Below are 57,671 nucleotides of genomic sequence, written 5' to 3'. Positions count from 1 at the left end.
CCACCCCCTCATCGACATCGACGGCCAGCGCTACCTGCTCACCGGCCCCGTGACGGTCATCGGCCGCGACGCTGAGGCCGACATCGTCGTCGACGACCCGGGCGTCTCGCGCCGCCACCTGGAGATCCGCGTGACGCCGGACGGCGTCGTCGCGACCGACCTCGGCTCCACGAACGGGCTGTTCGTCGAGGGCCACCAGGTGCCCGCGGCCACGCTGCTCGACGGGAACACCCTGACCATCGGCCGTACCCGCATCATGTTCTGGACCGGCAGCGCCTCGGGCCAGCAGAACGAAGGCTGGTGATCCCCCCAGGATGAGTGAGCTGACGATCACCCTGCTGCGGCTGGGCTACCTGGTGCTGCTCTGGGTGTTCGTGCTCTCCGCGATCGCGGTGCTGCGCCGCGACCTGGCACCCCGGGGCGCCCCGCGCGCCTCCAAGTCCGAGCGCCGTCGCGCGGAGGCCGCACCCGCACCCGCCGCGGGCGCCCCGGCCGCCGCAGCACCCGCGCCCGCCCGGCGCGGCGGGCCCACGCGCCTCGTCGTGACGACCGGCCCGCTGGCCGGCACGACCCTTCCGCTGTCCTCGGCGTCGATCCTCATCGGCCGGTCGCCGGGCTGCACCCTCGTGCTCGACGACGACTACTCGTCGTCGCGCCACGCCCGCATCTTCCCGCAGGGCGACCAGTGGTACGTGGAGGACCTCGGGTCGACGAACGGCACCTTCATCGGGGACACCCAGGTGTCGGGACCGCAGCCGCTGGCGCCGGGTGTCGGCGTCCGGATCGGCCAGTCCGTCGTCGAGCTCCAGGGGTGACCGCTCCGTGACCCTCACCCTGCGCTACGCCGCGCGGTCCGACGTCGGGCTCGTGCGGTCCAACAACCAGGACTCCGCGTACGCCGGGCCGCACCTGCTGGCCGTCGCCGACGGCATGGGCGGGCACGCGGGCGGCGACGTCGCGTCGCGCCTCGCGATCGCCGCCCTCGCCCCGCTCGACCGTACGGAGCACGGCCCCGAGGAGGCGCTGACCGACCTCGAGCACACGGTCGAGCGCGCCCGCCAGGACCTGGTGCGCGTCAGCGACGCCGACCCGGAGCTGGTCGGCATGGGCACCACCGTCACCGCCCTGCTGCACACCGGCACCACGCTGGTGATGGCCCATCTCGGCGACTCCCGCGCCTACCTGCTGCGCGACGGCCGCCTGACGCAGGTCACGGTGGACCACACCTTCGTGCAGCACCTGGTGGACACGGGCCGCATCTCGCCGGAGGAGGCGGAGCACCACCCGCAGCGCAACGTCGTCATGCGGGTGCTGGGCGACTTCGACGTCGACCTCACGCCCGACATGTCGGTGCGCGAGGCGCGCGCCGGCGACCGGTGGCTGCTCTGCTCCGACGGGCTGTCCGGGTTCGTCTCGCCCGAGCAGATCACCGAGGTGCTCACCGAGACCGCGGCGCCCGACGAGGCCGCCGACCTGCTGATCACCCTGTCCATGACGGCGGGCAGCACCGACAACATCACCGTCGTGGTCGCCGACGTCGTGGAGGACGGCGACGACCCCGCGGCGGAGGGCGCGACGGCGGCCCCGGTCGAGGGCGCGACCGTGCCGCAGGTCGTGGGCGCAGCCGCCACGGGCGAGCTCCCCGCGGTCCTCCAGACGCCGGCCGACGACCCGGACGACGACCCCGCGCCCACCGAGCAGGGCGCGTCCGACGACCCGGACGACCCCGAGGACGACGACGCCGACGACGACGCCAGGCCCGCCCGCAAGCGCCGGCCGTGGATCACGGTGCTCGTGGTGCTCGTGGTGCTCGGCGGCGTCGGGTACGGCCTGTGGCGCGCGTACGGGTGGACGCAGGAGCAGTACTACGTCGGCGTCGCCGACGGCGAGGTCGCGGTCTTCCAGGGCATCCCGGCCAGCGCCGGCCCCCTGACCCTCTCCACCCCGGTGGAGCTCACCGGCACCCCGGTCTCCGACCTGCCGGACTACTGGGCGGACCGCCTCGACGGGTCCATCCGGGCGTCGTCCGAGGCCGAGGCTCGCGAGCGCGCGGACCGGCTCATCGCCGAGGCCGCCCCCGAGCCGACACCGTCTCCGACCCCCTCCGCCAGCCCCTCGAGCTCGCCGTCCCCCTCGAAGAGCACGTCGACCGCGAAGCCCACGAAGCAGCCCACCGACGCCGACAGCAAGGCCGACGGGGGGTCGAAGGGGTGAGCGTCGACGTCGAGACCCCCGCCGGGCGCACGGTCGAGCCCACCGAACGCCGTCCCGCCCGCCTGGCCGAGCTGTTCCTGCTGATCCTCGCCCTGGCCGCGGGCATCAGCGCGTTCGCGATGGTCGGCCGCAGCGTCACGGGCGAGCTGCCCGGCGACTTCTGGGCCGTGAGCCTGCTCCTCACGGGTATCGCCGCGGCGGCGCACGTCGTGCTGCGCCTCCGCGCCCCGTGGGCCGACCAGGTGATCCTGCCCGCCGTGGTGCTGCTCAACGGCCTCGGCCTGGCCATGATCCTGCGGCTCCAGCTCGCGGACACCAAGGGCGCCGACGCCTGGTCGCAGATGATGTACACCGCGCTCGGCGCGGTCATCGCGATCCTCCTCGTCTGGTTCCTGCGCGACCACCGGTGGATCCGCCGCCTCACGTACACGGCGATGCTCGTGGGCCTCGGGCTCGTCGTGCTGCCGCTCCTGCCCGTCATCGGGCGGGAGATCAACGGCGCCCGCATCTGGGTGAACATCGCCGGCTTCTCCCTGCAGCCCGCCGAGTTCGCCAAGATCGCGTTCGCGATCTTCTTCGCCGGGTACCTCGTGACCAACCGCGACACCCTGGCCCTCGCGGGCAAGAAGGTGCTCGGCCTGCAGCTGCCGCGCATACGCGACCTCGGCCCGATCATCATCGTGTGGGCGGCGTCCCTGGCCGTCCTCGTCTTCGAGCGCGACCTCGGCACCTCGCTGCTGTTCTTCGGCCTGTTCGTCGCGATGCTCTACCTCGCCACCGAGCGGTTCAGCTGGGTGCTCATCGGGCTCGTGCTGTTCGCGGCCGGCGCGCTCGTCGCCGCGAGCGTGTTCCCGCACGTCGGAGCGCGCATGGACGTGTGGCTGCACCCGTTCGACAACGAGCTGTACAACGCGGTCGGCGGGTCCTACCAGATCGTGCAGGGCACGTTCGCGCTGGCCGCGGGCGGCCTGTTCGGCACCGGCTGGGGCGAGGGCTACCCGTACCTCGTGCCGTACGCCTTCTCCGACTTCATCTACTCGTCGCTGGGCGAGGAGCTCGGCCTCACCGGCCTGCTCGCGATCCTGCTGACGTACCTGCTCATCGTGCAGCGCGGCCTGCGCACCGCCATCGCCGTGCGCGACGGCTTCGGCAAGCTGCTGGCCGGCGGTCTCGCGTTCGTCATGGCGCTGCAGCTCTTCGTCGTCGTCGGCGGCATCACGCGCATCATCCCGCTGACCGGCCTGACGCTGCCGTTCATGGCGCAGGGCGGGTCGTCGCTGCTGGCCAACTGGATCGTCATCGCGCTGCTGCTGCGCGTCTCCGACAACGCCAGGCGCCCGTCGGCGCTGCCGATGCGCGGCACGGTCGCGCAGGGCGGCGGCATGCACGACCCCATCGTGGTCGGCGCGCACGACGGGACGACGCCGGGCGGCGGCGTCCCCGTCCGGCGGTCGGCCGCGGACGCGCCGTCGCGCGGGTCGACGCCGTCGCACCCCACCGAGGCGTTCGGCGGGCCGCTCGACCCGCGCCGCGACGATCCCCGAGGAACGACTGGAGGTGAGCACCTGTGAACACGACCCTGCGCCGGCTCGCGAGCGTCGTCATGGTCATGTTCCTGGCGCTCATGGTGTCGACCACGTGGATCCAGTTCTTCCACGCCGACGAGCTGAACAGCGACACCCGCAACATCCGCTCGATCTACGCCGAGTACGGGCGCGCCCGCGGCCCGATCGTCGTCGGCGGCGAGGCCGTCGCGCTGTCCAAGCCCGTCGACGACGAGTTCGGCTACCAGCGCGAGTACACGAACGGCAAGCTCTACTCGCCGCTCACCGGCTTCTTCTCTCTCGCGAACGGCACGACGGCGATCGAGCACGCGGAGAACGACTACCTCAACGGTCAGGCCGACGCCCTGTGGGTGGACCGGCTGCAGAACCTCCTCACCGGTCGTGACCCGGAGGGCTCCTCCGTCGAGCTCACCATCGACCCGAAGGCGCAGAAGGCCGCGTGGGACGCCCTGGGCGACCAGGAGGGCGCCGTCGTCGCCCTCGACCCCAAGACGGGCGCCGTCCTCGCGATGGTGTCCAAGCCGTCCTTCGACCCCAACGACCTGGCGTCGCACTCCACCAAGAAGGCCGGGCAGGCGTACACCGACCTTCTCAACGACGACGACGAGCCGCTGGTGAACCGCGCGACGTCCTGGAACCCGCCCCCCGGGTCGACGTTCAAGCTCGTCACGACCGCCGCCGCGCTCGAGAGCGGCGACTACACGCCCGACACGGTGATCGACGCGCCGTCCTCGTACACCCTGACGGGCACGAACACGCAGGTCGGCAACTTCGCAGGCACGTCGTGCGCGTCGTCGGGGAAGATGACGCTGGCCGACGCGCTGCGGATCTCCTGCAACACCGCGTTCCTCGGCCTGGGCGGCGAGCTCGGTGCCGACGCGATGAACGAGCAGGCCGAGAAGTTCGGCGTCGGCAAGCGGTTCGAGGTCCCGTTCACGACCGCGGCGAGCCAGTACGACCCGGACCCGGACGAGATGAACACGGCGCAGGTCGAGCTGTCCGGCATCGGCCAGGGCAGCGTCGCCACCACGCCGCTGCAGGTCGCGATGATCTCCGCAGCGATCGCGAACGGCGGCGAGGTCATGCAGCCCTTCTCGGTGGACACCGTGCGGGACCCGCAGCTCGAGGTGGTCCGTGAGACCTCGCCATCGAGCCTCGGCCGCGCCGTCTCGGAGAAGACCGCGGGCCAGCTCACGGACATGATGAAGAGCGTCGTCGAGTCCGGGTCGGGCACGAGCGCCCAGATCCCCGGCGTCACCGTCGCCGGCAAGACCGGCACCGCCCAGCACGGCGACAACTCCCAGCCGCCGCACGTGTGGTTCACCGGCTTCGCGCCGGCGGAGGACCCGCAGGTCGCGGTCGCCGTCGTCGTCAAGAACGGAGGCAAGCTCGGCGGCCAGGCCACCGGCGGCTCCGTCTCCGCACCGATCGCCAAGGCCGTCATGGAAGCGGTGCTGAACGGATGAGGCCGGCCACGGGGCTCGCGCTCGGCGAGCGGTACCGCCTCACGCGCCGTATCGCCATCGGCGGCATGGGCGAGGTCTGGGTGGCCGACGACGGCTACCTGGGCCGCGAGGTCGCGGTGAAGGTGCTCCGTGAGGAGTACACCGGCAACGAGGACTTCCTGCGGCGCCTGCGCACGGAGGCGCGCAACAGCGCCGCCCTGTCCCACCCGAACATCGCGCAGATGTACGACTACGGCGAGCAGGACGGCGCCGGCTTCCTCGTCATGGAGCTGGTGCTGGGCGAGCCTCTGGCCGACCTGCTCGAGCGCGAGCCGGTCGTCGCGCCCCGCAAGCTGCTGCCGATCCTCGCCGCCACGGCGCGGGGGCTGCACCACGCGCACCTGGCCAAGGTGGTGCACCGCGACGTCAAGCCCGGCAACATCCTGCTGGAGCACGGCGGCAGCGTGAAGATCACCGACTTCGGCGTCTCGCTCGCCGCCAACCAGGCCCCCATGACGGCCACCGGCATGGTCATGGGCACGGCGCAGTACCTGTCGCCCGAGCAGGCGGTGGGGCAGCCCGCGACGGCGGCGTCCGACGTCTACGCGCTCGGGGTCGTCGCGTACGAGGCGACGGCGGGCAAGCGCCCGTTCACGGGCTCGACGCCGGTCGACATCGCCGTCGCGCACGTCAACGCGCCGGTCCCGCCGCTGCCCACGCACGTGCACCCGGGGCTCGCGGACGTCATCGGGCGCATGCTCGAGAAGGACCCGTCGCGCCGGCCCGAGTCCGCCGCCGCCCTCGCGGGGGAGCTCGAGTCGCTCGCCCGCGAGATCGCGGAGGACCCGCTCGGCGCCCGGTCCCGGTCCGCGCGGCGCGCGGCGGCGGCGCGCCAGGGCGCCCGCCCGGCGCGTGCCGTCCCCGCGCACGCCGCGCCCACGGCGCCGCGACCCGCCGGGCCTGCCGCTCCGGCCGCCCCCGCCGGCCCTGGAAGCCCTTCCACCCCGCCGTCGGCCGCGATGCCGGTCGCGTGGGCGGCGGTGACGCCGTCCGAGGACGAGCGCGCGACGCCCGCCGAGCCCGCGGCGGTCGTCCCCGGCGACGAGCCCGCCCCGCAGACCCCCGTCGACGACCTCGCCGCCGGTCGCGCCTACCCGCGGCGCCGCGAGGTGCGCGCCGGCACCCACGACGCCCGCCGTCCCCCGGTGCGCAAGGCCCCGTCGACCGGCACCCGGAGCCGTTCGACGTCGCGCTCCGCGCCCGAGGCGAAGCCGGCGCGCCGCACGTCGACCTCGACGGGCCAGCGCTTCGGCCCGCTCGGACGCCTCTCCTGGCCGCTGATCGCGCTGCTCGGCCTCCTCGTCGTCCTGCTGCTCGCCACCCTCGTGCAGGCCATGGCGGCCGACGCCGAGGGCCAGGCGGCGGCCCTCCTGGTGGGACCGGCCCTCGCGGTCTCCCGCCCCTCCCGCACGGGCGCGCGTCCCTCCTCTGGGATGATGCTCCGAGACACGCCGCGCGCCCCGCGCGCGGCCATGACCGAGAAGGACTTCTGAGTGGTGGACAACACGCCCCGGGTACTCGCCGGCCGCTACGAGGTCGGTGAGCTCATCGGCCGCGGCGGCATGGCCGAGGTGCACATCGGGCACGACACGCGCCTGGGTCGCACCGTCGCGATCAAGGTGCTGCGGTCCGACCTCGCCCGCGACCCGTCCTTCCTGGCGCGGTTCCGTCGCGAGGCCCAGTCGGCCGCCGCGCTGAACCATCCCGCCATCGTCGCCGTCTACGACACCGGCGAGGACACGCACACGGACACGCAGGGCGCGTCCGTGCACGTCCCGTTCATCGTCATGGAGTACGTCGAGGGGCACACGGTCCGCGACATCCTGCAGGACGGCGCGGCGGTGCCGATCGAGGAGGCCGTCGAGATCACGGCGGGCATCCTCAGCGCGCTGGAGTACTCGCACCAGGCCGGCATCGTGCACCGCGACATCAAGCCCGCGAACGTGATGATCACGCCCACGGGCGCGGTCAAGGTGATGGACTTCGGCATCGCCCGCGCGATGGCGGACTCCGCCGCGACGATGACGCAGACGCACGCCGTCATCGGCACGGCCCAGTACCTGTCGCCCGAGCAGGCTCGCGGCGAGACCGTGGACGCCCGCAGCGACCTGTACTCCACGGGCTGCGTGCTGTTCGAGCTGCTCACCGGGCGCCCGCCGTTCATGGGCGACTCCCCGGTCGCGGTCGCGTACCAGCACGTCGGGCAGGCGCCGCAGCGCCCCAGCGAGCTCGCCTCGGACGTGCCCGAGGTGCTCGACCGCATCGTGCTCAAGGCCCTCACGAAGGACCGCGACGCCCGTTACTCGACGGCGGCGGAGTTCCGCGCGGACCTCGAGACGGCGCTGCGCGGCGGCGACGTCACCGCGCCGCTCCTCGGTGCGGCCGCGGCCGGCGCCGCGGCGACGCAGGTCATGGGCCAGCCCCAGGGCACCCAGGTGATGGACCCCGCGAGCACGTCGCAGTGGGGGACCACCGGGGTCCAGGGCGCGAACGGCGAGCCCGACGACGAGAAGAAGAGCCGCAAGGGCCTCATGTGGACGCTCATCGCGATCGGCGCCGTCGCGCTGGCCGCGATCATCACGTTCCTCGTCATGAACGGCGCCGAGGCCAAGACGACCGTGCCGAACCTCCCGGCCAACGTCACCCCCGTCGAGGCAGAGCGGGCGATCACGGCAGCGGGGCTCGAGTACGAGCAGGCCACGGACACGGAGTCCACGGAGCCCGAGAACACGTTCCTCGACCAGAACCCGACCGGCGGCACCGAGGTGGACCGCGGCACCACCGTGACCGTGACGTTCTCCGCCGGCCCGGACACCGTCGCGGTGCCCGACCTCTCGGGCATGACGGAGGACGAGGCCTCCGACGAGCTCGAGAAGGCGAAGCTGACACTCGGCGACGTCTCGCAGCAGAACAGCAAGGGCGTCGAGAAGGACCATGTCATCAAGTCCGACCCGGCCGAGGGTCAGGCGGTCAGCGAAGGATCGGCCGTCGACATCGTCGTCTCCACCGGTCAGGTCGACCTGCCGAACCTGCTGGGCATGACGGAGGACAAGGCCAAGGGGACGATCACCGACCTCGGGCTCAACTCCGAGACCAGCACCGAGGAGAGCGACGAGAAGCCGGGCACGGTGATCCGCCAGAGCCCGCAGGCCGGCTCGGTTCCCCAGGGGAGCGGGGTCTCGATCGTCATCGCCAAGAAGAAGGCCCCGGAGATGACGACGGTGCCGAACGTCGTCGGGCAGTCGGCCGCCGAGGCCCAGACGGCCATCACGGGCGCCAACCTGAACCCGCAGATCACCTTCGAGCCCTCGGACGACGTGCCGAACGGCTTCGTGATCTCCCAGGACCCGGAGGGGGGCGAGGCCGAGGTCGGGTCGAACGTCACCGTCGTAGTGTCCAGCGGCCCCGAGGCGGGGGAGACGCCCACGGATGAGCCCTCCGACGACCCGACGGACGGCGAGACCGATGACGCCGCCGGTGACCCGCTCGGCATCCTGGGCGACTGAGAGACGCACGAAGGAGCCCGCCGGAACGGTGTTCCGGCGGGCTCCTTCGTGCGTGTCGACGTCAGCCCTGGTGCACCAGCGGCGCCATGCCGGCGCACCGCTCCACCGCGCCGTCGTCGCCGCACACGGCGAGCCAGTTGGCGAGCAGCCGGTGCCCGCCCTCGGTGAGCACCGACTCGGGGTGGAACTGCACGCCGTGCAGCGGCAGGTCGCGGTGCTGCAGCCCCATGACGACGCCGCTCTCCGTCGCGCCCGTCACCTCGAGCTCGGCGGGGACGGTCTCCGGGAGCACCGCGAGCGAGTGGTAGCGCGTCGCCGTGAACGGCGACGCCAGACCGTCGAGCACGCCCTCGCCGTCGTGCTCCACCAGGCTGGTCTTGCCGTGCATGAGCTCCGGCGCGTGCGCCACCGTGGCGCCGTACACCTCCGCGAGGGCCTGGTGGCCCAGGCAGACGCCGAGCATCGGCGTGCGAGAGCGCGCGCACGCGCGGATGACGTCCTCCGACGAGCCGGCCTCCTTCGGGGTGCCCGGGCCGGGGGAGACGAGGACGCCGTCGAAGGGCGCTCCGTCCGCGTGGTGGAAGACGCCGTCCGCGTCGGGCTCGGGCACGGCGTCGTTGCGCACGACGACGGTGCGCGCCCCGAGCTGGTCCAGGTAGCCGACGATCGTGTAGACGAACGAGTCGTAGTTGTCGACCACGAGGATGCGCGGGCCGGCGGTCGTGGGGGTGGGGCTGGTCATGGCTGTCTCGCTTCGGGGAGATGGTCAGGCGGGCTGCGGGGCGGGACGGCGGCCACGCCATCGCCGGCCTGGCATCGAGGTGCTCACGAGAACACGTCCGTGCCGGCGGGGACGGTCGCGTACTTCATCTCGGAGCTGCCGGTGTACGCGGGGAGCTCGAGGGTGCCCGCGTCCTTGACCGACCAGCCGAGGGCGACCCAGTCGACGTACTGCTGGTAGATCGCGACGCCCGGGTCGGCGTCCAGCGACGCCCGGAGCTGCTGGGGGTCGCCCACGGCCTCGATCACGTACGGCGGGGAGAAGACCTTGCCGTGCAGCAGCAGGATGTTGCCGGAGCAGCGGAACGCCGACGTCGCGGTGACGCGCTCGCCCTGCAGCGTCATCGCCTCGGCCCCGCCCGCCCACAGCGCGTTGATCACGTGCTGCACGTCCTGCTGGTGCACGACCAGGTCGTCCGGCCGCGCCCCGCTGATCGACTGGCTGGACGCGGGCGCGTCGTCGAGCGCCACCCGCAGCCCGGGCCCCGAGACGGGCGCGGCACCGGTGACGACCGACTCGTCGGCCACGAGGTCGGCGCTCCGCGTGGGCAGGTCGGTCCCCGCCTGCCTGCCGAGGTCGTCGATCTCGGCCTCGAGCTCGTTCATCCGGTCGGTGAGCCCCGCGACGCGGTCGGACTCCGTGGTGACGAGCTCGGCGAGGTCCTGCGGGTCGCGACCGTCCTTGGTGTCCGCGAGCTGCGCGCTGGCGGTGAAGAGGAGCCCGGACGCGGCGAGGACGCACGCGACGGTCGCGCTCTGGCGCACTCGGCGGTTCATCGGCCCTCCGGTCGGTCGCGGCTGTCCTTCTCGAGCCTGCTGACGACTACGCTAGTCGACAGAATCGCCGACGGTGGCGGGCATCCGGCCCGCGGCCGCGCCCACCCGTCCGGACAGGAGACCTCCCCGTGCCCGAGTCGAAGTCCCGCAAGAAGAAGAGCACGCCCGCCGAGCAGCCGGCGACGCCGAAGGCGAAGCCGCAGGGCAACCCGCGCTGGCTGGTGCCGACGATGCTCACTCTCATGCTGCTGGGCCTCGCGTGGATCGTCCTGTACTACCTCACGGCGCAGGGGCTGGGCCTGCCGATCCCGGCGCTCGGCGCCTGGAACCTCGCCGTCGGGTTCGTGCTGATCATCGCGGGCTTCGGGCTCACCACCCGCTGGCGCTGACGCCGGGTCTTCCACCCGTGTAGTTCGTTCCACACCTGTGGACAACCCTGTGGGCGGCGCTCAGAGCATCCCCACCGAGGCGTACTTCCACAGGGTCGCGGCGACGAGGACGACGGCCACGCCCGCCGGGAGCAGCCACCCCACGAGCGCCTGCCGCTCGCGGGGGGCGAAGGCGAACCCGGCACCCATCGCCAGACCGACCGCCAGGCCGCCGAGGTGCGCCTGCCACGCGATCCCGCCGACGAAGAACGGGATCGCCATGTTGATGGCGATGAGCACGACGATCTGTGCGGCGCTGCGCCCGGTGCGGCGCAGGACCGGGATGATCGCGCCGAACAGCCCGAAGACGGCCCCGGAGGCACCCACGACGGCGGTGATCCACGAGTAGCTCGTCGGGTCGGCGAGCAGCAGGTAGCCCACGGACCCCGCGATCGCGGACAGCACGTAGAGCGCGATGAAGCGACCGCGCCCGAACGCCTGCTCGAGGAACGGGCCGGTGAGCCACAGCGCGTACATGTTGAACAGGATGTGGAGCGGGCTGGTGGAGTGCAGGAACGCGGCGGTGAGGAACCGCCACGGCTCGTCGAGCCCCACCGAGGGGGCGAAGGCCCACCGCTGCGTCCACTCGCCGCCCGTGACGAGCTGCAGCACCCAGCTCACCACGCACAGACCGACGATCGTCAGCGTGACGACCGGCCGCCCGCCGCGGACCGTGCCGCCGAACATCGTCCGGGCGCTCGGCACCGCACGCGACGCCTCCTTGACGCAGTCGACGCACTGGATCCCGACGGCAGCGGGTCGCTGGCACTCGGGGCAGGTCGGCCGCCCGCAGCGCTGGCAGCGCACGTAGGACACGCGGTCCGGGTGCCGCGGGCACACCGGCGGAGACGTCGGCTGCGGACCGGGAGTTGGGGTCGAGATGGGTCAGCCCTCCGAAAGGCGAGAGAGGTCGGGGTCGAGAATCTCGTCGCAGTCCGATCCTTCCCGAAGTGGAGCGCCCCTGGGGCGCGTGAACGGGACTGCGGCGAGATTCTCGACCCCGACCGTGACCTGGACCGAAACTCAGTCCTCGATGGTCACGCTGTTGATGACGATGTCCTGGACGGGACGGTCGCCGGGGCGGGTCGGCGTGGTGCCGATCGCGTCGACGACGGCGCGCGACTCGTCGTCGGCCACCTTCCCGAAGATGCTGTGCTTGCCGTTCAGCCACGGCGTGGCGCCGGTGGTGATGAAGAACTGCGAGCCGTTGGTGCCCTCGACGGCGCCCGTGACGGGGTTGCGGCGCTTGCCGGCGTTCGCCATCGCGAGGATGTACTTGTCGTCGAACTGGAGCTCGGGGTGGATCTCGTCGTCGAAGGTGTAGCCGGGGCCACCGGTGCCGGTGCCCAGCGGATCCCCGCCCTGGATCATGAAGTTGTCGATGACGCGGTGGAAGATCACGCCGTCGTACAGGGGGTCGTTGCGCTCGGCGCCCGTGGCCGGGTCCGTCCACGTCGTGGTGCCCTTGGCCAGCCCGACGAAGTTCGCGACGGTCTTGGGCGCGTGGTTCGGCAGCAGCTCGATGCGGATGTCACCGGCGGTGGTGTGGAGGGTTGCGAACATGCCCTCATCCTCTCACCCTCGCTCTCACCATCAGTCTCCACGACCCGCACGGCGCGGCCCGCGCGTGCCGCTGCAGGCCAAGGCACCAGGTGGCACAGTGGGTCCATGGTGCGAAAGAACGTGGGCGACGGCGTCAAGGACGCTGCCAAGGACAAGGCCGAGAAGCTCTCCTCGAAGGTCTCCGACAAGGTGAGCTCGACGATCAACGACATCGACACCGAGAAGCTCAAGGGCTCCGCGACCGAGGCGGCCGCCGTCCTGGTCGACGTCGGCGCCCGGGCCGCCGGTGGGGCGAAGGACGCCGCGAACCAGGCCAAGGACTGGGCCGAGCCGCGGGTCGACTCCTTCCTCGAGTGGCTCGTGCCACGCGCCGAGAAGGCGTGGCGCGAGAGCGTGCTCGCGGCGGCGCCGCGGGTCGAGAAGGCCGCCGACAAGGCGGGCCCGCTCGTGGACACCGCGCACGACAAGATCGTGGACGACTACCTGCCGCGGGTCGTCTCCGCGTTCAACGAGGCCGCGACGCGCGCCGGGGCGGCCGCGGGCGCGGCCGGCGTCCTGGCGGCGGACGCCGCGCGCGACGCCGCGGAGAAGGCCGGTCGTGCGGGCAAGAAGGCCGCGAAGAAGGCGGCCAAGGAGGCCGCCAATGCCCAGGCCGCCGCCGAGAAGGCGGCGAAGAAGGCCGCCAAGGAGGCCGAGAAGTCCGGGAAGGGCAAGGGGCTGTTCTGGCTCCTCGCGCTCGCCGGGGCGGCCGTGGCCGGATACGCCTTCTGGCGCCGCGCCCAGCCGCAGAACGACCCGTGGGCCGAGCCGTGGGAGCAGCAGTCCGGACCCGACTTCGACGGCGCGGCCCGCGACGCGCGGCACGCCGTCGGCGACGCGGCGGAGGCCGTCGGCGAGGCCGCGGGGCACGCCGTCGCGAAGGGTCGCGAGGCCGCGGAGCGCGCCTCCGAGAAGGCCGCCGAGCTCGGCGAGGAGGTCACCGAGGCCGTGGACAAGGCCAAGGACAAGGCCACCGACGCCGCCAAGAAGGCCACGAACCGTACGCGCTCCGCCGCCCGCAAGACGGAGGACGCCGCCGGGGACGCCGCTGACGCGAAGGATGCGGGGGAGGGCGACAAGGCCTGACCAGCTCGCCGTCCCGGGACGGCACCGCACCGATCGCCGCAGGGCCTCGTCCACAGGACGGGGCCCTGCGGCGTCCCCGGGCTCAGCCCTGCGGCACGTCCTGGAAGGCGCGGACCTCGACCCGGCCGCCGAGCGCCTCGGCCGCCAGCGTGCCCCACGCGATGGCCGCGGCGTCGTCCGCCGCCTCGATCACCCAGAGGCCGCCGAGGTACTCCCGGGCCTCCACGAACGGGCCGGGGGAGACGGTCGCCGGCTCACCGGAACCATCGATCGTCGTGGCCGTGCTCGGCGGGTGCAGCCCACCGGCGAACCGGAGCGCGTCCGCGGCCTCCAGCGACTCGTTGAAGGCGCCCACCGCCGCGAGCGTCGCCTCCAGCTCCGCCGGGTCCATCGTCGCCATCGTGGGTTCGCTCTCGGAGTCGTGCGGCACGGACAGCAGGTAGAGCGTCATCGTGACCCCCTCGTCGTGACGGCCTGCCGTTCGGCGGCCCACCATCCACCATGCGGGACCGGGGGCCGGCGCTCAACACCTCCGGGCGGGCTCGTCGCCGGACGACGAGACCCCGCACGCCGGCGGGCGTGCGGGGTCTTCGGTGGTGGAGCCAAGGGGACTCGAACCCCTAACCCCCTGCTTGCAAAGCAGGTGCGCTACCAATTGCGCCATGGCCCCTGGCGGCCTCGTCAGACGGGCCGGACGTTCTCAGTCGATGGTGTCGGTGACCTCGGACCACAGGTCCCGGTCGGCCGAGTCCTCGTTGAGACGGCGCCAGACCAGGTATCCCGCGCCCAGCGCGAGCAGGAGGACGAACAGCTTCTTCATCTTCTGCCTCCTCGTCACGACCGTCGTCGTGCGTCTCGGGCCCGGGCCTGAGGTGGCCTGGAGTGGGGCTAGGAGGACTTGAACCTCCGACCTCTTCCTTATCAGGGAAGCGCTCTAACCGTCTGAGCTATAGCCCCGAGCGCGCCCCCACGAGGGAGCGCGTGCAGCACGGAACATTACCGTACGCGCGGGTCCGTTCCCAAACCGGGAGAGCCGCCACGCGGTGTGACGTCGGTCCCGGTCGGGACGGGGTTCACTCGTCCGTCAGCGTGAGGTGCACGCCGCCGACGAGTGCGGCCGTGATGTTGTACAGGATGGCCATGATCGTGGCGAGCGCGGTCAGCAGCACCACGTTGACGATGGCGATCAGCACCGACAACGAGACGACGCGGTCGAACTCGATGAACTGCATGAGGTTCACGGCCTGCGGGCCGATCGTCTCGCTCAGGAAGCCCTGGATCTTCGCGAACGTGCCCATGTCGTTGAGCACGTACCAGACCACCATCGTCGCGACGACGGTGATGAAGCCGATCGCGACGGACAGCAGGAACGCGAGCTTCATGATCGACCACGGGTCGACCCGGGAGACCGACAGCCGCACGCGGCGTGCGCCGGCACCGGGCTGGGCGGCCCCCACCATCGGGCTCCCCACGGGAGCCGCCGCGGCGGGAGCTGCCGTCCCGTGCACGCCTCCGGCCGAGTAGTGCATCTCCGGCCGCGGCTCGGCGGGCTTCGCGGCGTTCTTCGTCGTGCCCGTGCCGCTCGCGCTGCCCGCGCCGTCCTGCCCCTTGACCTGGGCGTCCGGCATGACCGACTGGACCTTCTTCGCCGCGCTCCGTGCGGCGGCGAGCGCGGCGGCGGCCGCCTTCACCGCGCCCTCCTTGACGGGCGACGCGCCCTGGACGGCGGTGCCGTCCGGCGCGACCGACGTCGCGGGCGCCGGTGCGGCGACCGGCGGGGCGGGCGGGGCCGGCACCTCGCCGACGCGGACGACGCCGACCGGCGCCGCGGACGACGCCGCGCCCGCTGCCGGGCTACGGCGGTGGGTCGACTCGTCGATCTCCGCCTCCCGCGTGGAAGGCGCCGACGCCCGGGTCGACGCGCTGTTCTCCGTCATCAGTCCTCGTCCCCGCTCGTGGTCTGCTCGTCGGCGGCCTGCTCGTCCACGCTAACCGACTCGTCGCCACTTGCCTCGTCGACGTCCCGACGTTCGACGTTGCGGGCGACGGCGATGATGCGGTCCCCGCGGTCGGGCTTGGCGAACGTCACGCCCTGCGTGGTGCGGCCGGTGAGGTTCACCTCCGCGACCGCCGAGCGCACGATCTTGCCACGCTCCATGATGACCAGCACCTCGTCGTCCGCCTCCGTGACCAAGGCCCCCACGAGGTCTCCACGAGCCTCGACCAGGTTGGCGACCTTGATGCCGTAGCCGGCGCGTCCCTGGACGCGGTACTCCGTGATCGCGGTGCGCTTCGCGAAGCCGCCCTCGGTCACGACGAACAGGTCCGTCCCCGGCGTGACGACGTCCGCGTTGAGCAGCTCGTCCTCCTCGCGGAACTTCATGCCGGTGACGCCGGACGTCGCGCGGCCCATCGGGCGCAGGGTGTCGTCGTCGGCGGGGAAGCGGATCGACTGGCCCTTGCGGGACACGAGGATGAGGTGGTCGTCCGCGTTCACGAGTCGCGCCGCGACGAGCTCGTCGGGGTGCCCCTCGTCGTCCTCGCGCAGGTTGATCGCGATGAGGCCGCCCGAGCGCGGCGAGTTGTACTCGCCGAGGCGGGTCTTCTTCACGAGCCCGCGGCGCGTGGCGAGGACCAGGTAGTCCGCGGCCTCGTAGTCCGGCAGGTCGAGCACCTGCGCGATGTGCTCGCCGGGCTGGAACGCCAGCATGTTCGCCACGTGCTGGCCCTTGGCGTCGCGGCCGCCCTCGGGCAGCTCGTAGCCCTTGGCGCGGTACACGCGGCCCAGGTTCGTGAAGAACAGCAGCCAGTGGTGCGTCGTCGTGACGAAGAAGTGCTCGACGATGTCGTCCTCGCGCAGCGCGGCGCCGCGCACGCCCTTCCCGCCGCGACGCTGCGCCCGGTAGCTGTCCGAGCGCGTGCGCTTGGCGTACCCGCCGCGCGTGATCGTGACGACGACCTCCTCCTCGGGGATGAGGTCCTCGACCGACATGTCGCCGTCGAACGGCAGGATCGTGGTGCGTCGCTCGTCCCCATAGCGCTCGACGATGTCGTCGAGCTCGTCCTGGACGATCGTCCGCTGGCGCTCGGGCTTGGCGAGGATGTCCTTGTAGTCCTCGATCTCCCGCTGCAGGTCGTCGTGCTCGTCGATGATCCGCTGCCGCTCCAGGGCCGCGAGACGGCGGAGCTGCAGGGCCAGGATCGCGTTGGCCTGCTGCTCGTCGACGTCCAGCAGCTCCATGAGCCCGGTGCGGGCCTGGTCCACGTCGGGGGAGCGGCGGATGAGCGCGATGACCTCGTCGAGCACGTCGAGGGCCTTGAGGTAGCCGCGCAGGATGTGGATCTTCTGCTCGGCCTCGGCCAGCAGGTACTCGGTGCGGCGACGCACGACCTCGATCTGGTGCGTGGTCCAGTGCCGCACGAAGGCGTCGAGGCTGAGCGTGCGGGGCACGTCGTCGACGAGCGCCACCATGTTCGCGCCGAAGCTGAACTGCAGGGGCGTGTGCTTGTACAGGTTGTTGAGCACGACCTTGGCGATCGCGTCGCGCTTGAGCACGATGACGAGGCGCTGGCCGGTGCGGCCCGACGTCTCGTCGCGGATGTCCGCGATGCCGGCGAGCTTCCCGTCGTTGACCAGGTCGGCGATCTTGCTCGCGAGGTTGTCCGGGTTGACCTGGTACGGCAGCTCGGTGATGACGAGGCAGATCCGGTTCTGGATCTCCTCGACGTTCACGACGGCCCGCATCGTGATGGAACCGCGGCCGGTGCGGTACGCCTCCTCGATGCCCTTGGTGCCGAGGATCGTGGCGCCGGTCGGGAAGTCCGGTCCCTTGATGCGGAGCATCAGCGCGGCGAGGAGCTCCTCGCGCGACGCCTCCGGGTTGGCCAGGTGCCAGCGCACGCCCTCGGCGACCTCGCGCAGGTTGTGCGGCGGGATGTTGGTCGCCATGCCCACCGCGATACCCGCGGAGCCGTTGACCAGGAGGTTCGGGAACCGGGCGGGCAGGACGACGGGCTCCTGCGTGCGGCCGTCGTAGTTGTCCTGGAAGTCGACCGTGTTCTTGTCGATGTCCCGGACCATCTCCATGGCCAGCGGGGCCATCCGGCACTCGGTGTACCGCGGGGCGGCGGCCGGGTCGTTGCCGGGCGAGCCGAAGTTGCCCTGGCCGGCGACGAGCGGGTACCGCAGCACCCAGTCCTGCACCAGGCGCACCAGGGTGTCGTAGATCGCCGTGTCGCCGTGCGGGTGGAACTTGCCCATGACGTCGCCCACGACGCGCGAGCACTTCGAGAACGCGCGGTCGGGGCGGTAGCCGCCGTCGTACATCGCATACAGCACGCGGCGGTGCACCGGCTTGAGGCCGTCCCGCACGTCCGGGAGCGCGCGACCGACGATGACGCTCATCGCGTAGTCGAGGTAGCTGCGCTGCATCTCCAGCTGCAGGTCCACCTGGTCGATGCGGCCGTGCTGCACCGTCACCGCACCGTCGGTCGTGTCGATCGCCTCGCCGTCCGGGGCGCCGTCCGTCATGTCGGGACCGGGGGTCTCGTCCGTCACCGTCTACCTTCTTCCTGTCCTGCGCCGCCGGGGCGCGGGTTCCGTCGTCCTCGAGATCGTGCTCGGCCGGTGTACAACGACGCACGTACGGGTTGTACGACGTCGTCGTCAGCCGCTAGATGTCGAGGAAGCGGACGTCCTTGGCGTTGCGCTGGATGAAGCTGCGGCGGGACTCGACGTCCTCGCCCATGAGCACCGAGAAGATCTCGTCGGCCGCGGCCGCGTCGTCCATGGTCACCTGCAGCAGCGTGCGGTGCTCCGGGTCCATGGTGGTGTCCCAGAGCTCGGTGTAGTCCATCTCGCCCAGGCCCTTGTAGCGCTGGATGCCGTTCTCCTTGGGGATCCGCTTGCCGGCCGCCAGGCCCTCCTTGAGGAACGCGTCCCGCTCACGGTCCGAGTACACGTAGTCGTGCGGCGCGTTCGACCACTTGAGCCGGTACAGCGGCGGCTGCGCCAGGTACACGTGGCCGTGCTCGATGAGCGGCCGCATGTAGCGGAACAGCAGGGTGAGCAGCAGGGTGCAGATGTGCTGGCCGTCGACGTCGGCGTCGGCCATCAGCACGATCTTGTGGTACCGGAGCTTCGAGATGTCGAAGTCCTCCCCGATGCCGGTGCCGAACGCCGTGATGAGGGACTGGATCTCCTGGTTGGAGAGCGCCTTGTCCAGCCGGGCCCGCTCGACGTTGAGGATCTTGCCGCGCAGCGGCAGGATCGCCTGGTTGTGCGGGTTGCGACCGCGGACGGCGGAGCCGCCGGCCGAGTCGCCCTCGACGATGTAGACCTCGCAGTCCTCGGCGCGGTTCGACTGGCAGTCCTTGAGCTTGCCGGGCATCCCGCCCGAGCTGAGGATCCCCTTGCGTCGCGTGGCCTCCCGCGCCTTGCGGGCCGCGATGCGGGCCTGCGACGCCTGGATGGCCTTGCGGATGATGTCGCGCGCCTCGGTCGGGTGGGCGTCGAACCAGTCCACGAGCTTCTCGCGGACCACGCGCTGCACGAACGTCTTCGCCTCGGTGTTGCCGAGCTTCGTCTTGGTCTGGCCCTCGAACTGGGGCTCGCCGAGCTTGACGGAGATGACGGCGGTGAGGCCCTCGCGGATGTCGTCGCCCGTGAGGTTGTCGTCCTTCTCCTTGATGATCTGCTTGTCGCGCGCGTAGCTGTTCACCAGGGTGGTGAGCGCCGCGCGGAAGCCCTCCTCATGCGTGCCGCCCTCGGTGGTCGAGATCGTGTTCGCGAAGGTGTGCACCGACTCGCTGTACGCGCTGGTCCACTGCATCGCGATCTCCACCGAGATCTTCCGCTCCGTGTCCTCCGACTCCACGTCGATGATCTCGGGGTGGATGAGCTCGGACTTCTTGGCCGCGTTGATGTGCGCCACGTAGTCCGTGAGGCCGTTGTCGTAGCGGTACGTCACCGTGCGGACGGGGTTCGCCTCCTCGACGTCCGCGGCGCCGTCGGCCGACGTGACGTCGGCGTCGGCGCCCTCCGGCGACTGCCCCGCGACCTCGTCGTCCGCGACGGCGTGACCCGCGCGCTCGTCGCGCAGCGTGATCTGCAGGCCCTTGTTGAGGAAGGCGTACTGCTGGAAGCGCGAGCGCAGCGTCTCGAAGTCGTAGTCCGTGGTCTCGAAGATCGAGTCGTCGGCCCAGAACGTCTGCGTGGTCCCCGTGGTCTCGCCCTCGGCCAGCGGCTCGAGCTTCTGCACCTCGGTGACGGGCTCACCGCCGTCGCGGTACTCCTGCTGCCAGTGGAAGCCGTCGCGCTTCACCTGGGACACGAAGCGGGTGGACAGCGCGTTCACGACCGACATGCCCACGCCGTGCAGGCCGCCGGAGACGGCGTAGCCGCCGCCGCCGAACTTGCCGCCCGCGTGCAGGATCGTCATGACGACCTCGAGCGTGGGCTTGCCCTCGGTGGGGTGCATCGCGACGGGGATGCCGCGGCCGTTGTCACGGACCCGGACGCCGCCGTCGGCGAGGAGGGTCACCTCGACGCTGTCGGCGTGACCCGCGAGGGCCTCGTCCACAGAGTTGTCCACAATCTCGTAGACCAGGTGGTGCAGGCCCCGCTCGCCCGTCGAGCCGATGTACATGCCCGGGCGCTTGCGGACGGCCTCGAGGCCCTCCAGGACGGTGATGTTGCCGGCGTCGTACCCGTTCCCCGGTCCGGCTGCTTCGTTGGCTCCGTTGGCGACAGTGTCGGGACGGGGGGTGTCGGTTCGGTCTGCCACAGGCGGAGCTGCTCCTCGGTCGTCGTGCACGCGCCGACGCTTCGTGCGGTGTGCAGGCGGCGCGGCTCTCAGGTTCCGGGCTGCGCTCGACCGAGCCGTGCGAGAGGTCGCAGCACGACCCGGAATGACCGTCCCAGTCTACCTGCCGGAGGCAAGGAAACGGCGGATTGACGCCGCTGGAGGGAAGTTCCGCACACGTTGTCCACAGGTCGTGGAAAGCGCGCTCTCCACAGCCTTGTCCACAGGCTTGTCCACAGTTTGGGGGTGATCGGAGCGGCTCTTCCGGAACGTCGGGTTTTTGTGCTCTGACCGTTATCAACGGCTCTCCCGATTTACTCCAAAAACTGGTGTACTACACCACGACTCCCCGTTTCGCACGTCGACTGGCGCGCGCCCGTGCACCGGTCACCACCGAAGGGACAACCCCACAGTGAAGAGGACTCTGGCCGGCGTCGCCGCGACGACGCTCGCCGTCGGAGGGATGCTCGTCGCCACCGCGGCGCCGGCCTCCGCCCACACCCCCGGAGCGTCGGCCACCTGCGACACGCTCACCGTGAACCTGGCGGCATACGCCGACGGCCACGACGGCCGGACCAACACCGTGACGGTGAAGGTCGACGACAAGACCGTGGTCGAGGAGTCCTTCGGGACCCGGTACCACAACGACGAGATCGACATCTCCGGCAGCGCCCGGTGGACCGTCGAGGTCGATGCGTGGGACGGCCGCAACGGGACCCAGTACGACTGGTCCTACGGCGAGAGCACCAAGGCGTGCCCGGCTCCGGAGGTCACCGACGTCCAGGTCGGCATCTACCTGTACCCGAAGCTCGACAAGGACAAGCCCGCCGCGTGGGAGAACTCCGGCGAGCAGCAGCTGCTCGGCACGACGCCGCTCTCCGTTCCCGAGGACGAGCTCAAGAACGACCAGCACTGGTACACCGAGCTCCCTGAGACTGACGCGCTCGACGACATCGACCTGTGCACCGGCTGGGGCATCCAGCAGGACCTGGTGCGCGGCGGCGTGGACGAGTACACGATGCCGGAGACGATCACCTACCCCGACGGCTCGTCCATGGACGGGCACCTGGTCGACTGGCAGCACCAGGAGCTGAGCGACTTCGGCATCGAGCTGCCGTCCGCCGAGGACTGCGCCACCCCGACCGAGCCGGAGGTCCCGGTCGTCGAGGAGCCCCAGACCGTCGTTCCGCAGGCCCCGGACGCCCTCGACGTCTGCGGCGCGGTCGCGTCGGACGTCATCCTCCCCGCGGACACGGCGGACGTCACCTACCTGACCACCGAGCAGGGCGTGCTCGCGGTGCCGACCGAGGGGCGCACCTTCGGCGACGACCTGGGCGGCTACACCCGCACCGACGGTGGCGACGTGATCTTCCCGATCGAGCAGCTCGTCCCCTCGGAGGAGGAGTGCGCGCTGATCCCGGGTGACATCGGCGCCGTGTGCGTGGGCGACACGCCCTACCTGGACTACGGCGTCTCCCTTCCCGAGGGCATCGAGGTCGACGACGAGACCCCGCTGACCATCACGTTCATCCACCCGGAGGGTGGCGAGAACTACGTCGCCACCGACCAGCCGCTGGAGGGCCAGCTGCTGTGGCCGGGCGCCTCGGACACGGCGCCGAAGCAGTGGCCGGGCTGGGAGCAGCAGGACGACGGCTCCTACGCCGAGACGGACGGCAACTACGCCTGGACCCGTGAGGGCGTCGAGGTGCTCTTCGAGGTCAACCCCGAGTACTCGCAGCTCGTGAGCTACCCGGAGGCGAACACCGAGTGCGCCAACCCGGTCGGCGCAGGCGGCGCGGACGTGGAGGTCGCCGCGGACGACGCCGACGTCCCGCCGGCCGCGGCCGAGGCGGGCGACGAGCTCCCGCAGACGGGCGCGACGGTCGGCGTCTTCGCCGGGATCGCCGCGCTGCTGATCGTGGGCGGCGGCGTGCTGTTCTGGCTGCGTCGCCGCATCCAGCACTGACGTCTCGCGAGCACGACGACGGGGCCCGGCCGCACCAGCGGCCGGGCCCCGTCGTCATGTCCGCGCGGTCCTGAGCCTCAGCCGTACGTGTCGCGCGGTCCCGGGCCGCGCACCGTGCGTCGTCCGCGGCGGAAGCCCGGCCCGGCCGGCCCGAGCACGGTGACCTGCTCGACCACGCCCTCGCCGACCTCCTCCTCGAGCCGGCGGAGCAGGGTCGGCACCAGCAGCCGCACCTGGGTCGCCCACGCGGTCGAGTCGGCGCGCACCACGAGCACCTTCTGCTCGAAGGTCTCCGGCTGACAGTGGTCGGCGACCTGGTCGCCCACCACCTCGCGCCAGCGCCCGATCACGCCGCCGACGGACACGTCCGCCGTCCACCCCTTGTCACGCATGAGGCGCCCCAGCACCTCCGACAGGAGCTGCGGGTCGCGGGCGCCGGGACCCTGCCCGGACAGACGGGGCTCCGCGAGAGGGGAACGGCGCGCCGGCGAGCCCGGCCGGAGCCCCTTGGCCCGCGCCGCCGCCTTCGCACGGTTGAGGGCCTCTCGTGCGACCGCCGACGGCGGCGTCAGCTCGGTGCGGTCCGTGACCGGTCGCGGGTCCTCGGCGCGGGAGGACGGGCCGCCCGCGCTCCCGTCGTCCTCCGGGAGGTCCCCCTCGACGGTCTCGCCGTCGTCACGTCGCACGACGCACCTGGCCGGGGGTGACCTCGTACCGCGCGCCGAGCAGCCCCGGCGGGACGTCGTCGGGCACGGCGGCGGTGACGAGCACCTGGCGAGCCGGCGCGACGAGCTCCGCCAGCCGCTCACGACGTCGCACGTCCAGCTCGGCGAACACGTCGTCCAGGATCAGCACGGGGTCGGCGTCCGTGTCGAGGTCGGGGTCCCAGAACGCGGCGTCCGGCACGTGCTCCGGGTCGTCGCCGCCACCGAGCAGCCGGTACGACGCGAGCCGCAGCGCCAGCGCGAACGACCACGACTCCCCGTGGCTCGCGTACCCCTTGGCCGGGAGCCCACCGAGGGTGAGGACCAGGTCGTCGCGGTGCGGCCCGACGAGGCTGACGCCGCGCTCCAGCTCCTGGGCGCGCGCCTCCGCCATCGCCGCGAGGATCGCCTTCTCCAGGTCCTCCGCGGCAGGCGTCGCGCCGTCCGCGGCGCCGGGGACGCTCGAGCGGTACGCGAGCTGGGCGTCGCCGTCGGCGTCGCTGACCTGCTCGTACGCGGCCGCGACGTGCGGTCGCAGGGCCTCCACCAGCGCGAGCCGCATCGCAAGGATCTGCCCGCCGAGCTGCGCCGCCCGGGCGTCCCAGACCTCGAGGGTGCTCGTGTCCACGGCGCCTGCACCGGAGCGCCGCGCCCCGCGGAGCGACTTGAGCAGCGCCGACCGCTGCCGCACCACGCGCTCGTAGTCGCCCAGCAGGCCGGCCACGCGGGGGAGGAGCTGCACCACCAGCTGGTCGAGGAAGCGGCGGCGGCCGTCGGGGTCGCCCTTGACGAGCGCGAGGTCCTCGGGCGCGAAGAGCACCGTCCGCAGGATGCCGAGCACGTCGCGCGCCCGTCCGAGCTGCCCACGGTTCACGCGGGCCCTGTTCGCCTTGCCCGCGGTGATCTCCAGCTCGACGGTCGACGCCCGGTCTCCGCGCACGATCCGCGTCCGGACCACCGCACGCTCCGCCCCCGCCCTGATGAGGGGGGTGTCGTTCGCGACCCGGTGGCTGCCGAGGGTCGCCACGTAGCCGATCGCCTCGACGAGGTTGGTCTTGCCCTGGCCGTTCCGCCCGACGAACGCGTTCGGGCCAGGCTCGAGCTCGACGTCGGCCGCGGCGTACGAGCGGAAGTCGAGGAGGGAGAGGTGGGAGACGTACATCTACCCTGCTCGGCGGCCTGCCACCGCCGGCCTCACTGCGCGGGCTTGACCGCGTGCCCGCCGAACTGCTGGCGCAGCGCGGCCACGGCCTTCATCGCCGGGGACTCGTCCTGCCGGGACGCGAAGCGCGCGAACAGCGCCGCGGAGATCACGGGCAGCGGCACCGCGTTGTCAATGGCCTCGTCGACCGTCCAGCGGCCCTCGCCCGAGTCGTCCACCCAGTCGTCGATCGCCGCCAGCGCCGGGTCCTCCTCGAGCGCCTTCACCATGAGGTCGAGCAGCCACGACCGCACGACCGTGCCGCGCATCCACGCCTTCATCGTGCCGTGCACGTCCGTGACGATGTCCTTGGCGGCGAGCAGCTCGTAGCCCTCGGCGTAGCTCTGCATGAGGCCGTACTCGATGCCGTTGTGGACCATCTTCGCGAAGTGCCCCGCGCCCACCTGGCCGGCGTGCACGAAACCCTCCTCGCGGGGGCCCTCGGGCCGCAGCGCGTCGAAGACGGGCATGAGCGTCTCGACGTGCGCGCGGTCGCCGCCGCACATCAGGCCGTACCCGTTCTCCAGGCCCCACACGCCGCCGGAGACGCCGACGTCGACGTAACCGATCCCGCGCTCGGCCAGCTCTGCGGCGCGCGCCTGGTCCTCCGGGTAGTGCGAGTTCCCGCCCTCGACGACGACGTCACCGTCGCCCAGCAGCGTGCCCAGCTCCTGCACCACGCCGCGCGTCGGGTCGCCGGCCGGCACCATCACCCACACCACGCGACGGTCCGCGGGCAGCGCGGCCACGAGGTCCGCGAGCGACGCGACGTCCGACACCTCGGGCCTCGGGTCGTACCCGGTGACCTCGATGCCGCCGCGGCGCAGCCGCTCGCGCATGTTGTTGCCCATCTTGCCCAGACCGACGAGTCCGATGTGGCTGACCATGGGTTCCTCCGGGGGGCGGTGCGGGCGAGCGGGCAGGTCGAGCTCAGCCGGCGAAGCGGATCGGCACGAGCAGGTAGCGGTACTCCGACGAGTCCTCGCCGTCGAGCGACTCCTGGCCGGTGAACTCCACAGGCTTGTTCGGGTGGGTGAACGACAGCCGGACGAAGTCGGTGCCGAGCGCGCCGAGCCCGTCCAGCAGGAACTGCGGGTTGAACGCGACCTGGATGTCCTCGCCCACCAGCACCGCCTCGAGGGCCTCGGACGCCTGCGCGTCGTCGCCCTGCCCGGCGTCGAGCACGACCTGACCGTCCGTGAACGACAGCCGGATCGGGGTGTTGCGCTCCGCCACGAGGGACACGCGCTTGGCGGCCTCGATGAGCGGCGCGGTGGCGACGACGGCGTGGATCGGCGTCGCGTCCGGGAAGAGACGCCGCACGGGCGGGTAGTCGCCGTCGACGAGCTGCGACGTCGTGTGGCGGCCGCCCGCCTCGAAGCCGATGAGGTCGACGCCCTGGCCTGTGGACAGGCCCACGTTGACGAGGCCCCCGCCCCCACCGAGCGACTTCGCGACGTCGGTCAGGGTGCGGGCGCGCACGAGCGCGACGGCCGAGTAGCCCGGCGTGGCCGGCGTCCAGGTGAGCTCGCGCAGGGCCAGGCGGTACCGGTCGGTGGCGATGAGCGTGATGCGCTCGCCCTCGATCTCCATGCGCACGCCGGTGAGCAGGGGAAGCGTGTCGTCGCGGCTCGCGGCCACGCTGACCTGGGCGACGGCGTGCGTGAGCGCGTCGCCGGTCACCGTGCCGCTCAGCTCGGGCATCTGCGGCAGCGTCGGGTAGTCCTCGACCGGCATGGTCAGCAGGGTGAAGCGCGAGGCGCCGCACGTCAGGACCACCTTCGTGCCCTCGAGGGTGACGTCCACAGGCTTGTTGGGCAGGGCCCGGGAGATCTCGGCCAGCAGGCGTCCCGAGACGAGCACCGTCCCCGGCTCGGAGACCTCGGCGGGGATCTCCGCCCGCGCGGACACCTCGTAGTCGAAGCTGGACAGCCAGATCGTGCCGGCCGTGTCGACCTCGATGCGTACGCCCGCGAGCACCGGTGCCGGAGGGCGCGTGGGGAGCGTGCGCGCCGTCCAGGTCACGGCCTCGGCCAGGACGTCACGCTCAACCCGGAACTTCATCCCACTCCTCGCGTTGTCGACCCTTGTCGATCGAAGCGGACGTGCGGGCGTGGGGCCGGTGGCCCGGGACCGGCCCGGACCGTCGACGTGACCCGACCTGCCTCGTCGTCCGAGCCAAACCCTACGCGAGACAGGGGCTCTTCGGCACGTGATCCTCAGGCCGGGGCGCGGCACCGCCCTGGACCGCCTCGCCGCCCTGATGAAGGTGTGGGGAATTTCTTGATGATCAAACGTTCGTCATCGTCATCGGGGTTGTGGAATCTGGGGATGACGAACGTTTATGCAGGTCAGAGGGCTGTTCAGGGTGTGGAGGCCGTGGGGGCGCCGCTGTGGACAACACCTTGTGCCTGTGGGCGACGGAATCTGTACCCACAGCCGTCCACCGATCGGGGCGTCGTCGTCCACGGATCTGGCGCCGTGGTCCACACGCGTCCACAGAGTTATCCACAGGTGTGAATCTCTCCCGTGCCCGTGCAGGGCCGCTTGTCCACGGTATTGCTCCACAGGCCTGGGGACAGATGCAGCGCAACCGGCCGTTTCCGGGCATCTCCCTGTGGGCAGGGATGTGGAGAGACGCCGACGGGCCCGGATCCACAGCCCTGTGGAGAGCGTGGTCGGGCCCGCGAGGCGGTTCGTCGTGCGGAGAGAGGTCAGCCGCGGTGCTGCTGCTTGATGCGGCTCGTGAGCTCGGTCACCTGGTTGTAGGTGGAACGACGCTCGGCCATCTGGCCCGCGATCTTCTTGTTCGCGTGCATCACGGTGGTGTGGTCACGGCCGCCGAACTGCTGGCCGATCTTCGGCAACGACAGGTCGGTGAGCTCCCGGCACAGGTACATGGCGATCTGACGGGCGGTGACGAGCACGCGCGAGCGGGAGGAACCGCACAGGTCGTCGATCGTGAGCCCGAAGTAGGCGGCCGTCTGGGCGATCACCATCGCCGGGGTGATCTCCTGCGTGTCGTCGTCGGTGATGAGGTCCTTGAGGACGATCTCCGCGAGGGCCAGGTCCACGGCCTGGCGGTTGAGGTTCGCGAAGGCCGTGACGCGGATGAGCGCGCCCTCGAGCTCGCGGATGTTCGTGGAGATGCGCGAGCCGATGTAGCTGAGCACCTCGGCCGGGACGTCGAGCCGCTCGCTCGCGGCCTTCTTGCGCAGGATGGCGATGCGCGTCTCGAGGTCCGGCGGCTGGACGTCCGTGATGAGGCCCCACTCGAAGCGCGACCGCAGCCGGTCCTCGAAGCCGTTCAGCTGCTTGGGCGGGACGTCGGAGGTGATCACCACCTGCTTGTCCGCGTTGTGGAGGGCGTTGAAGGTGTGGAAGAACTCCTCCATCGTCTGTTCCTTGCCCTCGAGGAACTGGATGTCGTCGATGAGGAGGACGTCGACGTCGCGGTAGCGGCGCTGGAAGGCCCCGGCGCGCCCCTCGCCGATGCTGTTGATGAAGTCGTTGGTGAACTCCTCGGAGTTCACGTACCGCACGCGCACATGGGGATAGAGGTTGTGGGCGTAGTGGCCGATGGCGTGGAGCAGGTGCGTCTTGCCGAGCCCGGAGTCGCCGTAGATGAACAGCGGGTTGTACGCCTTGGCCGGTGCCTCGGCCACGGCGACGGCGGCGGCGTGGGCGAACCGGTTGGACGAGCCGATGACGAAGGTCTCGAAGATGTACTTCGGGTTGAGACGGGTCGGCTCGGCCGACTGCTTGGGGCTCGGCGGCAGCGGGGGCGCCTCCGGCTCGTCGGGGACGCCGGGCTCCGGGGGAGCCGTGTAGTCCTGCGACGGTCCGGTGAGGGTGTCGCTGCTCAGCTCCGGGTCCACGGTGATGCCGAAGCGGATGTCGCGACCGAGCGTGGAGGCCATCGCGGACACGAGCTGGTCGCGCACGCTGGTCTCGAGGTAGGCGCGCGTCTGCTCGTGCGGCACCGCGATGAACACGGTGTCCTCGAGGATGGCCATCGGCTTCGCGAGCTTGATGAACGCGAGCTGCCGGGCGCTCATGTCCGGCCGTGCCTCGAGAGTGGCGAGCGTGTGTGCCCAGACGTCGGTGATGTTCTCGTCCGGCTGGGCCACGGGCGTCGTCCTTCGGGTCGTTCGGGATGGTCAGCGAGGTCGCGAGTCTGCCACGCCAGATCGCCGTCCACAGCGTTGTCCACATGCTGTGGAACCTGTGGACAATGCTGTGGGCGATGACCGGACCGGTCGACCGGCGCGACGTCGCGCCGAGGTGCGTGAGGTCCTCCACATCGTAGCCACCGGCCGGTCCGGGGCGCCCCCGGGCGGGTTTGACCTGAGAGGCCTCGACGGCGTAACGTCGGACAGCCGTTCCAGGTCCTTTCGCGCGCCCTTAACAGGGCTGCCGGTCCTCGGGTCGGCCCGGTCGGTGCTTCCACGTCTCGTACGCGAGCCCGACCTGCGACAAGACCTGCATCGTCGAGGAACTGACGGTGTGCCTCCCCGACGTTTCTTGGAGTACCTCGTGAGCAAGCGGACTTTCCAGCCGAACAACCGCCGTCGTGCCAAGACCCACGGCTTCCGGCTGCGCATGCGCACCCGCGCTGGCCGCGCCATCCTGGCGAACCGTCGGCGCAAGGGTCGCGCCGAGCTCTCTGCCTGACGGATGCTGCCCGCGGCGCACCGACTGCGCCGTTCCGTCGACTTCGAACGGACGGTGCGCCGCGGCACGCGTGCAGGTCGATCGACCGTGGTGGTGCATCTCCTCGTCGACCCCGACGCCGGCCTCGAGGCCGGCGTCGGTGCTGTCGCGGGCGATGCCCCGTCACAGGTCGGTCTTGTCGTATCCAAGGCCGTGGGGAACGCCGTGCACCGCAACCAGGTGAAGCGCCGTCTGCGGCACATCGCTGCGGCGCACCTTCCCGCCATCCCCCCTGGGGCCCGGATGGTCGTTCGTGCTCTGCCCGCCTCGAGCGGCGCCACGTACGCGGAGCTCGACAAGGACCTCACGAGCAGCCTCGAACGCGCCGTCGTGCGCGCCCGGAGGACGACGTGACCGCCTCGACGTTCGACCGCGGACGCGACGCGCTGCGGAACTTCCCGGCGGCCGTCCTCATCGGCGTCCTGCGCGTCTACCAGTCGGTGATCTCCCCGCTGACGGGGCCCACCTGCAAGTACTACCCGTCGTGTTCCCAGTACGCGATCATCGCGATCCGTACGCACGGGACGCTACGGGGAACCGGCCTCGCTCTCTGGCGGATCCTGCGGTGCAACCCGTGGAGCCTCGGCGGAGTCGACGACGTCCCACCCGCTCGTTCCCGCCACGTCGATGTCGACGCGGCAGGTCACGAGCACCGCGGCGCAGCACACTGACCCTCCCGGACCGCGCCGCCGGGGACGCAGACTTTCCGACAGAGGAGACAATTCGGGATGTTCGACACCATCCTCTACCCCATCGAGTGGGTCGTGGCCTGGATCATGTACGGGGCGCACGCCCTGTTCACGACCCTCGGGATGCAGGACGGCCCTGGCTGGGCATGGGTGTTCTCGATCGTCGCTCTGACGGTCGTCATCCGTATCGCACTGATCCCGCTCTTCTTCAAGCAGATCAAGGCCTCGCGCGGGATGCAGATGATGCAGCCCGAGCTGCAGGCGGTGCAGAAGAAGTACAAGGGCAAGACCGATCCCGCGTCCCGCGAGGCCATGGGCCGCGAGACCATGGAGCTCTACCGCAAGCACGGCACCAACCCCATGGCGTCGTGCCTGCCGATCCTCCTGCAGTCCCCGATCTTCTTCGCGCTGTTCCGGGTCCTCAACAACCTGCAGGGCATCGCGGAGGGCACGCACAAGGCCATCGGTCCGATCGACCAGCGGATCGCCGGCGACATCGAGTCGTCGAGCCTCTTCGGAGCGCAGCTCTCCGACGTCTTCCGGACGACCGACTCGATGACGTCGCGCGTCGTCGTCATCTGCCTCATCGTCCTGATGAGCGCCACGATGTTCTTCACCCAGCGCCAGCTCACGATGAAGAACATGCCGAAGGCCGCCCTCGAGGGGCCGATGGCGAGCACGCAGAAGATGATGCTCTACATCCTTCCGGTGATCTTCCTGATCTCGGGCATCAACTTCCCCGTCGGCGTGCTGATCTACTGGGTCATCTCGAACCTCTGGTCGATGGGCCAGCAGTTCTACACGATCAAGAAGATGCCGGCTCCCGGCTCGGAGGCGGAGCGTCTCCTCAAGGAGAAGCAGGCGCGGAAGGCAGCAGCCAAGGGTGCCATCGAGGCGACCCCGGAGCCCGAGCCCGAGAAGCCCCGCGGGCAGCGTGAGCAGCCCAAGCGCAAGAACCGCCAGAAGCGCCGTTGAGCAGCGAGAGGAATCGAACACCGATGACGACGGACACTCCGGTGGAGCACGGCCCCGACCGTACGAAGCGCCTCGAGGAGGAGGGCGAGATCGCGGCGGACTACCTCGAAGAGCTGCTCGACATCGCCGACCTCGACGGGGACATCGACCTCGACATCCAGCACGACCGTGCCGCCGTCGAGGTCGTGGCGGACGAGGACGAGGACCTCTCTGCTCTGGTCGGGCGTGACGGCGAGGTGCTGGAGGCGCTGCAGGAGCTCACGCGCCTGGCCGTTCAGGCGCGGACGGGGGAGCGGAGCCGGCTGATGCTCGACATCGCCGGGTTCCGCGCGGCGCGTCGGCAGGAGCTCACGGCGCTGGCGGAGGACGCGATTCGGACCGTGCGCGAGTCCGGTCGCGAGGTCGAGCTCGACCCGCTCAACGCGTTCGAGCGCAAGGTCGTGCACGACGCCGTCGCAGCGGCGGGCCTGATCAGCGACTCGCGTGGCGTGGAGCCGGCACGGTATGTGGTGGTGCAGCCGGCCGCGGAGAAGGACGGCGCGTCGGAGTCCTGAAGGACGTCTCGAGAGCCCGTTGTTTCACGTGAAACGACGGGCTCTCGGCATGTAATGGGAGTGCAAGGGAGAGATCGTGAGCGACGAGACGCAGGTCCCCGCGGGCGACGAGGACGCGGAGCTCGGTCAGAGCGACGCCGTCCGTGAGTACTTCGGTGACCGCTACGAGCTGGTGGCCCGGTATGCCGCGAGCCTGAGGGACGAGGGCGAGCTGCGTGGGCTCATCGGCCCGCGGGAGGTCGCGCGCCTGTGGGAGCGCCACATCCTCAACTCCGCCGCTGTGACGCCCTACCTGGGCGACGTGCGTTCGGTGGCAGACATCGGCTCGGGTGCCGGTCTCCCCGGCCTCGTGCTGGCGATCCAGCGACCGGAGGTCGAGGTGCACCTCATCGAGCCGATGGAGCGTCGGACGGCGTGGCTGCAGGAGTGCGTCGAGAACCTGGGCCTGGAGAACGTGCTGGTGAAGCGCGGGCGCGCGGAGGAGTACCACGGCGCCTTCGAGGTGGACGCCGTGACCTCGCGCGCGGTGGCGGCGTTGAGCAAGCTCGCGCGGATGAGCCTCCCGCTCGTTCGAAAGGGCGGCGCGATGGTCGTGCTGAAGGGTCGCAACGTCGAGCGGGAGATCGAGCCGGCTCGCAAGGTGCTGCGGTCCTTCAAAACCGCTGAGCCGGAGATCCTTGAGGGACGCACGGTCGACAACGTCGAACCCACCACGATCCTTCGCGTGCGGCGCACCTGACTGTCGCAAGCACTCCGGCCGTGGACGTTCGGCCTGTCCACGGGCCGGAGTTTTGACCCGTCGCGACGCCGGTGAGGCCGTAGAGTGAGCGCGGAGCACCGGGCCGTGGCGTCGTACGTGCGGCGACTCGGGTGCACAGGCCCTGTGACGAACCGGAGGAGTGGCACGTGAGCACGAGTACGGAGCACGTCGACGACGTCCCGCAGAACAATGGGACCGCGACGGGTGATCCGCACGTTTCACGTGAAACCGCGCCGACCTTGTCCTGGGCGCAGGGCGGGCTTCCTCCCGCCATCGACGGACACAGGGCTGCGCTCGTCGCGTCTGTCCCCGAGGCTGACGAGTCCACGCCCCTCGCCGCGCAGCTCGCGATCGACGCGCGGCGTCGGATCGAGCTGCAGGGACGGCAGTTCCCCCGCCCTGCTCGCACCCGCATCATCACGGTGGCGAACCAGAAGGGCGGCGTCGGGAAGACGACGACCACAGTGAACATCGCCGCCGGGCTGGCCCAGTCGGGCCTGAAGGTGCTGGTCATCGACAACGACCCGCAGGGGAACGCCTCGACCGCGCTCGGCTTGGAGCATCGTGCTGGGACGCCGTCCATCTACGAGGTCCTGGTCGAGGACGAGCCGCTCGCCAACACGGTCCAGGAGTGCCCGACCGTTCCCGGACTCTACGGTGTGCCCGCGACGATCGATCTCTCCGGAGCCGAGATCGAGCTCGTCTCTCTCGTTTCACGTGAAACACGGCTGCGGCGCGCGCTTGATGCCTACCTGGCCGAGAGGGAGGAGCGGGGGGAGGAGCAGATCGACTACGTGCTGGTGGACTGCCCCCCGAGTCTTGGCCTGCTGACCGTGAACGCGTTCGTGGTCGGCCGCGAGGTGTTGATCCCGATCCAGTGCGAGTACTACGCGCTCGAGGGGCTCAGCCAGCTCCTCAAGACGATCGAGCTGATCAAGGCGCACCTGAATCCTGAGCTTCGTGTCTCCACGATCCTCCTCACGATGTACGACGGCCGGACGAATCTGGCGCAGCAGGTCGCGGCGGAGGTGCGTGAGCACTTCCCGGATCAGACGCTCCGCACCACTGTCCCGCGCTCGGTCCGCATCTCCGAGGCCCCGAGCCACGCGCAGACTGTCATGACCTACGACCCGAGCTCGACCGGATCCCTGGCCTACCTCGAGGCCGCCCGGGAGCTCGCCGAGCGCGCGCCGCAGCGCGCTGACCTGCGATGACGGCGGGGAACGGCGCGACGGCAGGGCGCGTGCGCGCGGGGGCGACGTGTGGAGCCCGGACCTGCGGCGGGGATGTGGACGCTTCTCCGTCGGTATGGAGGCGGGGCGGTAACTTCAGGACGAACAGGGGAGTGCGGAGCCAGATGGTTCAGGAGGCTGGAGCATGAGTCAGAAGAAGCGTGGTCTGGGTCGAGGGCTCGGCGCGCTGATCCCTTCCGGACCCGAGGGTGATCGTCCGGTCGACGTCTTCTTTCCTTCCGGCGAGGGTCGTGACACGACCGAGAGCGGCGGCGCTGCCGCTCTCGGTGTTGCTGAGCGTTCGGCAGCTGAGAACGGAGAGGACGGAGGGCGCGCTTCGCGCCGCTCTGCGTCGTGGGACTCGGCGATCGCGGGCGGTCGCCTGAGCATCCGGACGGGTGGCGAGCCACAGGTGAGGGCGCCCGGACCCGCAGGTTCTGCCGCTCCGGCCTCGGTCCTCACCGACGAGTCCGATGCTCCGGCCGACGCCGGCGGCCCGGGTGCGGAGCGTGTCACGGAGGAGTCCCTCGGCGCCGACGGTCTCTCGCTGGGCCTGATCACCAGCATCGAGTTCCCGGATGTCGACGACCCCGCCGATTCGTCGTCCGCATATGAAGAGCCGGAAGCGTCGGCGCCTGCTGTGGAGTCGTCGGCGCCGGAGGGCGCGACGCTTTCGGAGGTCGGGTCTGTTGACGACGTTTCACGTGAAACGGAGCTCAAGCCGGTGCCCGGTGCACGGTTCGCTGAGCTCCCTGTCGAGTCGATTCGCCCCAACACTTGGCAGCCGCGGACCGTCTTCGACGATGGCGAGCTCGACGAGCTGGTGGCGTCGATCTCGGAGATTGGCGTGCTCCAGCCGATCGTCGTGCGACCCGACGTCTCCGACCCCGAGCACTACGAGCTCATCATGGGGGAGCGACGGTGGCGTGCCAGCCAGGCCGCAGGACTCGAGACGATCCCTGCGATCGTGCGCGAGACCGACGACAGCGACATGTTGCGGGATGCGCTCCTCGAAAACCTGCACCGTGCGGCGCTGAATCCCCTGGAGGAGGCGGCCGCCTACCGCCAGCTGCTGGACGACTTCGGGTGCACTCATGAGGAGCTCGCAACGCGGATCGCCCGGTCGCGCCCGCAGATCTCGAACACGCTGCGCCTCCTGAAGCTGCCCCCGCTGGTTCAGCGACGGGTCGCCGCCGGCGTGCTCTCGGCAGGTCACGCGCGTGCTCTCCTCTCGCTGAGCGACGGCGCCGAGATCGAGCGACTTGCTCAGCGCATCGTCTCCGAGGGTCTCTCTGTGCGGGCCACGGAGGAGATCGTCACGCTGCTGACCAGCGGCGACACCGATTCGCCGACGCGTCGTGCGCCGCGCGCGGGTCAGCGCAGCGAAGCGATGGACGAGCTCGCGACCCGGCTTGCTGACCGGTTCGAGACGCGGGTGAAGGTGAGCATCGGGAAGACGAAGGGGCGGCTCACTGTGGAGTTCGCCTCGGTCGAGGACTTGAACAGGATCCTGGAAGTGATGGCACCCGAGGACCCCGGGCTCCTGCGCTCGGGACCCGCCTGACACGTGGCCGCCATGAACGGGCACCGCTCCTCGGAGGAGCGGTGCCCGTTCTGCGTGTCAGGGATCATCCAGAACCGCTTGCGGCGGCGAGGTATCGCTCGGGTGGGAACCCGGTCAGGCGCGCGCCGCGCACGGCGCATCGTGAGGTTCCGCGGACTGCGGCGAACCGGTCTCGGTGCCCGCCGGGGATGCATGTTTCACGTGAAACGCGTGGGCTTCTCGGGGCAGGGAATCCTCGCGCGGGGGCCATGGTGTGGCTGCGGCGACAGACCCGGCAGGCGCGTGGCGGGCGGGGCGCCTGACGGTGCGGCGGTGCCGCCGCGCAGGTGAGGACTAGGGGGGTATCGGACCACGAGGGGGACGCGGTGGTGGGTGGCGGCCGCAGGGAATGTCGGTCGGCGGCGACCGTCTTGCCCTCGGTAGCGGCTTCCGAGCGCTCACTGGCGAGACACAGGGCCAGAGTCAGGCGCGCGCCCCGTACCCGTGGGATTCGATTCAGGCGGGAGGCAGCCCGCCTGTCGCCTCATCCGGGTGGGTCCTGGATGGGGTCAGTGGGCGGCGGCACGCGCGCCGTGCGCAACCTGACGCGGCACAGCGAGGCGTCGGGTGGGTGACGACATTCCTGCAGGTGCCCGGCCTGCGTGACCTCTAGATGGCCGGCGCGAACGGAGAGGCGGTGGCGTCGGGAGCGTCGGTCGACAGCGCTGCTCGATCTCGACGGCGAGGTCGATCGTCAGGACGAAGCGTGCGCGTGCGGCGTTCGCCAGGGCCGCCTTGCCAGTGCGCGGGACGACGTGGCGGTGCATCGGGGTGCTGTGGCGGCGAACCTGCGGCGATCCAAGGGACACCTCCCGTTTCACGTGGAACGTCCATCGACACAGGGGCCCTGCGTCTCCGGAGCCAGCATGACTCGACTTCCCATGGCGTGGCCGGGTGCCGTTCCCGTTTCACGTGAAACACCTCGTGGGGTAGAGGAGGCACCTGCCGGCGTCCCGATCCGAATCCGCGTGGTGCGGATGCTTCTGCTCGCCTGGATGGAACGCCCGGACGGGAGCGCAGACGAACGACGCCTGGGGAGCGCACCGGTCGCTGGCGCGGGTGAGATGGGGTCGGCGGGCGAAGGACGCACCGGCCTGACGGGCAAGAGGAGCTGAGGACCCCGCGGCAAGGGGGTCGGGAGAGGAAGGCGTCGACGTCGGAGCGGGTGAGCCTGGTCCGCACGGGAGACGGTGATGGCAGCAGTTGGACGGGGGTGACCCCGCTGCCCAGATACACGGCTGGCCCCGGGGGGCCCGCACGGCGAAGTGGCGAAGTCGCGGGGCGGTGGGTTCGGCGCGACGGCACACACTCTTGTCCCGGTGTCCGGTGTCCCGGTGTCCCGTTTGCTGCCTTGGTGATCCAGCGATCGCTGGGGACCTGACTGGTGGTGGAACTCAGCGTGGTCTCGGTGCGAGGGCGCGGAGACCTCGACGATGCGGCGGTCGTGCCTCTGACGACGGCCAAGCCGAGGTCGGCGCTGGTGCTGGGGGCCATGCCGCGGCCTAGCGCCCATCGGTCAGAGCGGTAGATCGTCGCAGGTCACAGGCCTGTGGAACGGAGTGAAGGGCGGACATGGACGTGATCGATGGCGCGCCTATCGGGCGCGGGTCCGAGGAGCGGGCGGCGTGGGGCCACCGGAGAAGAGTGTGCGGGGTGTGTCCGCTTCGACCGGTCGAGGCGTCGAGCGGACGCAGGAAGCAGGGCCTGGGGCCCGCAGTTCGGAATCGGTGTGCTTGCGTGTCGTTCACCGACAGCCTGCCGTGGTGAACCGGCGGCGTCAGGGGCGACGTCCTCGGCGCGGGAGCCGAGACGGGCGGAGTCCGGGTTTCGGCACGTCGCGCGCGGTCCGAGGTGCTCCGACGCTTGATCGGCCGGCGTCGCTGGGTCGCCCTTCAGGGATGTGTGTGGTGGACGGATCGCGATGACGTTAGGGCGGGCCGAGCGGACGCCCGTCGAGCGACTCATTCCGGGAGGCGGCGGGACACGAGCCTGAGTCGATCGCCGTGCGTCTCGCCGCCCTCGCACCCCTGCGAGGGCGATGGTCACAGGGGGTACCGGCCCGTCCACCACTCTCAGGAAGATCGGCGCGACCCGGTCATATCTGGTGAATCGGGACGCGCACGCTCGGTGGAGCGCGACCAAGGGTCCTCGAGGAAGGGCCTGTTCCATCAGGAGCACGCCAGGTCGTTCCTGGACCGGTGAAGTCGCGGCCCCGGGCGTTTCGACCGGCTTGCTGCGGATCGACCCGACGCTCTCGACCACGGCCACGACGCGGCAGGCCAACGGCGCCGATGACGATCGGAATGTTCAAGGTGTTGGAGGGCAGTGGCGCGATCCAGACTCACGTGGCGTGACCCACGGGGCGACCTCGCCGTTCGGCACGGCGGAGGTGCGGAGGACCGATGCCGGACCGGCGATGGCCTACCCTCCTGCGTGGTGCCCGCGTGTCTCACAGCCGAGCATGACGAAGGCCGCCCGTGTTTCACGTGAAAACGGGCGGCCTTCGTGGAGGCGATCAGGCGCTCGGCGCGAGCACCGCCTCGATCTCCTCCTGCAGAGCGCGCTTCGGCCGGGCGCCGATCACGGACTTCACGAGCTCACCGCCGGAGTAGACGTTGAGCGTCGGGATCGACGTGATGCCGTAGGCCATCGTGGTGGCCTGGTTGGCATCGGTGTCCAGCTTCACGATCTTGATCTTGCCCTCGTACTCGTCCGAGAGCTCCTCGAGGATCGGGGCCACCATGCGGCAGGGGCCGCACCAGGTCGCCCAGAAGTCGACGAGGACAGGGACGTCGGACTCGAGAACCTCGGCCTTGAACGTGTCGTCGGTGACGGCGACGGTAGCCATGTGTCGCTCCTTAGGGATCGGTGAGAAAAGGTCAGCCGGCAAGCGCGGCGGGGAGCCCGTCCGGGTTGGGGACGGCCGGGGTGCCGGCGAGGGACTGCTCGCCCTCGGCATCGGCCACCTCGGTGAGGTACGACTGGGCGTCGAGAGCGGCGGCGCAACCGGACCCGGCGGCGGTGATCGCCTGCCGGTAGGTGTGGTCCACCGCGTCGCCGCAGGCGAAGACGCCCGGCAGGTTGGTGCGGGTGGAGCGACCCTCGACGAGGATGTAGCCCTCGTCGTCCAGGTCGATCTGGCCCTTGACCAGGTCGGTGCGGGGGTCGTGGCCGATCGCGACGAACAGGCCGGTGGTGTCGAGCTCGCGCTCCTCACCCGTGACGGTGTCGCGCAGCGTCAGCCCGGTGACCTTGTCCTCACCGGAGATGCCGGCGACCTCGCTGTTCCAGGCGAACTCGATCTTCGGGTCGGCCTGGGCGCGGTCGGCCATGATCTTCGAGGCGCGGAGCGAGTCGCGGCGGTGCACGATCGTCACCTTGGACGCGAAGCGCGTGAGGAAGGTCGCCTCCTCCATCGCGGAGTCGCCGCCGCCGACGACGGCGATGTGCTGGTCGCGGAAGAAGAACCCGTCGCAGGTGGCGCACCACGAGACGCCGCGGCCGGAGAGCTGCTTCTCCTCGGGCAGTCCGAGCTCGCGGTACGCGGAGCCGGTCGCGAGGATCACGGCGCGGGCCTTGAAGGTCTCGCCGCCGCCGGTGACGACCGTCTTGATGTCGCCGGTGAGCTCGACCTGCTCGGCGTCGTCCCACAGCACGCGGGCGCCGAACTTCTCGGCCTGCTCGCGCATCGCCTCCATGAGGTCAGGACCCTGGATGCCGGTGGGGAAGCCGGGGAAGTTCTCCACCTCGGTGGTGTTCATGAGCGCGCCACCCGCGGTGACGGAGCCCGCGATGACCACGGGCGCCAGACCAGCCCGCGCGGCGTAGACGGCCGCGGTGTAGCCCGCCGGGCCCGAACCCACGATGACGATGTCGTGCACGGTGGCCTCACCGGTGGTGTTGGTCGGCTGATCGGTCACGTTCTCTCCTGCTCGTCTGGTGGTCTTTCGCGTCCTGAGGCGCCATCGCCCTCAACATCCCGAGGGGGTGTGGTGTTCCCGGGCGACGGGGCGTCGCCCGGGAACGTCACGAGAGGACGATCTCGTTGAGCTCCAGGTAGTACTTGTCCCGGGTCTGCGGGAGCTCGGTGACCCAGATGACGAAGGAGTCGGCGACGGTCTCCTCCTTGAGGTCGAGCGTCGTCTCCGAGCTGAACGACCCCTCGGCGAGCACCGGGCCGTCGGTCGGCTTGTCCCGCGACGTCGCGCGGACCTCGACGTGGCCGCCCTCGGAGTTGGTGTTCAGCGTGATCGACGTGACCGGCGCCGGCTCCTCGAGCTCGATGACGTAGCCGAGGCCGCTGCGCAGCCCGGCGAAGTCCGGACCGTTGAACCACTGGGTGTACCAGAACGTCGACGGGTCGCCGTCGTAGGCGAGGTCGACGGCCTCGGGGTGCTGGCCGTCGCCCTCGGGGTCGAGCTGGTCGCCCGACGAGATGACGGGGCGGACCTCGGGGGTCTCCGACGGTTCGCTGGACTCGTCGTCCGTGGGCTCCTCGGCGGCCGCGCCGCCACCCGCGTCCTCGCTGGCGACCGGGCTCTCCGCCACGGACGGCGCCGACGGCGACATCACCTTGGAGACGGCCCACAGGGCGCCGGCGAGCACGAGCACGACGACGAGCCCGAGCACGATCGGCGTCGGGTTCACGCCCCGACGCTTGGGCGCCGGCGAGGACGCGAACCCGCCGGTGTCCGTGCGGGGCTCACCGCCCCCGGGCGGCGGAGGCACGGGGGCGTGCGCGGTCTGCTGCTGGACCGGGGCGCCCTGTGCGGTGGGGTAGGCCTGGCTGCCGTAGGCGGCCGCGGGCGCGGCGCCGTAAGCCGCTGCGGGCTGCTGGGCGGGGGCGGGCTGCTGCTGGACGGGGGCCATCGCAGCCGTGGCCTGTGCGGGCGGTACGGGAGCCTGAGCCGCGGTGGGCGCCGCGACCGGCGGGATCGCCTGCGTGGACTGCGGTGCCGCGACGCCGGCCGCCGCACCGGCGGCACCGCCGACGGCGGCGGAGCGGGCGATACGTCCGCTGGCCGGCCGGCGGACGGGCGGGGCGGGCGGCGGCGTCCCCGGCAGGGCGGCACCCGTCCCGACCGCGCCCATGACGGAGGAGCGCACCGGGGGCTCGGTCGACGGCTGCACGAACTGCGGGAGTGCCGCGACGACGGAGACCTCGCCCCACGGCGCGAGCGCGGCGACGACGTCGCCGGGCGTGGTGGGTGCGTCGGGGGAGTCGGAGCCGAAGGTCCGGCGCACCAGGGAGTCGAGCTCGGCGTCGACGTGCGGCACCAGCGTCGACACCGGGACGACGCCGCGCTCGTCGCGCTGCGCGGGCAGCGGACGCACGGCGTCGGGGGCGATCCAGGGCTCGTCGAGCGAGTCGCCCGGCCACCGGGCGGTGAGCGCGTAGTAGGCGAGGGCGACGAGGTCGCGTGCGTCCGCGGCGGCCGCGCCGGCGCCCGTGATGTGATCCCGCCCGCCGTCGACACCGGCGAGCGCGGCGTCGATGCCGAGCCCGGTGACGACGACGCGGTGGCCGTCGATCCGCACGGCCTCGGGACGGAGCGCGAGGTGGTGCACGCCGCGCTGCCCGGCGGCCTCGAGCGCCGCGGCGGCCTCGCCGACGACGGCGCGCGCCTGCTGGGCGTCGACCAGTCCGCCGGAGACGACCTCCGTGAGGGACGACCCCCGGTACGGCTCGGAGATGATGTAGCTGCGCCGGCCCGTGCCGAGGTCGGTGCTGCCGACGTCGAGCACGCGGGAGAGCCGCGGGTCGGCGACGAGCGCGGCCCGGCGCGCGGCGTCGAGCGCTGCGGACGCGTACGGGCCGTCGACGAACGTCACCCGGACGGGACGGTCCAGGATCTGGTCGTGCGCTTCCCACGCCTCGGCTGCGGCGAGGTCGGTGGCCGCGAGCTGCACGAGCCGATAGCGATCGACCATGACGGTCCCGGGATGGGCGGTGCTCACCTGTGCTCCTCGGTGGGGGTGCGGGGGGAGAGGGTCCTCCGGTCCATCGGACCATGGTACGGGCGGGCCGGTGCCCGTGAGGTCGCGCCTGGCGGGCGTGCCCGCAGGGCCCTCACGGAACCCGCGCGAGCCGGGCACGCGACCGTCGTCATCGCTTGAGCCGCCGCAGGACGGGGGCCAGCGCGTCGTCGAGCTCGCGCACGTGCAGGACCTTCAGCGCGAGCACGTAGCCGACCACCATCACGACGCCCGCGGCGGCCGTGACCAGCACGGAGTGGCCCCAGGACGTGACGTCGTACCCGTCGAGGAGGCGGACGGTCAACCACCCCAGGAGGGCGGCGATCAGGGCGCCGACCAGGGCGCGGACGTACAGCTGGAGGACGCGCCGGCCGTCCATGCCCTGGAGCTTGCGGCGCATGCCGCGCACGCGCAGCAACAGCGAGATCCACGTCGACAGCGCGTACGCGCCGCCGGCGGCGACGGCCCACCACTGAGGTGGCAGCAGGCGGGTCGCGCCCCACAGGACGACGACCATCGACACGGTCGCGATGACCTGGATGCCGAAGATCGAGCGGCCGTCCTCGAACGCGAAGTACATGCGGCGGACCAGCACCGTCGCGCCGAGGGCGACGATGCCGATCGACATCGCCTGGATGATCGGCGCGACGGCGCCGACCCCTTCCGCGTCGAGCGACGGCAGCAGGGACGCCGTGAGCGGGACGGCGAGGACGATGAGCGCGGCGGCGGAGAACACCGAGAAGACGCCCGCGGACCGCATGCCGAGCGACATGTCGCGGCGCACTCCGGGGAGATCGCCGGCCTGGACAGCCGCCGTCATGCGGGGGAACAGCACCGTGACGATGGAGACGACCACCAGGGAGTGGGGCAGCAGGTAGATCGTCATCGCGTTGGTGTACGCGGCGTTGCCGGCGAACGCCTCGTCGAGGTCCGTGCCGGTCTGCCCGGCGGCGCCGAGGACGTTGGTGAGGAACAGGACGCCCACCTGCTCCAGCGCGACGGCGCCGATGGTCCAGCCGACGACCGTCCCGGCAGCGCGCAGGCCGATGCCCCGCAGGCCGAGCCGGAACCGCCACCGGAAGCCGGTGCGTCGCAGCGCGAACACGAGCACCAAGGCCTGGGCCGCGATACCCAGGGTCGCCGTGCCGGCGAGGACCGCCGTCTGCGCCGTCGACCAGGTCGACAGGTCGGAGATGCCGCGAGACGGGGCGGTGCCCCACACGGCGATGAAAGCCCCGAAGCCGATCAGGGAGACGATGTTGTTCGCGACCGGGGCGACGCCGTAGGCGCCGAAGCGTCCCTGCGCGTTGAGCACCTGGCCCAGCAGCATGTACAGGCCGTAGAAGAAGACCTGGGGGATGCACCAGTACGCGAAGACGACGGCGAGGTGGCGCGCGTCGGCGTCCCAGGCGCCGCTGAGCGTCGAGAGCCAGATGATGAGCGGGGCAGCGACGACCAGCACCGCCGTGAGCAGCAGCAGCCCGAGGCCGGAGAGGGTGAGGAGCTTGTCGAGCCGCTCGCGGGCGTTGCGGGCGTTCATCGCCCGCAGGATCTGCGGGATGAGCACGGCCTGGAGCACACCGGCCGAGATGAGCGCGAACAGCATGTTCGGGAGCTTGTTCGCGATGTCGAACGCGTTGGCGACCGTACCGACGGCGCCGACGCACGCGACCAGCAGCATCGCGCGGATCAGCCCGGAGGCACGGGACGCGACGGTGCCCAGCGTCATCACGACGGATCCGCGGCCCAGGCTGGTACGCCGCACGCCACCGGCGCCGCCTTCGTCGGTGCTCCCGGTGCTCCCGGTGCCGTCGTCCTGACCGGCGCGGGCACCACCGGGGTCGCCGACCGGGTGCCAGCTCGCGCCGGGCGCGCCGGTCGGGTTCGCCGGGTCGGTCGCGTCGCCCTCGCCGGGCAGGTCGGGCCGGCCGTCGTCGGGGAAGGCGGACGTCGAAGTCATGAGGGGTCGGTCTCCGTGGCCTGGGCGGGCGGCGTGCGGGCGGCGGGGATCCCGCCGCCGTCTGGGTCGGGCGGGTCGTCGTCGTGCGGGTCGCGTGGCGGGCTGTCGTCGGGCGCGGCGGCGTCGGGGCCCTGGGGGTCGGCGGCGGCGTCCGCGACGCCCTCGTCGGTGGTCCGCGCCGAGGACCGCCCCCGACGCACCGTACGCCAGATTCCCCCGATGAAGAGGAGGGCGACCAGGGCGGCGACGACGGCGGTGCCCGCGGTCTCCCAGCCGGCACGGACGCGGAGGGAGAAGCTCGTGGGCCCCGCGACGACCGTGCCGCTCGGTGCGAGCACCTCGACCTGCACGGTGACGTCGCCGGAGCCGATGGCGCGCACGGGGACGTGCACGTTGGACGACGTGCCGGCGGGCACGACGACGGTCGGCCGCGACTCGACGACCAGCCGGGACGCGTCGGGCCGGAGCACCACGGTGACCGTGGCGTCCACGGGCAGGTCGTTGGAGACGGTGACCGGCAGCTTGCCGGTGTCGCTGACGAGCGTGACGTTGGACCGGTCGGCGACGCCGATGCCCTGCTGCAGGGCCTCGGACTGCTCCACGGCGAGGTCGACGGCGTTGTCGCGGGCGTCGGGCTCGGCGCGGGCGGCGACGGCGAGGGGGGCGACGAGCGCCTGGTCGGTGTCGCCGCTCAGCTCGACGGGGTCGCTGGCCACCGTGGAGAACGCGGCGAGGCCGCGGTGGGAGTCGAGGAGGCGGCGGACGGAGGAGGACGCCAGCTCGCCCTTGGACCGACCGGCCCGCTCGCCCCGAGCAGGGTCGGCGCGCGGCACGCGGGAGGCGGGGGCGGCGACGGTCTCGGACAGCGGCACGACGTCGGCCCACGACGCGTCGTGGAGGGCGCCGAGCACCGCGCCCACCAGGGCCGGGTCGGGCGACCAGTTCCGCGGGAGGGCGGCGAGCAGGTGCAGGTCCTGCTGCCCGGAGTCCTGCTGCTGGAGCGCGACGAGCGCGGCGTCGGCGAGCACGCGGGCGGACGCCTCGGCGGCCGACGGGGCGTCGTCACCGTCGGTGAGGGCGGCGAACGCCGACGACAGTCCCTCGTCGGCGACCAGCGCGGACACCTTGCCCGACGGCGTCTCGACGGCGGTGCGGGCGGATGCGGCGGCCCCGTCGGCGGGGGCGAGGCCGTCGGCCACCACCACCTGGTCGACGGGTGCCTCGCGTCCGGCGGCGAGGGTGGCGGCATCGGGCCGACCCTCCGGCCAGGCGACGGTGAGGTCCCATCGCTCGGGCCGCTGCCAGGCCGCCCCGAGCGCGGCCTCCCCGCCGGTCGCGGCCGCGACGTCCGCCCGGGACGGGTCGGCGTGCGCGACCGCCGCGAGGTCGGGGTCGTAGCCGGGCAGGACGGCGACGTCGGCGGGCTCACCGGACGCCGCCGTGCGGGCGGTGCCGGCGGTGCTCGTCAGGCTCGCCGACGTGCCGGCGTCGGTGGCGTCGGTGGCGTCGACGTCACCCGTGACGGGCGCACCCGTGAGCCGGGTCGCCCACGCCTGGGCGTCGTCGTCGTCCGCCCCGGCCGCAGCCGACACGAGGGCCGGGTCGACGGCGAGCGACATGCCGGGCGACGTGCCGGTGACCGACGCGGCGTCGAGCAGGCGGGTCAGCCGTCCGCCGGTCGCGGTCGCCGTGCCGAGCTCCAGGTCGTAGCCGTCCGGGTCCAGCGGGTCGACGGCGGGGCCCGTGACGGGGGCGGCGACGCTCACCGAGACCGGGTCGGGCGCGTCGCCCTCCGGTGCGAACAGGAGGAACGTGTGGACGACGTCGAGCGTGGAACCGCCGCGGGTGAGCGCGACGGACATCTCCCGAGGCCCCCACGGGTTCTCCGCGCTGAGGCCGAGGGTGTCGACGTCGAGCTCCATCGTGACCTGGGCGGTGTCCCCGGGAGCGAGGCGGTCGACAGGCTCGGCCGTCTGGGACCGTCCTGCGGTGCTGGTGCCGTCGTCGTCGGCCCAGGCCGCCAGGTCCTCGCGCGAGGTGACCGGGCGCCACGAGACGCCGAGGTCGAGCTGGGCGCCGTCGAGCGCGGCATCGGTGCCGTTGGTGACCCGGAGGTCGAGCGTCACGGTGGAGCCGGGGGAGGCGAGCGAGGGCGCGGAGCTCACGAGCTCGACCGTCGCCTTCCCGTCGCGGGCGGCGGGCAGGAGGGACGGCGAGGTGACGGCCGACGCCGACGCGCCGGGGAGCGCGCCCGTCAGGAGCAGCCCGGCGAGCAGGGCCAGCACGGGCAGGAAGGGGGCGTGGTGGAGGCGGGCCCGCCGGGCGGGCGGGGGCGCGGGTGCGGCGACGGCACCCGGGGGTCGGGAGGTGGTCACGCGGCGGGCCTCACTCGACGGCTCCGAGACCGGGGTGCCCGAGCACCTCGGGCGTGCGGCGCAGCACCTGCTGCGCGACGACGGCGAGCCGCTGCTCGTTGGGGTAGGAGAGCCGCTCCGTCAGCTGCTCGACCGGGACCCAGAGGGCGTCCTCCGCCTCGCCGTCGGGGTCGCCCTCCGCGGTGATGGTGCCGCCCTCCGCGCGCAGGAGGAAGTGGTGCACCACCTTGTGGACGCGGTGGTCCTCTCCGCTGAACCAGTAGTCGATGACGCCCAGGCGGGTGCGGATCGAGCCGAGGATGCCCGTCTCCTCGTGGATCTCGCGGACGGCCGCCTGCTCCGGCGTCTCCTCGCCCTCGAGGTGCCCCTTGGGCAGGCACCACTCGAGGCGCCCGCCGCGGTTGCGCCGCACGATGACGGCGGCCTCGGGGCCGCCGGCGGCGACCTGGACGACGAGCCCTCCCGCCGACGTCTCCTCGTTGACCGGCAGGTGCGTCGTCGTGCCCGACGGGGCGACGCCCACGACGGCGGGCGTCGCGGTGCCGCGCGGCCCCGCGAGGCGCGCGGGGTCGACCTTGAGGGGGTGTCCTCCCGGTGGCACGGGGACCGGCGCGGCCGGGCGCCGGCGCCGCGGGCCGGGAACCGGGGCCGGGGATGACATGCGCCCACCCTACCGAGTGGAGACGCCCCGCCGGCCCAGCCGCCGGGGCGCCGACGCGCGGGATCTGGGAGGATGGGACGCCGTGTCGACCCCTGAACCCCAGGCCCCTGCCGCGCTGCTGCGCCGCGCCCTCGCCGTGCTGACCGAGATGGCCCCCGCGGCCGTCGAGCTGGGCGAGGTGTTCCGCGCCGCCGGGCACGAGCTCGCGCTGGTCGGCGGGCCCGTCCGCGACGCCTTCCTCGGCCGCACCAGCAACGACCTGGACTTCGCGACGTCGGCCTCGCCTGACGAGACGCAGGCCCTGCTGGCCCGCTGGGGTGACGCCCACTGGGACATCGGGAAGGAGTTCGGCACGATCGGGGCGCGGCGGTTCGCGCGCACCGGAGGCGGGTCGGGCGACGGGACCGCGTCGGGCGACGTCGTCGTCGAGGTCACCACCTACCGCAGCGACGAGTACGACCCCGCCTCGCGCAAGCCCGTCGTGGCCTTCGGCGACACGCTGGACGGCGACCTGTCGCGGCGCGACTTCACGGTGAACGCGATGGCGGTGCGGCTGCCGGACCTCACGTTCGTCGACCCGTTCGACGGGCTGTCCGACCTGGCCCGCGGCGTGCTGCGCACCCCCATCGCGCCGGAGCGGTCGTTCGACGACGACCCGTTGCGCATGATGCGCGCGGCGCGGTTCGCCGGCCAGCTCGGGTTCGACGTCGAGCCCGCGACCCGGCAGGCGATCGTCGACATGGCGGGCCGGATCGACATCGTCTCCGCCGAGCGGGTGCAGGCGGAGATCTCCAAGCTGCTGCTGAGCGACCGGCCCCGCGCCGGGCTCGAGGTGCTGGTCGACACCGGCCTGGCCGACCACGTGCTGCCCGAGCTGCCCGCGCTGCGGCTGGAGATCGACGAGCACCACCGCCACAAGGACGTCTACCAGCACTCGCTCACGGTGCTGGAGCAGGCGATCGCGCAGGAGACCGGGCCGGACGGTCCCGTGCCCGCGCCCGACCTTGTGCTGCGCCTCGCGTCCCTGCTGCACGACGTCGGCAAGCCGGCCACGCGCCGGTTCGAGCCCGGCGGCGGCGTGAGCTTCCACCACCACGAGGTGGTCGGCGCCAAGCTGGTGGCCAAGCGGCTGCGGGCCCTGAAGTACGAGAAGCAGGTGGTCAAGGACGTCGCCCGCCTGGTGGAGCTGCACCTGCGCTTCCACGGCTACGGCGAGGGGCAGTGGACGGACTCGGCGGTGCGCCGCTACGTCACCGACGCCGGCCCTCTGCTCGAGCGGCTGCACCGGCTCACGCGTGCCGACTCCACCACGAGGAACAAGCGCAAGGCCCAGCGCCTCGCCGACTCGTACACCGACCTCGAGCACCGCATCGCCGCCCTGCGCGAGCAGGAGGAGATCGACGCGATCCGGCCGGACCTGGACGGCTCGCAGATCATGTCGATCCTCGGCATCGCGCCCGGGCCCGCCGTCGGGCAGGCGTACAAGCACCTCCTCGCGCTGCGGATGGAGCACGGTCCGCTCGGCGAGGAGCGCGCGGAGCAGGAGCTGCGCACCTGGTGGGCAGGCCGCGAGGCCTGACCGACCCTCCCTCGAGGGACGGCCACGGGTCTATCCTCACGCTTGCGCGCGGGCCCGACGACGAGCCCCGGAGCGCGACGAGCGGAGGCTGGGCATGAGCGGTTCCGGTTCGACGTCGGGTGGTGCGTCCGGCGGGGAGGCCACCGGCGGGGGCGCCGACGCGGGGGCGCGCGACCGGCGGGCGCGGCTCGTGGTGACGGCGTTCTACCTGGTGCAGGGCACGTGCTTCGCCGGCCTGCTCGCGCAGGTGCCGACGCTGCAGCACGACCTGGGCATCTCGGACGGCACGCTGACGCTGATCCTGCTCCTGGTGCCGGTCGTGGCCGGCGTCGGCAGCGTGCTCGCCGGTGCGCTCGCCCCGCGGGTCGGCAGCGCCCGCCTGCTGCACGTGTGCGGGCCGCTCGTGGCGCTCGCCGTCCTGGGTGCCGGCCTGGCGCCGACCGTCACGATCCTCTACCCCGTGGTCGCGGCGGTGGGGCTGCTGCTCGGCCTGGTCGACGCGAGCATGAACATGCAGGGCGTGGAGGTGGAGCAGCGGTACGGCCGCAGCCTGCTCAACTCCTTCCACGGCGCGTGGAGCGTGGGCGGCATCCTCGGGTCCCTGGCAGCCGTCCTGGCGCACTCGCTGGGCTGGTCGCTCGCCGCCGGGCTGGGGCTCGTCGCCGCCGTGGGCGTCGCCGTCGACCTCGTGGCGACGGCCGCGGCGTCCGGCGGCGCACCGCGTCCGGACGCGCGGGAGGCCGTGCCCGGCCTGGTGACGGCGGGACGCCCGCCGCGCCCGGTGAACGGCGTGCCCGAGCCGACCGGGCCGGTGGGCCGGGAGCGGGCCGACGCGGGCGCGTCGCGCGCCGCCCGCCCGCCGTGGGGCCCGCTGATCCTGGTGGGCCTCGCGGTGACGATCGTGTACGTCGCGGACTCGGCGACGTCGAACTGGTCCACCAAGTACATCCAGGACGCGCTGGGCGCGGCGGCGAACGTCGCGCCGCTGGGGCTGGCTGCCTACCTGGGGTGCCAGCTCCTGGGGCGGCTCGCGGCGGACCGGCAGGTCAACCGGTTCGGGCCGGTGGCGCCCGTCGCCGTCGGCGGGATCGTGGGGGCGGCGGGACTCGCCGCCGTGACGCTCGCCCCCGGGCCATGGGTCGCCGTCGTCGGCTTCGGTCTCACCGGGCTCGGCCTGAGCGTCGTGGTGCCGCTGGCGTTCTCGGTGGCGGGCCGGCTCGACCCCGAGGGGACAGGCGTCGCGGTCGCGCGCGTGAACCTCTTCAACTACGTGGGGTTCGTCGTGGGGGCGGGCCTGATCGGCGGCGTCGCCGAGGTGCTGAGCCTGCGGCTCGCCTTCGCGGTCCCCGCGCTGCTGGCGCTCGGCGTGATCGCGCTGGCGCCCACCTTCAAGGTCGCGGCCCGCGACGGCGTCGCCTCTCCGGCCGTCGCGCCCTGACGTCGGGGACGACGACGGGCGGCCACCGTCGTGCGACGGTGACCGCCCGCGGCGGCGCCTCCGGCCCGTGACGGGGCCGACCGGTCAGTGCGCCGCCGGCATGCCCTCGCCCTCGGGGGAGGCGGGCACGCGCCGCAGCAGGAGCGACAGCCCCACCGCGACGAGCATGATCGCCGCGCCCCAGACGAACGCGTCGCCGACACCCTCGGCCAGCGCGACCTGCGCCGTCGCGCCGTCCTCCATGAGGGCGACGGACCGCGTGGTCATCACCGCGACGAACATCGCGGTGCCGGCCGCGCCGGCGAGCTGCTGCACCGTGCCGATCGCGGCCGACCCGTGGGAGTACAGGGGCGGGGTGAGCGACGACAGCGCCGAGGTGAACAGCGGCGTGAACATGAACGCGAGGCCGAGGCTGAGCGTCACGTGCAGCGCCAGGATGTACCAGGGCGACGAGTCCGCGTGCACCTGCGTGAACAGGGCCAGCGCGATCGTCACGACGACCAGGCCCGGCGTGACCAGCGGGCGCGGGCCCACCCGGTCGTACAGGCGGCCGACCGTCGGGCCGAGCAGGCCCATGAGCAGGCCGCCCGGGAGCACGATGAGGCCGGTGGCCAGCGGCTCGAGGCCCATCGCGTCCTGGAGGAACAGCGGCAGCAGGATCAGCGAGCCGAACATCGCGAGCATGCCGACCGCCATGATGGCGAGGCCGACCGAGAACCCGCGGAACCGGAACACGCTCAGGTCGAGCAGCGCGCGGTCGTCGCGGGCCAGGAGGAGCTGGCGCCACGCGAAGAGGCCGAGCACCGCGACGCCGACGACGATCGGGATCCACGGCGCGACGGGCGGGGCGTGCCGTGCGGCCTCGCCGATGCTGGACAGGCCGTACACGAGCCCGCCGAACGCCACGGCCGCGAGGAACAGCGACAGCGGGTCGAGGCGCGAGTGTGTACGGTCGGCGACGTCCCGGACGTACAAGAAGCCCATGACCAGCGCGAGCAGGGCGATCGGGAGCACGATACCGAAGACCCAGCGCCAGCTCAGCGCGTCGAGGATGATGCCCGAGATGGCCGGGCCGAGCGCCGGCGCGGCGGCCATGACGATGGAGATGTTGCCCATCACCTTGCCGCGGATCGCCGGTGGCACGACGGTCATGATCGTGGTCATGAGCAGCGGCATCATGATGGCGGTGCCCGACGCCTGGACGATGCGTCCGCCCAGCAGCCACCCGAAGCCGGGGGAGAGCGCCGCGAGGAGCGTGCCCGCGCTGAACAGCGACATCGCGAGCAGGTAGGCACCGCGCGTGCCGAGGCGCTGCAGCAGGAACCCGGTGGCCGGGATGATGACCGACATCGTGAGCATGAACGCGGTGGTCAGCCACTGGCCGGTGCTCGCCGTGATGCCGAGGTCGGTCATGAGGGGGGCCAGGGCCACGCTCATCGTCGTCTCGTTGAGGATCACGACGAACGCGGAGCCCAGCAGCAGCGCGATGACGGTGAACTGCTGGCGCGTGAGGCGCTGGGGAACGGCCTCGTCGATGACGACGCCGCGGGCGGGCAGCGTCGTGTCGGCCGTGCCGGGAGATGCGGTGGCGGGAGTCGTCAGGGTGGCCTCCGGGGTCTGCGCGTCGGATGTGACGGTGGTGTCTGTCGGTCGGGGGGCTGGCACTCTGTGCTCCGCTCGCGTCGTGCCGGGGAACCCGGCGGAGGGCAGGGGAGGGCCGACGCCGGTGGGCGCGGCACGTCGTCGTGGTCGGTCGTGGCCCCGGGAGGTCACCCCGGTGCGATCATCGTGCGGTCACCGGACGGGCGAGACCGTACTGTGTACGACCACGAACCATCCTGCGATATTCCCGCTTCCCGTGACGACCTGATTTTCGGTCGGAACTCGTCGGTCGTCGCGAGAGCGGGTCAGGACGAGCGCGGGACGGGACCCCAGCCTGGGGCTCGGGCCGGGGCCGGAACAACGCCAGGTCCGGGAACGGTCGTGAACCGTCGGTTCACGATCCGCGCGGGCGTCAGGCGCGGGCGGCGGCGTCCCCGGCGCCCCCGGCCCGGCGGACGCGGGCCGGCACGTCGACGGGCGTGCGGGCACCCCGCGTCGCCATGAGCAGCGCGGCGAGCACGTAGGCGACGGCGAGGCCGACGAAGACGCCGCGGGACCAGCCGGTGTCCGGGAGGGTGAAGGCGGCGAGGGCGGCGGCGCCGACGAACGCGGCGTTGTAGAGCACGTCGTAGAAGGCGAAGGCGCGGCCGCGGAACTCGTCCTCGGCGTCGCGCTGCACGATCGTGTCCACGGCGATCTTGGTGCCCTGCGCGGCCAGGCCGAGGAGCGCGGCCCCGGTGTAGACGACGGCGCGCTCCGGCGTCGTGACGAGGAGCAGCTGGCTCGCGGCCGCGAGCAGCAGCATGACGGCGATCCAGCCCTGCGGGCCGGTGCGACGCGAGAGCGTCGGCGTCAGCACCATGGCGATCGCGCCGCCGGCGCCCGTGAGACCGATGACGACGGCGAAGGTCGCCATCCCGGCGCTCTGGCTGCCGGGGTCGAGCAGGTTGCGCGAGATGAGGATCGATGCGATGAACACCACGCCGTAGAGGAAGCGATGCACGGCCATCGCGAGCAGCGCCTGACCCGGGGTGCGCCGCGCGACGAGGTAGCGGGCCCCGTCGGCCAGCCCGCGGGCGACCTTGGCGATCTCCCCGCGCAGGTCGGCCTCGGCCGGCTGCTCGGGGCCGAGCTGGGTGCGCCGCAGGCGCGTGGCGAGCAGCGAGGCGACGCCGAAGACGAGCGCGGCGCACACGAGCGCGGACGAGTCCTTGACCCGGCCGGGCTCGAACGCCAGGCCGAGGACGAAGCCGATGCCGCCGCCCACGAACGCGGCGCCCGCGCCGAGCGTGGGGGACAGCGAGTTGGCGGTGAGCAGCAGCGGCCCGTCGACGACGCGCGGCAGGCCGGCGGACAGCCCGGCGAGGAGGAAGCGGTTGACGGACAGGGCCGCGAGGCCGATCGCGTAGATGGCCCAGCCGACGCCGCCGGCGAGCATGACGCCCGCCATCGCGAGCGTGAGCACCAGGCGCACGGCGTTGCCCCACACCAGCACCTGGCGGCGCTGCCACCGGTCGAGCAGCACGCCCGCGAAGGGGCCGACGATCGTGAACGGCGCGAGCATGACGGCGAACGCGCCGGCGATGGCCGCCGCCGTGCCCTGCGACTCGGGCGAGAAGAACAGCAGGGACGCCAGGCCCACCTGGAACATGCCGTCGCCGGCCTGCGAGACCAGCCGGACGGTGAAGAGCTTGCGGAAGCCCTCCAGCCGCAGCAGCGCGCGCAGCTCGTGCCAGGTCTCGCTCATCGCTCCCACGCCCACAGCCTAGGCGGTCGGCGTCCCGCGACCCCTGGGGCGGTCCCCCCGGTGGCCCGCGCGGTCAGGTCGTGAGTTCTGCAACCGGGCGACGGAAGAAGTTCACCGTGACACCTCTTGTCGAGGCCTACTTATAAAGGTACCTTTCATAACTCCACGACGATGTGCTCCAGGTCACGTCGCGTCCGGACAGGAGGGCGTATGCCTCGCACGACCCCCACCTTCAGCCGTCGGGAGGTGCTCCGCGCGGGCGGCCTCGGTGCCGCCACGCTGGCGCTCGGCATCAGCGCCCCGGAGACGGCCGGGGCGGCGTCGCCGTCGGACGGCTCGTTCGGGCTGGGGGTCGCGAGCGGCTCGCCGCGCCCGGACTCGATGGTGCTGTGGACGCGGCTCACCCGCGACCCCCTGGCCCCCGACGGGCACGGAGGCATGCCGCTGCGGAGCTACGGCGTGCACTGGGAGGTCGCCACCGACCCCGAGCTCGAGCACGTCGTGCGGCGCGGGCACGCGCTCGCGCAGCCGGAGCTGGCGCACTCGGTGCACCCCAAGGTGACCGGCCTGCGGCCGGCGACCGAGTACTTCTACCGGTTCCGCTCCGGCGCCACCTCGAGCACCGTGGGGCGCTTCCGCACGCTGCCGGCGGCTCCCGCCGTCCCGGACACGTTCACGGTGGGCGTCGTCTCGTGCCAGGCCTGGTACCACGGCCACTTCACCGCGCACCGGCACCTTGCGGCGGAGCGCGAGCTCGACCTGGTGGTCTTCGGCGGCGACTACGTCTACGAGTACGGGATCACGGCGGCGAACCTGTGGCGTCAGGGGGTGACGGTCGCGCCGGAGCACGCCGCCGAGGTGCAGACCCTGGAGCAGTACCGGCTGCGGTACGCCCTCACCAAGAGCGACCCGCACCTGCAGGCGCTGCACGCGCGCGTCCCCGCCGTGGCGATCTGGGACGACCACGAGGTGCAGAACAACTACGTGGGCGGTCGCTCCGCCTACGGCCTGCCCGACGAGATCTTCGCGCACCGCGTGGCCGTGGCCTACCGGGCGTTCTACGAGCACCTGCCGGTGGACCTCGAGGCGCTGCCCGACGGGCCCGGCTCGGACATCACCACCGGCTTCGACGTGGGACACCTGGCGAGGTTCTCCCTGCTCGACACCCGACAGCACCGCGACCCCGTCCCGGGGACCGCCGAGGAGCAGGCCGAGCCCGCCCGCACGATGCTCGGCCGCGCACAGGAACGGTGGGTGGAGGAGCGACTGGTCGACAGCCCGGCGGTCTGGAACGTGGTGGCGAGCGGCGTGGTCCTCATGCCGGTCACGGAGGACCGGACGGACCAGTGGGACGGCTACCCCGCGGCGCGGGCGCGGCTGCTCGACGCGATGGCCCGCAGCAGCGGCGTGGTCGTCCTTTCGGGCGACATCCACCACGCGGTCGCCGGCGAGCTGCGCGCCGACGTCGCGGACCCGGGGGCGGGGAACGTGGGCGTGGAGCTGGTCTGCACGTCCGTGGCCTCCGACGGCGACGGCGCCCCGACGGACGCCTACGCCCCGGACTGGCTCCAGCACGACTACGTGCGGCTCTACGACGGCCGGCGCGGCTACCTGACGGTCACCCTGACCCCGCAGGAGATGACGTCGACCTTCGTCTGCGTGCCCTGGGTGGAGGCCGACGACACCGCCCCGCGCGAGGTCCTCGCCCGATTCGTCACCCCCGCGGGCACGTCCCGCCTCGTCGAGGCCTGAAGGAGGCATCGTGCCCGTCCCGTCGTCCCGGCCGCCCAGGCAGGTCACCGGCCTGCGCGCCGAGCCCGCGATCGCACGCACCGAGCTGAGCTGGCGCTCGCTCGGCTTCGAGCCGCTCATCGACCACTACCGGGTGCACGCGGTCCGGGGAGCCCACGGCCCCTTCGAGCCGGACGGGGCGAACCTCGTCGGCAAGACGGTCTACCCGCAGCTCACGCACCACGTCGACCCGCGCGGCGAGACCTGGACCTACCGCGTCGTCGCGGTGTCCGACGCCGGGCGGACCGCCCGCCCGAGCGGCGTGCTCGTGGCCAGCTCGGTGGCGTCCGTCGTCGGGACCGGCCTGCCGGTCGCGACGATCGGCGACTTCGACGCGCGGACGCTGGAGCACCGGTTCGCGCCGGCGGGGTACGCGCAGATCCCGGCGGCCTATCCGGGCGCCGTGATCGAGCTCGAGCAGGGCGTCGACAGCCCCGCGGACTCCTGGCCGTACCTGTTGCCGGGACCCGGCGACGCCTGGGCCGGCCGCAAGGCGTACACCGCGCGCTGGCGCCTCCCGCTGCCCGCCGCCCCCGCGGCCGACCACGACCTCGCGCTGTGGCTCGTCGACACGACCCGCCTGGGCGGCACGCTCCGCGTGGCCGTCAACGGCTCCGCGCTGGCCGACGTCGCCCTGCCCCCGGGCGGGACGCGCGGCTCGCGCGAGGGGGACGCGACCGTGCCGGGGACGGCGCTGGTCCGCTCGTACCACGAGCTCCCGGTGCCGGCCGGCCGGCTGCGCGAGGGCGAGAACACGATCGAGCTCGTCCTCGCCGACGGCGGCTGGGTGGCGTGGGACGCCGTCGGCCTGTTCGCCCGGCGCTGACCGGCTCGAGGACACGAGGAGGGAACGGGGAGACATGGTCCGCAGCGGTGGAGACCGGCACGTCACGGACGTGCGCCGACGCAACACGCTCAGCTGCATCGAGGTGCTGCGCGGCAGCAAGGCGACGACGCTGACGGCGCTCGCGAAGGACACCGGGCTGTCGCGACCCACCGTCGAGTCGATCGTCGCCGAGCTCGTCGAGCGTGGCCTGGCCCGCGAGGTCTCCGGGGTGGAGGAGGGCGCGGTCGGGCGTCCCGCACGGCGGTACGCCTTCGCGGCCGACGCGCGGTACGCGGTCGGCCTCGACCTGGGCGTGCACTCCGTGACCGGGATGCTGGCCGACCTGGCGGGGCAGGTCCGCGCCGTCGTGCGGCGCACCGTGGACGGCCCCGTCGACGGTGTCGAGCGCCTCGAGACGGCCCGCGCCGTGCAGCGCGAGCTCCTGGACGCGGTCGGGGCGCCGCGGTCGCGCGTCGCCGCCCTGGCGGCGGCGGTGCCCGGCATCGTGGACGGCGAGCGGGTCCGCCTCTCGCTGCCGATCCCCGACTGGACCGGCGTCAACCTCGCGGGCCGGCTCTCGACCGGCGGCGAGCACCCGGTCGTCGTCGAGAACGACATCAACATGGCGGCCCTGGCCGAGCACGCCCTGGGTGCGGCCCGGCTCGCGGACGACGTCGTGCTGGTGCAGCTGGGCTACCGCGTCGGCGCGGCGCTCGTGCTCGGCGGGCAGGTCTACCGCGGGAACCGGTTCGCCGCGGGCGAGGTCGGGGACTTCGAGTGGATGGGCTGGGACGGCTGGCTCGAGGGCAGCCTGCTCCGGGAGATCGAGGAGGCGGGCGGCGCCGAGCAGGTCGCGCTCCGCGCCCAGGAGGGCGACGGCGCGGCGCTCGGCCTGCTCCAGCAGTACGCGCGGCGCGTGGCCCCCGGCGTCGCGACGCTCGCCATGGTCGCGGACCCGGAGTGCGTGGTGCTCGGCGGCGGCCTGTCCCGCGCGGGCGAGCTGCTCCGGGCGCCGCTGCAGGAGGAGGTCGACCGGCTCGTGCGGCCGCGTGCCGCGGCGTCGCTGGTGACGTCCGCGTTCGCGTCGGACGGCGCGGCCCTCGGCGCGCTCGTGCGGGCCCTGGAGGTCGGGTCGCGGGACGTCTACGGCAGCAGCGACGTCGCGGCTCCGCCGCTGAGCGCCGCGGAGCCGGGGGTCTCCCTCGCGGAGGCGCTCGCCGCCGCCACGCCGTCCTCGGCGCCGGCCACCGTGGCGGAGGCTGTGGACGACGCCGAGGGCCCGGAGCAGCCGCGGGCGGCGGAGGTCCGCGAGCCGCTGCGGGTCGCGGTGGTCGGGGTCGGCGCGCGCGCCGGGCTCGCACGATGGGTGGGCCGCACGGGCGTCCCGGCCCGCGTCGTCGAGGCGGTGGACGTCGACCCCGCGGGCCGCGCCCGCGCGCAGGAGCTGTTCGGCCCGGGCACGGCGTTCGCGACCGACCACCGCGGCCTGGTCGGCCGGGCGGGCACGGCGGCCGGCGTCGACGCGGCCTTCGTCTGCACCCCCGACGACACGCACGCCGACATCGCCGAGGACCTGCTGCGCGCGGGCGTCGCCGTCTATCTCGAGAAGCCGCTGGCCACCACCACCGAGGACTGCGACCGCGTCCTCGCGGCCGCGGTCGAGACCGGCACCAGGCTCTACGTGGGCCACAACATGCGGCACATGGCGGTCGTGCGGACGATGCGGGACGTCGTCGCCCGCGGCGAGATCGGCGACGTGCAGGCCGTGTGGTGCCGGCACTTCGTCGGGAACGGCGGCGACTATTACTTCAAGGACTGGCACGCCGACCGCGCGCGCAGCACGGGGCTCCTGCTGCAGAAGGCCGTGCACGACATCGACGTCATCCACTGGCTGGCCGGCTCCACGACGCGGGACGTCGTCGGGATGGGCGACCTGCAGGTCTACGGGCGCGTGACGGACCGCGCGGACCGCACGGGGCAGCTCATGACCGACTGGTTCTCCTACGACAACTGGCCGCCGCTCGAGCAGACGGGGCTGCACCCGACGATCGACGTCGAGGACACGTCGATGATGCTCATGCGCCTCGACAACGGCGTGCTCGCGAGCTACGAGCAGTGCCACTTCACGCCCGACTACTGGCGCAACTACACGGTGATCGGCACCCGCGGCCGGCTCGAGAACGTCGGGGACGGCGACGGCGCCTCGGTCCGGGTGTGGAACCGCCGCACGTCGTGGTCCGAGCACGGCGACGTCGAGCACCCGGTGCACGCGGCCGGCCCGGGCCACCAGGACGCCGACCGGCTCACCGTGGACGAGTTCCTGCGGCACGTGGCCGAGGGCGCGCCGATCACCACCTCGCCGGTGATGGCCCGCGACGCCGTCGCGACGGGCATCGCCGCCACCGTCTCGCTGCGCGCAGGGTCCGCGCCGCAGCGTGTCCGACCCGTGACCCCCGAGGTCGCGGCCCACTTCGACGACGACGTCGACCCCGCGGCACCGACGCCGCGGACCTGAGAGACCCATCAACCCGAGGAGCACCCCGATGAAGCATCTCCTGCGCAGCGCGTCCCTCGCGGGCGTCGCGGCCGTGGCACTGACGCTCTCCGCGTGCGGGGGCGGCGGCGACGCCGCCGAGGACAGCGCCGAGGTCGCGCCGACCGACGCCCAGGCCGAGATCACGTACGCGATCTGGGACGAGAACCAGAAGCCCGCGATCGACCAGAACATCAAGGACTTCAACGAGACGTACCCGAACATCAAGGTCACCGTGGACCTGACCCCGTTCCAGCAGTACTTCACCAAGCTGCAGACGCAGGGGGAGTCCCGGACGCTGCCCGACGTGTTCTGGATGAACGGCCCGAACGTCCAGCTCTACGCCGCGAACGACCTGCTCCAGCCGATCACGGGCCTGGTGGACGCCGGCGAGATCGACCCGTCGAAGTACCCCGACGCCCTCAACCAGCTCTACTCGTTCGAGGACACGCAGTACGGCGTCCCCAAGGACTTCGACACCGTCGCCCTCTGGTACAACAAGGCGCTCTTCGAGAAGGCC

General features: G+C 72.3%; 46 protein-coding genes and 2 tRNA genes (2 of these 48 cut by a window edge). 24 read left to right on the top strand and 24 right to left on the bottom strand.

The window, feature by feature from the left end; translation table 11 throughout:
• The 7 genes in view from ACFQ8T_RS01885 to pknB are tightly spaced (at most 10 nt apart) and all read left to right on the top strand, a layout consistent with a single transcriptional unit that may run on beyond the window.
• Positions 1–304, top strand: partial view of an FhaA domain-containing protein gene (locus ACFQ8T_RS01885; RefSeq protein ID WP_429762788.1) — the 3' end only. 416 nt of this gene lie to the left of the window's left edge; only the last 304 of its 720 coding nucleotides appear in the window; its start codon lies beyond the left edge, outside the window; the stop codon is at positions 302–304.
• 10 nt (positions 305–314) lie between these two features.
• Entirely contained in the window at positions 315–815 is a 501-nt protein-coding gene (locus tag ACFQ8T_RS01880; RefSeq protein ID WP_430544862.1) for an FHA domain-containing protein, read from the top strand.
• A 7-nt stretch (positions 816–822) separates the two neighbouring features.
• Positions 823–2,214, top strand: coding sequence for a Stp1/IreP family PP2C-type Ser/Thr phosphatase (locus ACFQ8T_RS01875; protein ID WP_430544861.1), 1,392 nt, complete (start codon positions 823–825; stop codon positions 2,212–2,214).
• Positions 2,211–3,785 carry an FtsW/RodA/SpoVE family cell cycle protein gene (locus ACFQ8T_RS01870; protein WP_430544860.1) on the top strand — a complete coding sequence of 525 codons (1,575 nt, stop codon included), beginning with the start codon at positions 2,211–2,213 and terminating at the stop codon, positions 3,783–3,785. The genes ACFQ8T_RS01875 and ACFQ8T_RS01870 overlap by 4 nt, the downstream gene beginning before the upstream one ends.
• Positions 3,782–5,245: a peptidoglycan D,D-transpeptidase FtsI family protein gene (locus tag ACFQ8T_RS01865; RefSeq protein WP_430544859.1), complete on the top strand. Its 1,464-nt coding sequence runs from the start codon at positions 3,782–3,784 to the stop codon at positions 5,243–5,245. The genes ACFQ8T_RS01870 and ACFQ8T_RS01865 overlap by 4 nt, the downstream gene beginning before the upstream one ends.
• Positions 5,242–6,777 (top strand): serine/threonine-protein kinase, encoded by a 1,536-nt coding sequence (locus tag ACFQ8T_RS01860; RefSeq protein WP_430544858.1) that lies wholly within the window; start codon positions 5,242–5,244, stop codon positions 6,775–6,777. The genes ACFQ8T_RS01865 and ACFQ8T_RS01860 overlap by 4 nt, the downstream gene beginning before the upstream one ends.
• A gap of 3 nt (positions 6,778–6,780) precedes the next feature.
• Positions 6,781–8,790: a Stk1 family PASTA domain-containing Ser/Thr kinase gene (gene pknB, locus ACFQ8T_RS01855; RefSeq protein ID WP_430544857.1), complete on the top strand. Its 2,010-nt coding sequence runs from the start codon at positions 6,781–6,783 to the stop codon at positions 8,788–8,790.
• Between the two features lie 61 nt (positions 8,791–8,851).
• Here the strand turns inward: pknB and ACFQ8T_RS01850 are convergent, their stop codons facing one another.
• Both ACFQ8T_RS01850 and ACFQ8T_RS01845 read right to left on the bottom strand, forming a co-directional pair.
• Entirely contained in the window at positions 8,852–9,532 is a 681-nt protein-coding gene (locus ACFQ8T_RS01850; protein ID WP_430544856.1) for an aminodeoxychorismate/anthranilate synthase component II, read from the bottom strand.
• Positions 9,533–9,615: 83 nt separating this feature from the next.
• Positions 9,616–10,347 (bottom strand): DUF881 domain-containing protein, encoded by a 732-nt coding sequence (locus ACFQ8T_RS01845; protein ID WP_430544855.1) that lies wholly within the window; start codon positions 10,345–10,347, stop codon positions 9,616–9,618.
• Between the two features lie 128 nt (positions 10,348–10,475).
• Here ACFQ8T_RS01845 and ACFQ8T_RS01840 point away from each other — a divergent pair, with 128 nt between their 5' ends.
• Positions 10,476–10,736, top strand: coding sequence for a cell division protein CrgA (locus ACFQ8T_RS01840; protein ID WP_429762797.1), 261 nt, complete (start codon positions 10,476–10,478; stop codon positions 10,734–10,736).
• A gap of 60 nt (positions 10,737–10,796) precedes the next feature.
• On the opposite strand, the gene ACFQ8T_RS01835 is transcribed toward ACFQ8T_RS01840, so the two are convergent.
• The gene (locus ACFQ8T_RS01835) at positions 10,797–11,480 is read right to left on the bottom strand and encodes a rhomboid family intramembrane serine protease (RefSeq protein ID WP_430544854.1); all 684 of its coding nucleotides are present in this window, start codon (positions 11,478–11,480) and stop codon (positions 10,797–10,799) included.
• A gap of 318 nt (positions 11,481–11,798) precedes the next feature.
• Positions 11,799–12,338 carry a peptidylprolyl isomerase gene (locus ACFQ8T_RS01830; protein ID WP_429762799.1) on the bottom strand — a complete coding sequence of 180 codons (540 nt, stop codon included), beginning with the start codon at positions 12,336–12,338 and terminating at the stop codon, positions 11,799–11,801.
• Between the two features lie 105 nt (positions 12,339–12,443).
• Between ACFQ8T_RS01830 and ACFQ8T_RS01825 the strand changes: the two genes are divergently transcribed.
• Positions 12,444–13,463 carry a hypothetical protein gene (locus ACFQ8T_RS01825; protein ID WP_430544853.1) on the top strand — a complete coding sequence of 340 codons (1,020 nt, stop codon included), beginning with the start codon at positions 12,444–12,446 and terminating at the stop codon, positions 13,461–13,463.
• 82 nt (positions 13,464–13,545) lie between these two features.
• Here ACFQ8T_RS01825 and ACFQ8T_RS01820 read toward each other — a convergent pair whose 3' ends face one another.
• From ACFQ8T_RS01820 to gyrB, 7 genes are all read right to left on the bottom strand, one after another.
• Positions 13,546–13,914, bottom strand: a complete 369-nt coding sequence (locus ACFQ8T_RS01820) for a YciI family protein (RefSeq protein WP_430544852.1) — start codon at positions 13,912–13,914, stop codon at positions 13,546–13,548.
• 143 nt (positions 13,915–14,057) lie between these two features.
• Positions 14,058–14,133, bottom strand: a tRNA-Ala gene (locus ACFQ8T_RS01815).
• A 30-nt stretch (positions 14,134–14,163) separates the two neighbouring features.
• The gene (locus ACFQ8T_RS01810; RefSeq protein WP_217700772.1) at positions 14,164–14,283 is read right to left on the bottom strand and encodes a DLW-39 family protein; all 120 of its coding nucleotides are present in this window, start codon (positions 14,281–14,283) and stop codon (positions 14,164–14,166) included.
• A 63-nt stretch (positions 14,284–14,346) separates the two neighbouring features.
• Positions 14,347–14,420: transfer RNA gene (locus ACFQ8T_RS01805), tRNA-Ile, on the bottom strand.
• Positions 14,421–14,536: 116 nt separating this feature from the next.
• Positions 14,537–15,400: a DUF3566 domain-containing protein gene (locus tag ACFQ8T_RS01800; protein WP_430544851.1), complete on the bottom strand. Its 864-nt coding sequence runs from the start codon at positions 15,398–15,400 to the stop codon at positions 14,537–14,539.
• Complete coding sequence (gene gyrA / locus ACFQ8T_RS01795; protein WP_430544850.1) at positions 15,400–18,021, bottom strand: DNA gyrase subunit A; 2,622 nt, start codon at positions 18,019–18,021, stop codon at positions 15,400–15,402. The genes ACFQ8T_RS01800 and gyrA overlap by 1 nt, the downstream gene beginning before the upstream one ends.
• Before the next feature lie 115 nt (positions 18,022–18,136).
• Positions 18,137–20,248, bottom strand: coding sequence for a DNA topoisomerase (ATP-hydrolyzing) subunit B (gene gyrB / locus ACFQ8T_RS01790; RefSeq protein WP_430544849.1), 2,112 nt, complete (start codon positions 20,246–20,248; stop codon positions 18,137–18,139).
• 430 nt (positions 20,249–20,678) lie between these two features.
• On the opposite strand from gyrB, the gene ACFQ8T_RS01785 reads away from it, so the two are divergent.
• On the top strand, positions 20,679–22,232 hold the full coding sequence (locus ACFQ8T_RS01785; RefSeq protein ID WP_430544848.1) for an LPXTG cell wall anchor domain-containing protein: 1,554 nt from the start codon (positions 20,679–20,681) through the stop codon (positions 22,230–22,232).
• Positions 22,233–22,309: 77 nt separating this feature from the next.
• Here the strand turns inward: ACFQ8T_RS01785 and ACFQ8T_RS01780 are convergent, their stop codons facing one another.
• The 5 genes from ACFQ8T_RS01780 to dnaA form a co-directional block, all read right to left on the bottom strand.
• Positions 22,310–22,804: a DUF721 domain-containing protein gene (locus ACFQ8T_RS01780; protein ID WP_429763208.1), complete on the bottom strand. Its 495-nt coding sequence runs from the start codon at positions 22,802–22,804 to the stop codon at positions 22,310–22,312.
• Between the two features lie 103 nt (positions 22,805–22,907).
• Positions 22,908–24,098: a DNA replication/repair protein RecF gene (gene recF / locus ACFQ8T_RS01775; RefSeq protein WP_430544847.1), complete on the bottom strand. Its 1,191-nt coding sequence runs from the start codon at positions 24,096–24,098 to the stop codon at positions 22,908–22,910.
• A 32-nt stretch (positions 24,099–24,130) separates the two neighbouring features.
• Positions 24,131–25,060 carry a phosphogluconate dehydrogenase (NAD(+)-dependent, decarboxylating) gene (gene gnd, locus ACFQ8T_RS01770; RefSeq protein ID WP_430545087.1) on the bottom strand — a complete coding sequence of 310 codons (930 nt, stop codon included), beginning with the start codon at positions 25,058–25,060 and terminating at the stop codon, positions 24,131–24,133.
• A gap of 7 nt (positions 25,061–25,067) precedes the next feature.
• Complete coding sequence (gene dnaN / locus ACFQ8T_RS01765; protein ID WP_380321040.1) at positions 25,068–26,201, bottom strand: DNA polymerase III subunit beta; 1,134 nt, start codon at positions 26,199–26,201, stop codon at positions 25,068–25,070.
• Positions 26,202–26,851: 650 nt separating this feature from the next.
• On the bottom strand, positions 26,852–28,267 hold the full coding sequence (gene dnaA, locus ACFQ8T_RS01760; RefSeq protein ID WP_430544846.1) for a chromosomal replication initiator protein DnaA: 1,416 nt from the start codon (positions 28,265–28,267) through the stop codon (positions 26,852–26,854).
• Between the two features lie 406 nt (positions 28,268–28,673).
• Here dnaA and rpmH point away from each other — a divergent pair, with 406 nt between their 5' ends.
• The 8 genes from rpmH to ACFQ8T_RS01720 all read left to right on the top strand — a co-directional run bounded on the left by rpmH (position 28,674) and on the right by ACFQ8T_RS01720 (position 34,624).
• Positions 28,674–28,811: a 50S ribosomal protein L34 gene (rpmH, locus tag ACFQ8T_RS01755; protein WP_013840089.1), complete on the top strand. Its 138-nt coding sequence runs from the start codon at positions 28,674–28,676 to the stop codon at positions 28,809–28,811.
• Positions 28,812–28,814: 3 nt separating this feature from the next.
• Positions 28,815–29,204, top strand: coding sequence for a ribonuclease P protein component (rnpA, locus tag ACFQ8T_RS01750; RefSeq protein WP_430544845.1), 390 nt, complete (start codon positions 28,815–28,817; stop codon positions 29,202–29,204).
• Positions 29,201–29,521 (top strand): membrane protein insertion efficiency factor YidD, encoded by a 321-nt coding sequence (gene yidD / locus ACFQ8T_RS01745; RefSeq protein ID WP_430544844.1) that lies wholly within the window; start codon positions 29,201–29,203, stop codon positions 29,519–29,521. Before rnpA ends, yidD begins: the two co-directional genes overlap by 4 nt.
• A 57-nt stretch (positions 29,522–29,578) precedes the next feature.
• Positions 29,579–30,514 (top strand): membrane protein insertase YidC, encoded by a 936-nt coding sequence (gene yidC, locus ACFQ8T_RS01740; RefSeq protein ID WP_430544843.1) that lies wholly within the window; start codon positions 29,579–29,581, stop codon positions 30,512–30,514.
• A gap of 23 nt (positions 30,515–30,537) precedes the next feature.
• Entirely contained in the window at positions 30,538–31,068 is a 531-nt protein-coding gene (locus tag ACFQ8T_RS01735; protein ID WP_430544842.1) for a protein jag, read from the top strand.
• A gap of 76 nt (positions 31,069–31,144) precedes the next feature.
• On the top strand, positions 31,145–31,807 hold the full coding sequence (rsmG, locus tag ACFQ8T_RS01730) for a 16S rRNA (guanine(527)-N(7))-methyltransferase RsmG (protein WP_430544841.1): 663 nt from the start codon (positions 31,145–31,147) through the stop codon (positions 31,805–31,807).
• A 167-nt stretch (positions 31,808–31,974) separates the two neighbouring features.
• Positions 31,975–33,042 carry a ParA family protein gene (locus ACFQ8T_RS01725; protein WP_430544840.1) on the top strand — a complete coding sequence of 356 codons (1,068 nt, stop codon included), beginning with the start codon at positions 31,975–31,977 and terminating at the stop codon, positions 33,040–33,042.
• Between the two features lie 163 nt (positions 33,043–33,205).
• Positions 33,206–34,624: a ParB/RepB/Spo0J family partition protein gene (locus ACFQ8T_RS01720; protein ID WP_430544839.1), complete on the top strand. Its 1,419-nt coding sequence runs from the start codon at positions 33,206–33,208 to the stop codon at positions 34,622–34,624.
• A gap of 2,554 nt (positions 34,625–37,178) precedes the next feature.
• Here ACFQ8T_RS01720 and trxA read toward each other — a convergent pair.
• The 6 genes from trxA to ACFQ8T_RS01690 all read right to left on the bottom strand — a co-directional run bounded on the left by trxA (position 37,179) and on the right by ACFQ8T_RS01690 (position 45,635).
• The gene (trxA, locus tag ACFQ8T_RS01715) at positions 37,179–37,511 is read right to left on the bottom strand and encodes a thioredoxin (RefSeq protein WP_429762817.1); all 333 of its coding nucleotides are present in this window, start codon (positions 37,509–37,511) and stop codon (positions 37,179–37,181) included.
• A gap of 31 nt (positions 37,512–37,542) precedes the next feature.
• Positions 37,543–38,583, bottom strand: a complete 1,041-nt coding sequence (gene trxB / locus ACFQ8T_RS01710) for a thioredoxin-disulfide reductase (RefSeq protein ID WP_430544838.1) — start codon at positions 38,581–38,583, stop codon at positions 37,543–37,545.
• A 106-nt stretch (positions 38,584–38,689) separates the two neighbouring features.
• Positions 38,690–40,621 carry a hypothetical protein gene (locus tag ACFQ8T_RS01705; protein WP_430544837.1) on the bottom strand — a complete coding sequence of 644 codons (1,932 nt, stop codon included), beginning with the start codon at positions 40,619–40,621 and terminating at the stop codon, positions 38,690–38,692.
• 148 nt (positions 40,622–40,769) lie between these two features.
• Positions 40,770–42,599, bottom strand: coding sequence for a murein biosynthesis integral membrane protein MurJ (murJ, locus tag ACFQ8T_RS01700; RefSeq protein ID WP_430544836.1), 1,830 nt, complete (start codon positions 42,597–42,599; stop codon positions 40,770–40,772).
• Positions 42,596–44,974, bottom strand: coding sequence for a DUF6049 family protein (locus ACFQ8T_RS01695; protein ID WP_430544835.1), 2,379 nt, complete (start codon positions 44,972–44,974; stop codon positions 42,596–42,598). The genes murJ and ACFQ8T_RS01695 overlap by 4 nt, the downstream gene beginning before the upstream one ends.
• 10 nt (positions 44,975–44,984) lie before the next feature.
• A complete protein-coding gene (locus ACFQ8T_RS01690; protein WP_430544834.1) occupies positions 44,985–45,635 on the bottom strand; it encodes an NUDIX hydrolase in 651 nt (216 codons plus the stop codon).
• A gap of 82 nt (positions 45,636–45,717) precedes the next feature.
• Here ACFQ8T_RS01690 and ACFQ8T_RS01685 point away from each other — a divergent pair, with 82 nt between their 5' ends.
• The gene (locus ACFQ8T_RS01685) at positions 45,718–47,214 is read left to right on the top strand and encodes a CCA tRNA nucleotidyltransferase (RefSeq protein ID WP_430544833.1); all 1,497 of its coding nucleotides are present in this window, start codon (positions 45,718–45,720) and stop codon (positions 47,212–47,214) included.
• 94 nt (positions 47,215–47,308) lie between these two features.
• Positions 47,309–48,652, top strand: coding sequence for an MFS transporter (locus ACFQ8T_RS01680; protein ID WP_430544832.1), 1,344 nt, complete (start codon positions 47,309–47,311; stop codon positions 48,650–48,652).
• Between the two features lie 84 nt (positions 48,653–48,736).
• Here ACFQ8T_RS01680 and ACFQ8T_RS01675 read toward each other — a convergent pair whose 3' ends face one another.
• Entirely contained in the window at positions 48,737–50,209 is a 1,473-nt protein-coding gene (locus tag ACFQ8T_RS01675; protein ID WP_430545086.1) for an MDR family MFS transporter, read from the bottom strand.
• A 457-nt stretch (positions 50,210–50,666) separates the two neighbouring features.
• Complete coding sequence (locus ACFQ8T_RS01670) at positions 50,667–52,001, bottom strand: MFS transporter (protein WP_430545085.1); 1,335 nt, start codon at positions 51,999–52,001, stop codon at positions 50,667–50,669.
• A 210-nt stretch (positions 52,002–52,211) separates the two neighbouring features.
• On the opposite strand from ACFQ8T_RS01670, the gene ACFQ8T_RS01665 reads away from it, so the two are divergent.
• The 4 genes in view from ACFQ8T_RS01665 to ACFQ8T_RS01650 are tightly spaced (at most 34 nt apart) and all read left to right on the top strand, a layout consistent with a single transcriptional unit that may run on beyond the window.
• The gene (locus ACFQ8T_RS01665) at positions 52,212–53,753 is read left to right on the top strand and encodes an alkaline phosphatase D family protein (RefSeq protein ID WP_430544831.1); all 1,542 of its coding nucleotides are present in this window, start codon (positions 52,212–52,214) and stop codon (positions 53,751–53,753) included.
• A 10-nt stretch (positions 53,754–53,763) separates the two neighbouring features.
• Positions 53,764–54,618 (top strand): hypothetical protein, encoded by an 855-nt coding sequence (locus ACFQ8T_RS01660; protein WP_430544830.1) that lies wholly within the window; start codon positions 53,764–53,766, stop codon positions 54,616–54,618.
• A gap of 34 nt (positions 54,619–54,652) precedes the next feature.
• Complete coding sequence (locus tag ACFQ8T_RS01655; protein ID WP_430544829.1) at positions 54,653–57,133, top strand: ROK family protein; 2,481 nt, start codon at positions 54,653–54,655, stop codon at positions 57,131–57,133.
• A gap of 28 nt (positions 57,134–57,161) precedes the next feature.
• Positions 57,162–57,671 carry the beginning of an ABC transporter substrate-binding protein gene (locus tag ACFQ8T_RS01650; protein WP_430544828.1) on the top strand. Its footprint extends 792 nt past the window's final position, so the window shows 510 of its 1,302 coding nt (coding positions 1–510); the start codon lies at positions 57,162–57,164; the stop codon falls past the right edge of the window.

Source organism: Isoptericola sp. NPDC056618, from assembly GCF_042792715.1.
GTDB classification, from domain to species: domain Bacteria; phylum Actinomycetota; class Actinomycetes; order Actinomycetales; family Cellulomonadaceae; genus Isoptericola; species Isoptericola nanjingensis.
This window is presented reverse-complemented; position numbering and strand designations above follow the sequence as displayed.

Excerpts from the sequence above, each read along its gene's own strand:
- ACFQ8T_RS01690 (WP_430544834.1), bottom strand. The coding sequence starts at position 45,635 with ATGTCATCCCCGGCCCCGGTTCCCGGCCCGCGGCGCCGGCGCCCGGCC.
- ACFQ8T_RS01665 (WP_430544831.1), top strand. The coding sequence starts at position 52,212 with ATGCCTCGCACGACCCCCACCTTCAGCCGTCGGGAGGTGCTCCGCGCG.
- ACFQ8T_RS01810 (WP_217700772.1), bottom strand. The coding sequence starts at position 14,283 with ATGAAGAAGCTGTTCGTCCTCCTGCTCGCGCTGGGCGCGGGATACCTG.
- ACFQ8T_RS01845 (WP_430544855.1), bottom strand. The coding sequence starts at position 10,347 with ATGAACCGCCGAGTGCGCCAGAGCGCGACCGTCGCGTGCGTCCTCGCC.
- ACFQ8T_RS01800 (WP_430544851.1), bottom strand. The coding sequence starts at position 15,400 with ATGACGGAGAACAGCGCGTCGACCCGGGCGTCGGCGCCTTCCACGCGG.
- ACFQ8T_RS01655 (WP_430544829.1), top strand. The coding sequence starts at position 54,653 with ATGGTCCGCAGCGGTGGAGACCGGCACGTCACGGACGTGCGCCGACGC.
- ACFQ8T_RS01670 (WP_430545085.1), bottom strand. The coding sequence starts at position 52,001 with ATGAGCGAGACCTGGCACGAGCTGCGCGCGCTGCTGCGGCTGGAGGGC.
- ACFQ8T_RS01680 (WP_430544832.1), top strand. The coding sequence starts at position 47,309 with ATGAGCGGTTCCGGTTCGACGTCGGGTGGTGCGTCCGGCGGGGAGGCC.
- murJ (WP_430544836.1), bottom strand. The coding sequence starts at position 42,599 with ATGACTTCGACGTCCGCCTTCCCCGACGACGGCCGGCCCGACCTGCCC.
- ACFQ8T_RS01860 (WP_430544858.1), top strand. The coding sequence starts at position 5,242 with ATGAGGCCGGCCACGGGGCTCGCGCTCGGCGAGCGGTACCGCCTCACG.
- ACFQ8T_RS01820 (WP_430544852.1), bottom strand. The coding sequence starts at position 13,914 with ATGACGCTCTACCTGCTGTCCGTGCCGCACGACTCCGAGAGCGAACCC.
- trxA (WP_429762817.1), bottom strand. The coding sequence starts at position 37,511 with ATGGCTACCGTCGCCGTCACCGACGACACGTTCAAGGCCGAGGTTCTC.
- ACFQ8T_RS01880 (WP_430544862.1), top strand. The coding sequence starts at position 315 with ATGAGTGAGCTGACGATCACCCTGCTGCGGCTGGGCTACCTGGTGCTG.
- ACFQ8T_RS01735 (WP_430544842.1), top strand. The coding sequence starts at position 30,538 with ATGACGACGGACACTCCGGTGGAGCACGGCCCCGACCGTACGAAGCGC.
- recF (WP_430544847.1), bottom strand. The coding sequence starts at position 24,098 with ATGTACGTCTCCCACCTCTCCCTCCTCGACTTCCGCTCGTACGCCGCG.
- ACFQ8T_RS01825 (WP_430544853.1), top strand. The coding sequence starts at position 12,444 with ATGGTGCGAAAGAACGTGGGCGACGGCGTCAAGGACGCTGCCAAGGAC.
- dnaN (WP_380321040.1), bottom strand. The coding sequence starts at position 26,201 with ATGAAGTTCCGGGTTGAGCGTGACGTCCTGGCCGAGGCCGTGACCTGG.
- yidC (WP_430544843.1), top strand. The coding sequence starts at position 29,579 with ATGTTCGACACCATCCTCTACCCCATCGAGTGGGTCGTGGCCTGGATC.
- ACFQ8T_RS01720 (WP_430544839.1), top strand. The coding sequence starts at position 33,206 with ATGAGTCAGAAGAAGCGTGGTCTGGGTCGAGGGCTCGGCGCGCTGATC.
- ACFQ8T_RS01830 (WP_429762799.1), bottom strand. The coding sequence starts at position 12,338 with ATGTTCGCAACCCTCCACACCACCGCCGGTGACATCCGCATCGAGCTG.
- ACFQ8T_RS01850 (WP_430544856.1), bottom strand. The coding sequence starts at position 9,532 with ATGACCAGCCCCACCCCCACGACCGCCGGCCCGCGCATCCTCGTGGTC.
- rnpA (WP_430544845.1), top strand. The coding sequence starts at position 28,815 with ATGCTGCCCGCGGCGCACCGACTGCGCCGTTCCGTCGACTTCGAACGG.